The 55,993-nt window shown below is 69.3% G+C and carries 55 protein-coding genes, 1 tRNA gene and 1 riboswitch (1 of these 57 only partly in view); of the genes, 28 read left to right on the top strand and 28 right to left on the bottom strand.

The features are described 5' to 3' along the window. Nucleotides 1–783: 783 nt before the first annotated feature. Complete coding sequence (locus tag BJ992_RS32000; protein ID WP_184987361.1) at nucleotides 784–1,014, bottom strand: glycine zipper family protein; 231 nt, start codon at nucleotides 1,012–1,014, stop codon at nucleotides 784–786. 1,628 nt (nucleotides 1,015–2,642) lie between these two features. On the opposite strand from BJ992_RS32000, the gene BJ992_RS31995 reads away from it, so the two are divergent. Next, nucleotides 2,643–3,350 carry a sulfotransferase family protein gene (locus BJ992_RS31995; RefSeq protein ID WP_184987359.1) on the top strand — a complete coding sequence of 236 codons (708 nt, stop codon included), beginning with the start codon at nucleotides 2,643–2,645 and terminating at the stop codon, nucleotides 3,348–3,350. Between the two features lie 205 nt (nucleotides 3,351–3,555). On the opposite strand, the gene BJ992_RS31990 is transcribed toward BJ992_RS31995, so the two are convergent. From BJ992_RS31990 to BJ992_RS31960, 7 genes are all read right to left on the bottom strand, one after another. After that, entirely contained in the window at nucleotides 3,556–4,152 is a 597-nt protein-coding gene (locus BJ992_RS31990; protein WP_184987357.1) for a maltokinase N-terminal cap-like domain-containing protein, read from the bottom strand. 194 nt (nucleotides 4,153–4,346) lie between these two features. Next, nucleotides 4,347–5,975, bottom strand: coding sequence for a glucuronoarabinoxylan endo-1,4-beta-xylanase XynC (gene xynC / locus BJ992_RS31985; RefSeq protein ID WP_281390515.1), 1,629 nt, complete (start codon nucleotides 5,973–5,975; stop codon nucleotides 4,347–4,349). Nucleotides 5,976–6,509: 534 nt separating this feature from the next. After that, nucleotides 6,510–6,788: a DUF4282 domain-containing protein gene (locus BJ992_RS31980; protein WP_184987353.1), complete on the bottom strand. Its 279-nt coding sequence runs from the start codon at nucleotides 6,786–6,788 to the stop codon at nucleotides 6,510–6,512. A gap of 390 nt (nucleotides 6,789–7,178) precedes the next feature. Next, entirely contained in the window at nucleotides 7,179–7,628 is a 450-nt protein-coding gene (locus BJ992_RS31975; protein WP_184987351.1) for a type II toxin-antitoxin system PemK/MazF family toxin, read from the bottom strand. Between the two features lie 320 nt (nucleotides 7,629–7,948). Continuing rightward, nucleotides 7,949–8,611 (bottom strand): methyltransferase domain-containing protein, encoded by a 663-nt coding sequence (locus BJ992_RS31970; protein WP_184987349.1) that lies wholly within the window; start codon nucleotides 8,609–8,611, stop codon nucleotides 7,949–7,951. Nucleotides 8,612–8,630: 19 nt separating this feature from the next. Continuing rightward, complete coding sequence (locus tag BJ992_RS31965) at nucleotides 8,631–9,119, bottom strand: glutathione peroxidase (RefSeq protein WP_184987347.1); 489 nt, start codon at nucleotides 9,117–9,119, stop codon at nucleotides 8,631–8,633. Nucleotides 9,120–9,156: 37 nt separating this feature from the next. Next, the gene (locus tag BJ992_RS31960) at nucleotides 9,157–9,528 is read right to left on the bottom strand and encodes a PH domain-containing protein (RefSeq protein ID WP_246496845.1); all 372 of its coding nucleotides are present in this window, start codon (nucleotides 9,526–9,528) and stop codon (nucleotides 9,157–9,159) included. 103 nt (nucleotides 9,529–9,631) lie between these two features. On the opposite strand from BJ992_RS31960, the gene BJ992_RS31955 reads away from it, so the two are divergent. Then, entirely contained in the window at nucleotides 9,632–10,483 is an 852-nt protein-coding gene (locus tag BJ992_RS31955; RefSeq protein WP_184987342.1) for a DUF72 domain-containing protein, read from the top strand. A 273-nt stretch (nucleotides 10,484–10,756) separates the two neighbouring features. After that, nucleotides 10,757–11,824, top strand: a complete 1,068-nt coding sequence (locus BJ992_RS31950; protein ID WP_221475057.1) for an endo-1,4-beta-xylanase — start codon at nucleotides 10,757–10,759, stop codon at nucleotides 11,822–11,824. Nucleotides 11,825–11,923: 99 nt separating this feature from the next. On the opposite strand, the gene BJ992_RS31945 is transcribed toward BJ992_RS31950, so the two are convergent. Beyond that, on the bottom strand, nucleotides 11,924–12,277 hold the full coding sequence (locus BJ992_RS31945) for a DUF1801 domain-containing protein (RefSeq protein ID WP_184987338.1): 354 nt from the start codon (nucleotides 12,275–12,277) through the stop codon (nucleotides 11,924–11,926). Nucleotides 12,278–12,471: 194 nt separating this feature from the next. Beyond that, a complete protein-coding gene (locus BJ992_RS31940; protein ID WP_184987336.1) occupies nucleotides 12,472–12,855 on the bottom strand; it encodes a hypothetical protein in 384 nt (127 codons plus the stop codon). A gap of 555 nt (nucleotides 12,856–13,410) precedes the next feature. Between BJ992_RS31940 and lpdA the strand changes: the two genes are divergently transcribed. The 3 genes from lpdA (at nucleotide 13,411) to BJ992_RS34615 (ending at nucleotide 15,715) form a co-directional block, all read left to right on the top strand. After that, nucleotides 13,411–14,808, top strand: a complete 1,398-nt coding sequence (gene lpdA / locus BJ992_RS31935; RefSeq protein WP_184987334.1) for a dihydrolipoyl dehydrogenase — start codon at nucleotides 13,411–13,413, stop codon at nucleotides 14,806–14,808. A gap of 124 nt (nucleotides 14,809–14,932) precedes the next feature. Continuing rightward, a complete protein-coding gene (locus BJ992_RS31930; RefSeq protein ID WP_184987332.1) occupies nucleotides 14,933–15,430 on the top strand; it encodes a ricin-type beta-trefoil lectin domain protein in 498 nt (165 codons plus the stop codon). Nucleotides 15,431–15,493: 63 nt separating this feature from the next. Next, nucleotides 15,494–15,715, top strand: a complete 222-nt coding sequence (locus BJ992_RS34615) for a DUF6203 family protein (protein ID WP_425503719.1) — start codon at nucleotides 15,494–15,496, stop codon at nucleotides 15,713–15,715. Here the strand turns inward: BJ992_RS34615 and BJ992_RS31925 are convergent. Both BJ992_RS31925 and BJ992_RS31920 read right to left on the bottom strand, forming a co-directional pair. Continuing rightward, a complete protein-coding gene (locus tag BJ992_RS31925; protein ID WP_343072957.1) occupies nucleotides 15,672–16,838 on the bottom strand; it encodes an AI-2E family transporter in 1,167 nt (388 codons plus the stop codon). The genes BJ992_RS34615 and BJ992_RS31925 overlap by 44 nt on opposite strands. Before the next feature lie 204 nt (nucleotides 16,839–17,042). Then, entirely contained in the window at nucleotides 17,043–17,528 is a 486-nt protein-coding gene (locus BJ992_RS31920; RefSeq protein WP_184987330.1) for a hypothetical protein, read from the bottom strand. Nucleotides 17,529–17,691: 163 nt separating this feature from the next. Between BJ992_RS31920 and BJ992_RS31915 the strand changes: the two genes are divergently transcribed. Beyond that, the gene (locus BJ992_RS31915) at nucleotides 17,692–18,228 is read left to right on the top strand and encodes a peptidylprolyl isomerase (protein WP_184987329.1); all 537 of its coding nucleotides are present in this window, start codon (nucleotides 17,692–17,694) and stop codon (nucleotides 18,226–18,228) included. 143 nt (nucleotides 18,229–18,371) lie between these two features. Next, nucleotides 18,372–19,244: a rhomboid family intramembrane serine protease gene (locus BJ992_RS31910; protein ID WP_184987327.1), complete on the top strand. Its 873-nt coding sequence runs from the start codon at nucleotides 18,372–18,374 to the stop codon at nucleotides 19,242–19,244. Between the two features lie 84 nt (nucleotides 19,245–19,328). Here the strand turns inward: BJ992_RS31910 and BJ992_RS31905 are convergent, their stop codons facing one another. Then, entirely contained in the window at nucleotides 19,329–19,574 is a 246-nt protein-coding gene (locus BJ992_RS31905; RefSeq protein ID WP_184987325.1) for a cell division protein CrgA, read from the bottom strand. A 229-nt stretch (nucleotides 19,575–19,803) separates the two neighbouring features. Between BJ992_RS31905 and BJ992_RS31900 the strand changes: the two genes are divergently transcribed. The 3 genes from BJ992_RS31900 to BJ992_RS31890 are packed head-to-tail and all read left to right on the top strand — an operon-like array spanning nucleotide 19,804 to nucleotide 21,179. Next, nucleotides 19,804–20,415 (top strand): class E sortase, encoded by a 612-nt coding sequence (locus BJ992_RS31900; protein WP_184989451.1) that lies wholly within the window; start codon nucleotides 19,804–19,806, stop codon nucleotides 20,413–20,415. 13 nt (nucleotides 20,416–20,428) lie between these two features. Continuing rightward, nucleotides 20,429–20,587, top strand: coding sequence for a hypothetical protein (locus BJ992_RS31895; RefSeq protein WP_184987323.1), 159 nt, complete (start codon nucleotides 20,429–20,431; stop codon nucleotides 20,585–20,587). A 19-nt stretch (nucleotides 20,588–20,606) separates the two neighbouring features. Continuing rightward, nucleotides 20,607–21,179 carry an anthranilate synthase component II gene (locus tag BJ992_RS31890; RefSeq protein WP_184987321.1) on the top strand — a complete coding sequence of 191 codons (573 nt, stop codon included), beginning with the start codon at nucleotides 20,607–20,609 and terminating at the stop codon, nucleotides 21,177–21,179. A gap of 84 nt (nucleotides 21,180–21,263) precedes the next feature. Here the strand turns inward: BJ992_RS31890 and pknB are convergent, their stop codons facing one another. The 7 genes from pknB to BJ992_RS31855 form a co-directional block, all read right to left on the bottom strand. Further along, nucleotides 21,264–23,102, bottom strand: a complete 1,839-nt coding sequence (gene pknB / locus BJ992_RS31885; RefSeq protein ID WP_184987319.1) for a Stk1 family PASTA domain-containing Ser/Thr kinase — start codon at nucleotides 23,100–23,102, stop codon at nucleotides 21,264–21,266. Nucleotides 23,103–23,183: 81 nt separating this feature from the next. Then, nucleotides 23,184–24,590 (bottom strand): serine/threonine-protein kinase, encoded by a 1,407-nt coding sequence (locus BJ992_RS31880; protein WP_343072956.1) that lies wholly within the window; start codon nucleotides 24,588–24,590, stop codon nucleotides 23,184–23,186. Then, nucleotides 24,587–26,035, bottom strand: coding sequence for a peptidoglycan D,D-transpeptidase FtsI family protein (locus BJ992_RS31875; RefSeq protein WP_184987317.1), 1,449 nt, complete (start codon nucleotides 26,033–26,035; stop codon nucleotides 24,587–24,589). Before BJ992_RS31875 ends, BJ992_RS31880 begins: the two co-directional genes overlap by 4 nt. Further along, a complete protein-coding gene (locus tag BJ992_RS31870; protein ID WP_184989446.1) occupies nucleotides 26,032–27,378 on the bottom strand; it encodes an FtsW/RodA/SpoVE family cell cycle protein in 1,347 nt (448 codons plus the stop codon). The genes BJ992_RS31875 and BJ992_RS31870 overlap by 4 nt, the downstream gene beginning before the upstream one ends. A 30-nt stretch (nucleotides 27,379–27,408) precedes the next feature. Further along, on the bottom strand, nucleotides 27,409–28,704 hold the full coding sequence (locus tag BJ992_RS31865; RefSeq protein WP_184987315.1) for a Stp1/IreP family PP2C-type Ser/Thr phosphatase: 1,296 nt from the start codon (nucleotides 28,702–28,704) through the stop codon (nucleotides 27,409–27,411). Beyond that, a complete protein-coding gene (locus BJ992_RS31860) occupies nucleotides 28,701–29,168 on the bottom strand; it encodes an FHA domain-containing protein FhaB/FipA (protein ID WP_184987313.1) in 468 nt (155 codons plus the stop codon). The genes BJ992_RS31865 and BJ992_RS31860 overlap by 4 nt, the downstream gene beginning before the upstream one ends. Nucleotides 29,169–29,185: 17 nt before the next feature. Next, a complete protein-coding gene (locus BJ992_RS31855) occupies nucleotides 29,186–29,926 on the bottom strand; it encodes an FhaA domain-containing protein (RefSeq protein ID WP_184987311.1) in 741 nt (246 codons plus the stop codon). Nucleotides 29,927–30,019: 93 nt separating this feature from the next. Here BJ992_RS31855 and BJ992_RS31850 point away from each other — a divergent pair. After that, nucleotides 30,020–30,102: transfer RNA gene (locus tag BJ992_RS31850), tRNA-Leu, on the top strand. Nucleotides 30,103–30,255: 153 nt separating this feature from the next. Here BJ992_RS31850 and BJ992_RS31845 read toward each other — a convergent pair. Together BJ992_RS31845 and BJ992_RS31840 are read right to left on the bottom strand one after the other, a co-directional pair. Continuing rightward, nucleotides 30,256–31,305 carry a hemolysin family protein gene (locus BJ992_RS31845; RefSeq protein WP_184987309.1) on the bottom strand — a complete coding sequence of 350 codons (1,050 nt, stop codon included), beginning with the start codon at nucleotides 31,303–31,305 and terminating at the stop codon, nucleotides 30,256–30,258. Next, on the bottom strand, nucleotides 31,302–32,672 hold the full coding sequence (locus BJ992_RS31840; protein ID WP_184987307.1) for a hemolysin family protein: 1,371 nt from the start codon (nucleotides 32,670–32,672) through the stop codon (nucleotides 31,302–31,304). Before BJ992_RS31840 ends, BJ992_RS31845 begins: the two co-directional genes overlap by 4 nt. A 294-nt stretch (nucleotides 32,673–32,966) precedes the next feature. On the opposite strand from BJ992_RS31840, the gene BJ992_RS31835 reads away from it, so the two are divergent. From BJ992_RS31835 to BJ992_RS31810, 6 genes are all read left to right on the top strand, one after another. After that, nucleotides 32,967–34,301, top strand: coding sequence for an LCP family protein (locus tag BJ992_RS31835; protein ID WP_184987305.1), 1,335 nt, complete (start codon nucleotides 32,967–32,969; stop codon nucleotides 34,299–34,301). A 147-nt stretch (nucleotides 34,302–34,448) separates the two neighbouring features. Further along, on the top strand, nucleotides 34,449–35,033 hold the full coding sequence (locus tag BJ992_RS31830; protein WP_184987303.1) for a DM13 domain-containing protein: 585 nt from the start codon (nucleotides 34,449–34,451) through the stop codon (nucleotides 35,031–35,033). Nucleotides 35,034–35,075: 42 nt separating this feature from the next. Further along, a complete protein-coding gene (locus BJ992_RS31825) occupies nucleotides 35,076–35,954 on the top strand; it encodes an Fpg/Nei family DNA glycosylase (protein ID WP_184987301.1) in 879 nt (292 codons plus the stop codon). Nucleotides 35,955–35,998: 44 nt separating this feature from the next. Further along, nucleotides 35,999–36,331, top strand: a complete 333-nt coding sequence (locus BJ992_RS31820; RefSeq protein WP_184987299.1) for a rhodanese-like domain-containing protein — start codon at nucleotides 35,999–36,001, stop codon at nucleotides 36,329–36,331. A gap of 52 nt (nucleotides 36,332–36,383) precedes the next feature. Then, complete coding sequence (locus tag BJ992_RS31815; protein WP_184987296.1) at nucleotides 36,384–37,472, top strand: hypothetical protein; 1,089 nt, start codon at nucleotides 36,384–36,386, stop codon at nucleotides 37,470–37,472. Between the two features lie 79 nt (nucleotides 37,473–37,551). Continuing rightward, nucleotides 37,552–37,674, top strand: a riboswitch (TPP riboswitch). After that, the gene (locus BJ992_RS31810; RefSeq protein WP_184987294.1) at nucleotides 37,665–39,035 is read left to right on the top strand and encodes a purine-cytosine permease family protein; all 1,371 of its coding nucleotides are present in this window, start codon (nucleotides 37,665–37,667) and stop codon (nucleotides 39,033–39,035) included. It overlaps the preceding riboswitch by 10 nt. Here BJ992_RS31810 and BJ992_RS31805 read toward each other — a convergent pair. Then, entirely contained in the window at nucleotides 38,950–39,510 is a 561-nt protein-coding gene (locus BJ992_RS31805) for a methylated-DNA--[protein]-cysteine S-methyltransferase (protein ID WP_184987292.1), read from the bottom strand. The two genes, BJ992_RS31810 and BJ992_RS31805, sit on opposite strands and share 86 nt — an antisense overlap. Nucleotides 39,511–39,697: 187 nt before the next feature. On the opposite strand from BJ992_RS31805, the gene BJ992_RS31800 reads away from it, so the two are divergent. After that, nucleotides 39,698–41,593: a PAS domain-containing sensor histidine kinase gene (locus tag BJ992_RS31800; protein ID WP_184987290.1), complete on the top strand. Its 1,896-nt coding sequence runs from the start codon at nucleotides 39,698–39,700 to the stop codon at nucleotides 41,591–41,593. 149 nt (nucleotides 41,594–41,742) lie between these two features. Next, the gene (locus BJ992_RS31795; RefSeq protein WP_343072955.1) at nucleotides 41,743–42,177 is read left to right on the top strand and encodes an ATP-binding protein; all 435 of its coding nucleotides are present in this window, start codon (nucleotides 41,743–41,745) and stop codon (nucleotides 42,175–42,177) included. On the opposite strand, the gene BJ992_RS31790 is transcribed toward BJ992_RS31795, so the two are convergent. The 4 genes from BJ992_RS31790 to BJ992_RS31775 all read right to left on the bottom strand — a co-directional run bounded on the left by BJ992_RS31790 (nucleotide 42,160) and on the right by BJ992_RS31775 (nucleotide 44,647). After that, nucleotides 42,160–43,356 (bottom strand): arginine deiminase, encoded by a 1,197-nt coding sequence (locus tag BJ992_RS31790; protein WP_184987288.1) that lies wholly within the window; start codon nucleotides 43,354–43,356, stop codon nucleotides 42,160–42,162. The genes BJ992_RS31795 and BJ992_RS31790 overlap by 18 nt on opposite strands. A 78-nt stretch (nucleotides 43,357–43,434) precedes the next feature. Further along, nucleotides 43,435–44,091: a YidC/Oxa1 family membrane protein insertase gene (locus BJ992_RS31785; RefSeq protein ID WP_184987286.1), complete on the bottom strand. Its 657-nt coding sequence runs from the start codon at nucleotides 44,089–44,091 to the stop codon at nucleotides 43,435–43,437. Nucleotides 44,092–44,169: 78 nt separating this feature from the next. Then, nucleotides 44,170–44,466 (bottom strand): DUF6412 domain-containing protein, encoded by a 297-nt coding sequence (locus BJ992_RS31780; RefSeq protein WP_184987284.1) that lies wholly within the window; start codon nucleotides 44,464–44,466, stop codon nucleotides 44,170–44,172. Between the two features lie 13 nt (nucleotides 44,467–44,479). Beyond that, nucleotides 44,480–44,647, bottom strand: a complete 168-nt coding sequence (locus BJ992_RS31775) for a hypothetical protein (RefSeq protein WP_184989496.1) — start codon at nucleotides 44,645–44,647, stop codon at nucleotides 44,480–44,482. 252 nt (nucleotides 44,648–44,899) lie between these two features. Here BJ992_RS31775 and BJ992_RS31770 point away from each other — a divergent pair, with 252 nt between their 5' ends. The 5 genes from BJ992_RS31770 to BJ992_RS31750 all read left to right on the top strand — a co-directional run bounded on the left by BJ992_RS31770 (nucleotide 44,900) and on the right by BJ992_RS31750 (nucleotide 50,503). Beyond that, the gene (locus BJ992_RS31770; protein WP_184987282.1) at nucleotides 44,900–45,604 is read left to right on the top strand and encodes a response regulator transcription factor; all 705 of its coding nucleotides are present in this window, start codon (nucleotides 44,900–44,902) and stop codon (nucleotides 45,602–45,604) included. Next, nucleotides 45,601–46,728 (top strand): sensor histidine kinase, encoded by a 1,128-nt coding sequence (locus BJ992_RS31765; RefSeq protein WP_343072954.1) that lies wholly within the window; start codon nucleotides 45,601–45,603, stop codon nucleotides 46,726–46,728. The genes BJ992_RS31770 and BJ992_RS31765 overlap by 4 nt, the downstream gene beginning before the upstream one ends. Nucleotides 46,729–47,372: 644 nt before the next feature. Beyond that, nucleotides 47,373–47,705, top strand: coding sequence for an anti-sigma factor antagonist (locus BJ992_RS31760; protein ID WP_184987280.1), 333 nt, complete (start codon nucleotides 47,373–47,375; stop codon nucleotides 47,703–47,705). 274 nt (nucleotides 47,706–47,979) lie between these two features. Continuing rightward, the gene (locus BJ992_RS31755; protein ID WP_184987278.1) at nucleotides 47,980–48,711 is read left to right on the top strand and encodes a glycosyltransferase family 2 protein; all 732 of its coding nucleotides are present in this window, start codon (nucleotides 47,980–47,982) and stop codon (nucleotides 48,709–48,711) included. 154 nt (nucleotides 48,712–48,865) lie between these two features. Further along, on the top strand, nucleotides 48,866–50,503 hold the full coding sequence (locus BJ992_RS31750) for an MptA/MptB family glycosyltransferase (RefSeq protein ID WP_184987276.1): 1,638 nt from the start codon (nucleotides 48,866–48,868) through the stop codon (nucleotides 50,501–50,503). Here the strand turns inward: BJ992_RS31750 and BJ992_RS31745 are convergent. Beyond that, nucleotides 50,391–52,667 (bottom strand): hypothetical protein, encoded by a 2,277-nt coding sequence (locus BJ992_RS31745; RefSeq protein WP_184987274.1) that lies wholly within the window; start codon nucleotides 52,665–52,667, stop codon nucleotides 50,391–50,393. The two genes, BJ992_RS31750 and BJ992_RS31745, sit on opposite strands and share 113 nt — an antisense overlap. Before the next feature lie 406 nt (nucleotides 52,668–53,073). On the opposite strand from BJ992_RS31745, the gene BJ992_RS31740 reads away from it, so the two are divergent. From BJ992_RS31740 to serS, 3 genes are all read left to right on the top strand, one after another. After that, complete coding sequence (locus BJ992_RS31740) at nucleotides 53,074–54,219, top strand: glycosyltransferase 87 family protein (RefSeq protein WP_246496844.1); 1,146 nt, start codon at nucleotides 53,074–53,076, stop codon at nucleotides 54,217–54,219. Between the two features lie 222 nt (nucleotides 54,220–54,441). Next, nucleotides 54,442–55,362, top strand: a complete 921-nt coding sequence (gene pheA, locus BJ992_RS31735; protein ID WP_184987270.1) for a prephenate dehydratase — start codon at nucleotides 54,442–54,444, stop codon at nucleotides 55,360–55,362. A 57-nt stretch (nucleotides 55,363–55,419) separates the two neighbouring features. Further along, nucleotides 55,420–55,993: the 5' end (the start) of a serine--tRNA ligase gene (serS, locus tag BJ992_RS31730; protein WP_184987268.1), read on the top strand. 689 nt of this gene lie beyond the right edge of the window; 574 of the gene's 1,263 nt are visible here — the first part of the coding sequence; the start codon lies at nucleotides 55,420–55,422; the stop codon falls past the right edge of the window.

The following is a 55,993-nucleotide window of genomic DNA, read 5'->3' as shown; positions in this document are numbered from 1 at the left end:
CTTCGGCGTTGCTGCGCGATCAACTTCGTTTCGCGGCGGCCTCGCCCTGGGGTCGGCAGCTACGAGGAGGACGGGGGAGGACCAGGGGCCAGCTCCAAGGTGGTGTGACGGCCTTCGGTGCTGTCCAGCATCCCCGGCGTCGTGCCCGATCGCCTACGGCAAGTCGTACCCATGCGGGGGGCGCGGCGCAATGCCGAAGACCGTCTCAACGAGAATAGCGTCGTGCCCGTCGCGTGCCCGATGGGATGGGAAACGACGGGGAACAGCGGGGACTTGCGGGAAGCAAGACCAGCGCCGTGAGCTGTGTGTTCACAGCTTGGACAAGATCGGCATGCGTCTTTGCAGCAGGATGTCAGGAGTTCGAATCTCCTAGGCTTCACCAGCATAAACATCACCTCCACTAATGATCGCTTAGTGGAGGTGGGTGTCTAACTGGGTGCCTACGTATCCCCGTTCATGGGGAAGATGTCGTCCATGGCTTCCGCCCCTTGCAGCAGCACAGATGGGAGCTGAAAGCGGTAGGCCGTCTGGTGTTCGCGTAACCGACCAGGCGTGAGATGTACTCCAGTGGCACTTCACGGTCGAGGTGACGTGAAAACGGTCACCACGTGATCATCGGTATTTGTGAATTTCAGCTCACCGGTGAGAGGAGCGAGGGGCAGACGGTCGGGATGCTGGATCTGACCAACGCCTGACGCGGCCACCATCCCCGGCGCCGTCGCGTTGCTTCCTGGACTCCTCGGTGGCGCCTACGACCCCGTAGCACATACTCGGGCGCGGCGCTCAGGATTGGCCGGCGTCATTCCTTCGCGCGATGAAGACGGAGCCGACGGTCAAACCCAGGGCCAAACCTAAGGCCAAACCCAAGGCGGCACCGAGAGCGATGTTGTCGAAAAAAATCCCGACCGTGGTGCCGAAGACGGTGCCGAAGAGAGAGCCAAATGCGAGCCAGACCCCGAGATTTCCCGAGATCCCGAGACCTTCGGCGCCCGAGGGCATGTTGTTGCTCGTCATCGCATCTCTCCAGGACGTGGGCGGAAAGGCTGACAAACTGGCGGGCCCACCACGGCGGATGCGCAACCACCTTCCTCCACAACGTGACACCTGACATCAAAGTTCCCGCCGCCATTACATGATCTTGGTTGTCTTCATAAACTCCAAATGATCTCGCGGTGGCCGTCGCCGTGTGATCCCCAGGAGAGCGGCCAAAGGGGAGTCATTGGAATTCGCGAACAACGGAACACCGCCTCTGGACCTGAAGTTCAGCAGGGTCAGAGGATAGTACGGGCGGATGACCGCTGGACTGTGATCCAGCCCCCTCGCTGGTCGATTCTCCTGGATGAGCCAACCGAGTCAAGCACTCCTGCTGGCGTCGCTTCGCCATCAGCTTCGCTGACCTCTAACACGGCGCGCTCGCTCTAGGGATCGGCAGCTACGAGAAGGAGGGGGGAAGACCAGGGGTCCGGTGAACGGATCCGCTCATCTCGTGCCCGTCGCGTGCCCGATTGGGCGGGAAACAAGGGGGAACACCGGGGAGTGCGAAACTCCAGCAGATGCGATTGACCAGCCCGCCCGTAGAGTCCGACCAGGCCGCGCGGTCGACCGGGCGCGAGGTGCGAGAGGCGTTGGAGCAGGCTGAGGTGATCCGGCTGGCCCGCATGTTCAGCCCCGGCGAACTGGACCGGGCTAACGCCCGGACCTGAGACCCTCGGATCGCTTCCGCGGTGCAACAGGCCAGCGAGTACAGGATCGATGAATATCTGGCCTCCGGTCCCGAACTGCAACGCGATCTGGAGAATGCCGGGGATCTTGTGCAACGTCGTTGCTCGGGGTTGTACTCCGTCATCACGATGCCTGCGTGATCGGTTGCCGTTTCCACCACGGTCACCGGCCATCCGTGTGTTCGGAGGGCGGCGGCGAAACGTCGGGACTGATTCACATCGACGATGTGGTCCCTGGTTCCGTGCAGTAACCAGAACGGGACGGGGTCTAGTCGTGTTTTCGCCAGGTCGTCCAGTGGGATCGTGCCTGTGGAAGGTGCGGGACGGTCGAATCCTGAGGCGATCACGGCTACGGCGGATGGTCTTCGGTAACCGTGGGCCGGGCCGGTGATGCCGATTGCTGCTGCGGCTCCTCCGCCTGAGGACCGACCGGCCAGGAGGACTCGTTCGGGGTCGCCGTTGAAGTGGGACGCGTTGTCGTGGACGAAGATGGTCGACTCGCGCAGGTGGGTTTGGCCGCCGTCTGGTGCGTCGGAACGCCAGTCGGGAACGAACACGACGACGTTCCGTTCGGCGACCGCATGGGCCAAGGGTTCTAGGACGTCACGCTCATCAGGGCCCTTGCCGTGCCAAAGCAACACGATCGGCCTGGGAGTGCTCCATGGCGACGGTAGACGTCTAGAAGCTTGCGCTTTGCCCATAGGTGATGCCTCTGTCCACCTGAACACTCATGGGTCACCTCGCATGGCTTCCGGTCGATGAGTACTCACACTCGGAAAGGATGCCTCCAGGGGGGTGGTCTCGATGACGGGTGGCTCGGGGGGAGTCACATTTCGGGGGTGGCGGTCGGGGAAAGGATTGCGGGGTTCTTGATCACCCAGCACCATGATCGGAGCGAGTCGACATCTCATGGAGGGCAACATGCTGAAGGTGATCGGGGCGGGGTTTCCGCGTACCGGGACGAGTTCGATGAAGGCGGCGCTGGAGCGGTTGGGGTTCGGGCCCTGTCACCATATGTTCGATGTCGGGTCGGACTCGGATCGGGCTCGGCGGTGGGCGCCGTTGGCGGCTCGGGACTTCGAGCCGGACTGGGAGTACGTGCTGGAGGGGTTCCGGTCGAGTGTGGACTGGCCGGCGGCGTTCTTCTGGCGGGAGTTAGCGGAGGCGTATCCGGAGGCGAAGGTGGTTCTCACGGTGCGGGATCCGCATAGCTGGATCGCCAGCATGCAGACGCTCATCGCGAACGGGCCGGCGCGGTTGCAGAGCGAGAAGCTGGCGCCGGAGATGGCGGGGCTGGTGGAGAACATGATGACCACGCGGCCGCTGCTGGAGCGCATGATTCGGGAAGGGCTGGGGAGCGATCGGGCTTTCGGTGAGCTCCTGGACGAGAAGGACAGCATCATGGCGTTCGAGCGGCATGTGGCCACGGTGAAGGAGAGTCTGCCGGCTGAGCGGCTGCTGGTTTTCGACGTGCGGGAGGGGTGGGAGCCGCTCTGCCGGTTCCTCGGTGTGGATGTTCCTGCGGGGGAGCCGTTTCCGCATCTGAACGACAGCAAGGTGATGCAGGAGTCGATCGAGAGGCTCATGCAGGGGGAGAACATCGGGCTTCCGTTCCACCGTACGGGCTGAAAGCGGTTCATCGTACGGGGGCCGGAAGCGGTTCGCCGTACGGGGCTGGGAGCGGTTCGCCGTACGGGGCTGGGAGCTTCGGATGCGGGTGATGCCTGCCTCATCGCTTGACGGGCCTCCGTTCCACATGGGGTGGAACGGAGGGCCGTGCCGTTGTGTCGGTGGAGGGGGGCCGTGCCGTACCGGCGGGGGGCTTTGGTCGCTGTCACCCCTGGGGTGGGGTGTCTTGTCGTGCGGCGGTTGCGAAGACGCCTCGTGTGGTTGTTCCGTCGGGCCAGGTCCAGCCGGCTGTCAAAGAGCCGGGTGACTCGGCTGAGGGGTCGAGGGGTCGCAGGACGCGGGTGAGCCGGATTTCGAAGGGGTCGTCCGTGAGGGGTCTGTGTACGGTGACGGTCGGGTCGGGGGTGTCGCTTTCGCTTTGGTGCTGGGGGGTGGCCTCGGCTCGGAGGAGTGCGTGGAGTTGCGTGGTGGCCACCGGGTCGTGGAGAGCGTCGTAGATCCATCGGCGGCCGAGGACGCCGTGCTCGGAGGTGCCGATCAGTGCGTCGTGTGGGGCGTCGGTCAGGGGTGCGCCGCGGTAGGTCATGGGGACCAGGTATGCGACTGGTTCTCGCGGGGTTGTGTCCGCTACGACCATGAATTCGATTCCCACTTCGCCTTCGGGGTCGTCCAGGCGGAAGCCGCCGGCTTTCACCAGCTCGGGGGGTGCCGCGGTGTTTAGGTACCAGCTCTGCTTCGGCAGCCATCCGGTGAGGAGTTCCAGCTTGCCGGGGGTCATGGTGGTGCGGTGGATGTGGGCCATGCGGGCTCCTGACACATGGGTGTGATGTTCTCGGTGTCATGGAACCTAGCTGAAGGAGCGGTGGTCGTTGTCGCCCGAAGCCTTGTCGCTCGCGTGTCGGGTGGGGTGCTCGGTGGCTGGTCAGGAAACGGCGATGCGGCCCCTCCGTCGTCTCAGGGGCCGCATCGGTCTGTGCGTGGTCGGAGGTGGCGGGGTCAGACCACGGTGCAGGGGATGCCGTTGAGGGTGAACGACGTGGGCTTGGAGGTGTTGCCGGTGTGGTTGGCCTGGAAGCCCATGGTCACGGTGGCGCCGGGGGCGATGGTGCCGTTGTAGCTGACGTTGCGCGCGCTCACCTGGCCGCTGGTGGGGGTGATGGTGGCGTTCCAGGCGGAGGTGATGGTCTGGCCTGACGGGAGGGTGAAGACCAGGGTCCAGCCGTTGATGGTCGAGGATCCGGGGTTGGTGATGCCGATGTCCGCGGTGAAGCCGCCGCTCCAGGAGTTCATGGTGTAGCTGACGCGGGGGGCGGTGCCGCCACCGGTGGGGGTGGGGGTCGGCGTGGGGGTCGGCGTCGGGGTGATGGTGGGGGTCGGGGTGGGTGAGGGGCCGCCGGTCACGCTGGTGACGAAGGTCATGATGCTTCTGGCGGGGAGGCTGACGGTCAGGGTGTTGTTCGACATGCTGGTCGTGCCCTGGGGGGCGACGGTTCTGCTCTGGTCGGTCAGCCAGGACGAGACGCTGGCGGCGGTGCCGCCGGACAGCGAGAACTGCTGGCTCACCGCGGAGGTGTTCTTGTTGACGGCGACGATGACGATGGTGTCGCCGCCTTTGTACGCCGAGACGTAGACGTTGGTCGCGGGGTTCGCCGTGGCGTCGATCCGCACGAAACCGGGACGGACGAACCTGGCGAAGTGCGCCATCATGGCGCCGCGCTTGCTGACCTGGCCGTCCTCGCGCATGGGGCTGTAGCTGCGCCGGATGTACCACCAGATGTACGCCTGGAACTCGGCCTCCACCATGGCCCGGTGGAGGTGCTCACCCACGTCGAGCGCCTGGGGCCAGAGGTCCGCCGAGTCGGTGCTGTTGGGGTAGTAGACCTCGGTCATCCAGAGTTCTTTGCCCGCGCCCTTCTGCTTGAACAAGGGGTAGGGGAAGTTCGAGTACGACGTGCCGTACAGGTGGGCCCCGATGATGTCCACGTTGGCGAGTGCCGCGGAGTCGTTGAGAATCGGGTCCGACATGTTCTTGAGGTACTGGAACGACTCGGGTGCGATGACCCTGGTGTTGATGGAGCCGGCGTTCTCCTTCAGGAACCGGACCATTTCCGTGGGGGTCCACCACGTCCAGTCGTGCGCGTAGTCGGGCTCGTTCTGCACCGAGATGCCGTACAGGTTCACGCCGTTGTTGCGCATGTAGGTGTTGAAGTCGTTGAGGTGCTGCGCGTAGGCGGCGTAGGAGCTGTACCTGAGGCGTTTGGCGTTGGTCTGGCTGCCGCGGGTGAACGTCTCGATCATGCTGGCGGGAGGGTTCCAGGGGGACGCGATGACGCTCGCGCCGAGTTCGATCGCGCGTTTCGCGGTCGCCACGTCGCGGCCCCAGTCCGACTGGTTTTCGCCTACGGGGATTCTCAGCACGGAGAAACCCAGCCGGCCTTCACCGGTGCCGAACGCCGTGTCGCGCTGAGCGGCCGTCAGGTCGCCGATCCAGGCGGCGTGGGCCATGCCGCCGAAGCCGCGGATCGTCTGCCGGGCTGCGGACGGGTTGATGACGGCCGTCGCGGCGGCGGCTTCCGAGGCCCCCACGATGGAGGCGGCGGCCGTGATGACCGGCAGCGTGCCCATCGTGGTCAGGACGGACCTCCGGCTCGGTGCTTTCCGCTCGCCGGCCACGGAATCATTCTGATCTTGTGTCATGTCTGTTCCTCTTGGTACTGGTCCTGATCCGAGCCTTGCCGATCCCGCCGGCCCACCCGGCGTCGCCACTGATGGGCCCGGTCGTGCCGCCAGATGAGTTTCGGACCGAGTGACTCCCGTCATGTTGGCGCTAACATCGCCTCGGCCGGACCGGTACGCCAGTGGACGAGAGGCGGACCGCTCATGTGGTCGCGCGAAAGGTGACGCTCCGGCGGAGTGTGGTTCGGCCCCTTGGCGCGGGTCAAGGACCTCAAGGTTCGTGAGCTGGCGAACTGTGTAAATGTCCTGCCGGACCGTGAAAGTTACAGCTCAGAGGGCTGTCGCGACCCCGCCGCCGGCCGAGCCCCGGTCCGTGGCGGTTCAGGGAGTCTCATGCGATGACGTGTGCGCTAACATGACGGCGGCCGTCCGATGGTGTATGGCCGCGGTACGCGAGGTCCGTCCTCGTGAGCGGGCCGTTCCCTAGAAACCGCCGTTGCCGCGGATCGCTCCCAGGTCTTCCTTGATCTTGAAGATCACGATGAGCAGTTCCATCCACACGCGAGTGAGGAGGACGGCGAGAAGCCAGCCGAGTGGTACGAGGAAGAGCGCCAGCAGACCGAAGGTGGGACCGGCGTTGAAGGCGGAGACCAGCGTTGTCAGGGCCCAGATGGTCTCGGCGACGACGGCCGCCACGAAGAGCACTTTGATGATGCTCGTGGTCACGTAGTTGTCGAAGCTGAGATCGAACAGGCGGGTCAAGAAGCTCGCCTGGGTGGGGGTGCGCCGGTACGCCGGTGGCTGGTAGGCGGTTTGTGGGGTTTGGGGCTGTTGTTCAGGTTGCTGGTATTGGTGGGGGAGATGGGATGGATCCTGGTCTTGATAAGGATTTGTCATTCTTATCCCTGGTCGAGGCGCACATCGATCTCATGCTCACATTCGTGATCCTCAGCTGATGTTAATAATCGAATCAAGGGGACGGTAGACGGTTTCCATATCGGTTCGGCTTCCGTGAGCCGCGTGACCTGCGATATGTCGCTTAAGGTCCTTATGGTGACTATCGGGATTTGCCTGGATTATTGCCATGTTTCGCCGTCTACCGTCGCTTTGGAAGGTGTCCTGAGAAGTGGCCGCCGCCTGACGGGTGGGATCTCAGTGATCCCGCTGGATCCGCCAGCCGTAACGTTTCTGCAGGGCCGCGGCGACCTCGGTGAATCTCGCCGGTGGCAGGATCGCGCCTTCGCGGCGGATGTCGTGTTCGTCGAGTTCGAAGATCCGGTCCACCCGCGCGTACGACGGACGGTTCTGCCGGTCCCAGGGGCCGGGGCCGATCTCCAGCCAGTCGTGGCCGTGGTGCTCGTCAGGGGTGCGGCTCGAGAGCATAACTCCGAGCAGTCTGCGGCCGTGGCGGCCGACGAGCAGCAGAGGCCGGTCCTTCCCTCTCGCGGGGTCGTCCTCGTAGGGCACCCAGGACCACACGATCTCGCCGGGGTCGGCGAGGCCGTCGAGGTCGGGGGCATAGGTCAAAGCCACCGCACTGGTCAGGTCGTGTATCTCCCGCACCGCGCCGCGCGGCGGACGGGGATCGTCGTGATCACGCATTGAGGCAGCCTAACGGCCGACGCCAGGCGTGCGGAGATCCCCGTCCGCCGGACGGTGGTGCGTCTACGCCACCTTGGACGACGGGGCCGCCCAGGTGTCGCAGGAGGCGGGGTCGCCGGACGTGAAGCCGCGGTTCATCCAGCAGGTGATGGTCTTGCGGGGTGCCGAAGTACTTGCTGGTCTGGTCGCGGAGAACAGAAATGAGCGCGTCCCAGTCGCCTTCGCCGCGGTCCAGGGAAGGCCACACGCTTTTGCTGAAGGTGGCGGCGAGGTATCGCATGGCGCGACAGGCTATTGGCGGCCATAACGGTCGGCCGGGCTTATGCGGGAATCGCGGGGATTGTGTGTTCCGGGGCCGGCCGCTTGCGCATCAACAGGTGTCCTCGACGGAAGCGTTCGTCCTCGCCGGGTTCCCGCAGCATGCGGGCCATTTCGATGAAGCCGGCCGCGGAAGCCAGAGCCGCGAGGCCGTCGATGGGCCACCGGTACGCGGGGGTCACCCGGTGGTCGAAGGCCGTCACCGGGTCGCCTTCGGACTCGAAGAACGCGAACAGGAGTTGACCGCCTGGTGCGAGGACCCGGTGGAACTCCTCGAAGTACGGCGGAAGGTGCGCCTGCGGGATGTGGATGAGCGAGTACCACGCGACGACCCCGGCCAGCGTGCCGTCCGGCAGTGGCAGGTCGTGCATCGAGCCGGCCTCGAAACGGAGGCCGGGGTGAGCGTCACGGGCCAGCGCGATCATCGCGGGGGACAGGTCGAAGCCGGTGGCGTCCCGGCCGAGGTCACGCAGGAGGGCCGTGTAGTGGCCGGGACCGCAGCCGAGGTCGGCGACCGGCCCCTCAGGTGCGGACGCCGCGAACGCCGCGAGCATCGCGTGGTCCAGCGGCAGACGGCCGATCATGTCGCGTACGTGATCGGCGTACCGGACGGCCATCGCGTCGTAGGCCGCGGCCGTCGTGGCCAGGTGAGAGGGATCGGTCACCGCGATGGTCTGAAGGGCCTCAGGCCAGTGTCTTCTCGATGGCGTCGACCACCGTGGGGTCCTCGGGTTCGGTCTGCGGCCGGAATCGGCCGACGACGTTGCCCTCGCGGTCGAGGAGGAACTTCTCGAAGTTCCACTGGATGTCGCCGGCGGCGCCGGTCGCGTCGGGGGTCTCGGTGAGCGTCGCGTACAGCGGGTGACGGGCCTCGCCGTTGACGTCGGCCTTTTCCAGCAGGGGGAAGTCCACGCCGTACGTCGTGACGCAGAAGTCCTGGATCTCGTCGGCCGAGCCTGGCTCCTGGCCGGCGAACTGGTTGCACGGCACGCCGACGACGGTGAAGCCGCGGTCGCCGAAACGGTCCTGGAGGCGGACGAGGCCGGCGTACTGAGGGGTGAGGCCGCATCGCGACGCCACGTTGACCACCAGGATCGCGGCGTCACCCGCGAGCTCTCCGAGGGTGGTGGACTTGTCGGCCAGTGTGCGTACCGGAAGGTCACGAAGGCTCATGACGACCACCCTAATCCGCGCCGTCCCCGGCGGATGTTCAGGGTCTGGCGATGAAGTGGAGGATCACGTCGTGGACGTGGCGGGCCTTCTGGTCGCCGCGGAACTCGACCTCGTACACGTGGGTGCCGACGTTGACGGCGATGGCTCCCGAGGAGAAGAAGGACCCGGCGATGGACTTGTTGCTCACCACGCTCACACTGGTGATCTTCGAGTACGGGATGCTGGTGATGGCGATCTTCTTGCCGACGAACGACTTGTCCTGGATGATCACTCGGCGGTCGGTGAGGCCGAGGAAGCCCGTGCCGACGCCGACGGCGTCGTAGACGGCGATGATCTGCTCACCCTGTGTCAGACCGCTTTGGATCTGCTGAAGCTGCTCGGGCCGGTCGTAAGGGATCTGCTGGCTCAATGAGAGCTCCATGTGGCGAAGGTGGACGAGTACCCCGATCCTGGCACGTGGCGGTCGATCTCAGGTTTCGGTACGGCGATCGGCTCCGCTAACGTCTCCAGGCATGCGGCTTCATGTGGGATGCGCCATGTGGGCACACGCGCCGTGGCAGGGGACCTACCTGCCGCATCCGCTGCCGCCGGGTGAGCGGCTGCGGGCCTACGCCTCCTGGTGCGACGCGGTCGAGGGCAACACGACGTTCTACGCGACGCCGCCGCGCGCCACGGTGGAGTCGTGGGCCAGGCAGACCGCGCCGGACTTCCGGTTGCTGGTGAAGCTGCCGAGGACCATCACGCACGAGCGGCGCCTGACCGGCGCGGAGGAGGAGCTGCGGGTCTTCCTGGACGCCATGGAGCCGCTCGGGCCGCGTGCGCGGATGCTGTGGGTCCAGCTCCCGGGTTCGTTCGGCCCGGGGGACCTCGGCACGCTGGCCGCGTTCCTGCGAGGGCTGCCGGCTTCGCACCGGTACGCGGTCGAGGTGCGGCATCGCGCGTTCTTCGAGGACCGGCGCGCAGAAAGACTGCTCACCGATGTGCTCACCGGCGCGGGAGCCGAGTGGGTGCCGTTCGACACCACAGCACTGTTCCAGAGCCCTCCGGTCAGTGCGGCCGAGCGGGAGGCGTGGACGAAGAAGCCGCGCCTGCCGCGGCGCGCGTTCGCGCTCACCGACCGGCCGGTCGTCCGTTACATCGGCAGGGACGCCACGGCGCCGACCGTCGAAGGCTGGCGGTTCTGGGTCGAGACGGCCGCGGCGTGGCTGCGAGAGGGCCGCTCACCCACCGTGTTCATCCACACTCCCGACAATTCCGGCGCGCTTCCGCTCACCCGCCGCTTCCACGACGAGGTACGCGGCCTGGTGCCCGAGGTGGAGCCGCTGCCGGAGCCCATGCCGGCGGAGCCGCTCACCCTCTTCTGAGCCGCTTTCCGGCCGGAGCGAACCGTCCTGTCACCTCCTGGCTGGACCGGCCGGCCTCGCCGTTTTTCCGGGTTTCAGACCGCCGGATCGCATAAAGCGGTCTCACCTGGGGTGATCCATCCGAAATATTTCGGACCGTTGACGCGTGCCAGCGTTACATCTACGTTTCATCTCACGAAACATCTCGGCTCAAGCTCGAAAGTTTCAATCCACGGCGTGCCATGTAGTCGGGGGACCAGCAGATCCTCGTCCATGACCCAAGTGAGGCAATCGATGAAACGCGTCCTACTGGGCCTTGCCGCCATCGCGCTCGCGGTGGCGGTGCCTTTGCCGGCGACCGCCATGCAGTCCCATCCCGGGCAGCACGGAGGAAAGACTCCGGACAACCTGCGGGAGTTGTCCAAGAAGATCAAGGTGTACATCGGGTCCGCGGTGGACGTCGCGACGCTCGCGGACGACGCCGGCTACCGCCGCACGCTCAACCGTGAGTTCACCCACGTCACCGGTGAGAACGCGATGAAGTGGTCCGAGGTCGAGCCCCAGCGCGGCCAGTTCACCTGGGAAGGCGCGGACGCGGTGGTACGCAACGCGCAGCGCAACGACCAGAAGGTGCGCGGGCACACACTGGTGTGGCACAACCAGCTCCCCGAGTGGCTCACCGCGGGGGTCGCGGACGGCAGCATCGGCGCGCCTGAGCTGCGCCGCATCCTGCGCGACCACATCTTCAAGGAGGTCGGCCGGTACCGCGGCAAGATCCGCGCCTGGGACGTGGTGAACGAGGTGGTGGACGACGACGGCAAGATGCGCGACACCATCTGGCTGCAGAAGCTCGGCCCCGGCTACATCGCCGACGCGTTCCGCTGGGCCCACGAGGCCGACCCGCACGCCAAGCTCTACATCAACGACTACAACCTGGAGTGGAACGCCGCCAAGATCGACCAGACGCTGAACATCGTCAAGGACCTCAAGGCCAAGCGTGTGCCGATCCACGGCATCGGCTTCCAGGGACACCTCGGCATCCAGTACGACTACCCCGGTGACTTCCCGAGCGTCATGAAGCGGTTCACCGACCTCGGGCTGGAGGCCGCGATCACCGAGGCCGACGTCCGCATGGTGCTGCCGGTGACCCCGGAGAAGCTCGCCACCCAGGCCGACTACTACAAGCGCATGCTGCAGACCTGCGTCGACAACCGCCGCTGCGTGGAGTTCACCGTCTGGGGCTTCACCGACGCGCACTCGTGGGTTCCCGGCTGGTTCGACGGCGAGGGAGCGGCCACCATCATGGACGAGAACCTGGTGCCGAAACCCGCCTACGGGGCCCTGCTCAGCGTCCGCAAGTAGAGCTCAGGAACGGTCACGCGAACGGCCGCCTTCCCGTCACGGGGAGGCGGCCGTTCGCGTGGAGCGACCGGTGCGGTCAGGGACGGCGCGCGCCGGCCGTCACTTGCCGGAGTCGAGCGCGACGGCCTGCTTGATGTAGTCGCGCAGCGCGGCCTGGTCCACGCCGTCGACCTTCTTGATCTTGATGTGCCGGGTGGTCTTGCCGATGCCGTCCAGCAGACCGTAGGAGTCGTCGAACTCGGCGCCGCGTGCGAACGCGAAGGTGATGTGGGTCTTGCTGGTGCTGATGATGGCGAGGATCTTGTCACCCTGCCAGGCGGGGGAGCCGCGGCTGATGACCTCGGTCGCGCCGGGAGCGTTCTCCTTCATCAGCTCGCGGAGCATCTCCACGATCGGCTGGTGCTGCGGGAGGACTTTGGTCCTCACGAACTCGTCGACCTCTTTGCTGCCCATGGGGGCGGACCTCCCTGGCCTCGCTGCCGCGGACTACCCAGTATCGGGGAAACGGCCGGGCCATGGGTGGTGATCGCCGGTGTGGCGGCAGCTCTGGGGTGGAAACAGGGGTGCGTAGGGGTGTGGCCCGGGTACGGCGGTGCCGTACCCGGGCCTTCGGGTGCCGTCGCGGCGGATCGCGGGGGCCGGGCAGGCTACCTCGTGATGGGGATGGAGGCGGTGGCCGTCACCGGCGAGGTGAAGGTCTCAGGGAACACCAGGCTGATGTTGACGGTCTGCGCCTGGCGGTTGACGGCGCGGGTGAGCGCGCCGCTGCGGGTCATGTGACGGGCCCAGTTGCGTGCCCAGCTCCGGGCCGCGGCCCCGTTCCAGTGGCGGGTCCAGTTGCGCGCGAGCGAGCGGTTCCTGTTGTAGCTGCGGTTGCGGAACAGGCGGTCGTAATCGCCCCCGCCCCCCTTGATGACCACGGCCGCCGCTTGGGCGGAGGTGGCGGTGGTCGCGAGTTCCAGGCCGGCCATGCCGCCGGTCAGTACGGCGCCGATGGTAAGCGTGCCCACGAATTTCGCGAGGTTGGGCATTGCGTCTCCCTATGTGGACGACAAGCGAGTTAGCTGGTCGGCAGGATTGTTGCCATTTTTTCGGTGAATCGCTTGATGGGTGAACAGGTCTCCCGCTTGTCTTGTTTTCCGGATACGAGGCCGGACAAACGCCGATCGCGGCGTTTTGCAAGCTGCTTAATCTGTTGTTGTAGTCTTCACAGCTGTATTTCCGGACTTCATCGGACACATCATGCGATCTTCCTCCTAGTCCCGACGGATCGACCAGTTCGCCCGGCTGTGCCGGGGGATACGTCCACATCCGCACAGGTGGCGACCGCCGGTGGTCGCAGTCCGGCCGGGGTGGAAATCGTCATTTCCCCGGCTTGTCCGTCATCGCGATCTTGAGCGATTTACTCTGATAAAGCAGCTTGAAGAATGGCTCGCCGGTTAAGGTGATAAAAGCCATCTCATCCACGGAAAGAGCCGGTCCTGCCGGACAGAAGGCGTCCCGCACCGCCTGCCGCGGGCCGTCGCGCGGAGCCGGACCCGCCCCCGGTGCGGTACGGCGGCCGGCCAGGTCATATCGTCCGGTGCATGAGTGCTCATTTCAACGTCGTGGTCGTCGGGGCCGGCCCCGGCGGTTACGTCGCCGCCATCCGCGCCGCACAGCTCGGGCTCAGCGTCGCGGTGGTCGAGGAACGCTACTGGGGTGGTGTCTGCCTCAACGTCGGCTGCATCCCCTCCAAGGCGCTGCTGCGCAACGCCGAGCTCGCGCACCTGTTCACCCGCGAGGCCAAGACCTTCGGCATCCAGGTCCAAGGTGAGGTCACCTTCGACTACTCCGTGGCCTTCTCCCGCAGCCGCAAGGTGGCCGACGGCCGGGTCAAAGGCGTGCACTACCTCATGAAGAAGAACGGCATCGCCGAGTACGACGGCCGCGGCACCTTCACCGGCCCGAACTCACTCCAGGTGGCCACCGCGGGTGGCACGGAGACCGTGACGTTCGACAACTGCGTCATCGCCACCGGGGCCACCACGCGGCTGCTGCCGGGCACGTCCGTCAGCGAGCGCGTGGTCACCTACGAGGAGCAGATCCTCAGTGACACCCTGCCGGAGAGCATCGTCATCGCCGGCGCCGGCGCCATCGGCGTGGAGTTCGCGTACGTACTGAGCGCCTACGGCGTCAAGGTGACGATCGTGGAGTTCCTCGACCGGCTCGTCCCCCTGGAGGACGAGGAGGTGTCCGCCGAGCTGGCCCGCCGCTACAAGCGGCTCGGCATCGAGGTGCTGACCTCCACCCGCGTGGAGTCCATCGACGAGTCCGGCGGCAAGGTCAGGGTCGAGGTGTCGCGCGACGGCGAGCGGCGCACCCTTGAGGCGGACAAGGTGATGCAGGCCATCGGCTTCCAGCCTCGGGTCGAGGGCTACGGGCTGGAGACCACCGGTGTGCGCCTGACCGAGCGCGGCGCCATCGACGTCGACGGCCGGTGCCGGACGAACGTGCCGCACATCTTCGCCATCGGCGACGTCACCGCCAAGCTCATGCTCGCGCACGCCGCCGAGGCGATGGGCATCGTCGCCGCCGAGACCATCGCGGATGCCGAGACGATGGAGCTCGACTACGTGATGATCCCGAGGGCGACGTACTGCCAGCCGCAGATCGCGAGCTTCGGCTACACCGAGGCGCAGGCCAGGGAGAAGGGTTTCGCGGTGAAGGTCGCGAAGTTCCCGTTCACCGCGAACGCCAAGGCGCACGGCCTCGGGGACGCCACCGGCTTCGTCAAGCTGCTCAGCGACGAGAAGTACGGCGAGCTGATCGGCGCGCACCTGATCGGGCCCGAGGTGACCGAGCTGCTGCCTGAGCTGACGCTCGCGCAGCAGTGGGATCTCACGGTGCACGAGGTCGCACGCAATGTGCACGCACATCCGACCCTCGGTGAGGCGATCAAGGAGGCCGTGCACGGGCTCGCGGGTCACATGATCAACATGTGAGGCCACCGGGCCGTCCGGCACGGCCCGGTCAGCCGATCTCCCCGACGTGTCGCCGTCACGAGCCCTCATCGGCGCGTGTAGGTTCGACTACCGACAGTAATCGTCCGAGGGGAGAACAGGCAGAGTGCGTCGCAACCTCATCAGGGCCGCCCGGGTGCTCACCGTGGTGTCCGGCTGCGCCGTGATCGTCGCGGGTTCGACCGGGCTCGCCGCCGCCAAGGCGACCGTGCAGATCCGCAACCATTCCAACTGGCAGTGCCTGGACGCCGACCTCAACACGATCGGGAGCAACGGCACCAAGGTCCAGCTGTGGAAGTGCCACACGATGAACAACCAGAAATGGACGTACGACGTGCGCACCCACACGATCAAGAGCGAGTACAACGGCCGATGCCTGGACGCCGACCTCAACACGATCGGGAGCAACGGCACCAAGGTCCAGCTCTGGGACTGCAACGGCTGGAGCAACCAGAAGTGGGTCTACGACGCGGTCAGCCACACCGTCTACAGCCTCTACAACGGCAAATGCCTGGACGCCGACCTCGGCGGCGTCGGCGGTAACGGGGCCAAGGTCCAGCTGTGGGACTGCAACGGATGGGCCAATCAGAAGTGGACGATCTGACCGCGGGGACGGCCTGACGCCGCTGGGTGACGGAATGTTCGCCGGTGCGGCGGGTAGGGGGCGGTGACGCAACGAGGAGGGATCGTGAAACGGATTCTGCAACTCTTCGTCACCCGCTGGCTCGCCCGTACGCCTATCGGCATGGTCGTGCTCGGGATCGGATGGTTCGTGATGCGCAAGCGCCGCAAGCGGGCCGCCGAGCAGGGGGACGGTGGCCGGCCGTATCAGCGGGACCGGCGGCTCACAGCCGTTCCTGGCGGGGGAACACGACCTCGCGGACGATGAGCATCAACGCGGCGGCCAGCGGGATGCCGAGCAGCGCGCCGACGATGCCGAGGAGTGTGCCGCCGATCAGCGCACCGACGATGGTCGCGATCGGCGGCACGTCCACCGACGACTTGAAGACCGGCGGCGAGATCACGTAGTTCTCGATCTGCTGGTAGATCACGAAGAAGATCAGGCAGGCGATCCCCGCCTGCGGTGAGGTCAGGAACCCCACACCGGTCGCCACCGCGGCGCCGATCACCGCACCCACCATCGGGATGAGGTCGGTCACCGCGACGAACAACGCGAGCGCGAGAGCGTACGGCACGTCGAGTATCGCCAGGAAGATGTACGTCACCACACCGGCGATCACGGAGATGATGAGGTTGCCGGCGACGTAGCCGCCGATCTGCTTGATGATCTCGTCGCCGAGCAGCTGCACACGGGTGCGCCGCGAGCGCGGCACCAGGCGGTACCCCGTCTCCTTGAGGGAGTTCAGCGAGCCGAGGAAGTACAGCGTGAGCACCAGAATGGTCAGCGCGCTGAACACCGCGCTGAGCACCACGCCGGCCACGCCGAGCAGTCCGCCGAACATCTGGCTCGCCAGGTTCCCGCTCGTGATGTAGCTCTGCACCTTGTCCAGCACCTGGTACTGCTGGTCCACCGACCGGATCAGCGGGTGGTTCTGCACCTGCTGCACGTACTCCGGCAGTTGCTTGATGAACCCCGTGGTCTGCTCGGTGAGCGGCGGCACGATGGCGAGGCCGAACCCCACGAACACACCGATGACGCCGAGGAACACGATGGTGATGGCGAGCCGCCTCGGCACGTTCCTGTTCTGCAGGGCCTCGACGGCGGGGTTCAGCCCGACCGCGAGGAACAGCGAGATGACGATCAGCACGAGGGCCGAGCCCGCGCCGGCGATCGCCTGCACCAGCAGCCAGGCCGTCAGCACGCCGAGCGCGGCGGTCAGGCCGAACATGAAGGGGTTGCTGCGCAGGGGACGTCCGGGCCGTCCGAACGGCTGGTCGTCCTCGTCGAGGGTCACCGCGCGTATGGCGGTCACCCCCGTGTCTTCCTCCCGGGACGCGGGAGGTGGCGTGTCCTCGACGGCGGGGAACCCACCGGGGTGACGTGAGCCCACGGTGGCCTCCGTGGTCTCGGGACGCGTCGAGGCATCCGAGGAGGAGGCGTCGGAAGCAGGGGTGTGTGACACGCACTCTCGCTGCCCACGCGACGCCTCGATAGTCCTGACGGATCGCCGGTTCCCGCCGGGAACCGGCCGCTCCGGACACGGCGGTGCCCCCGGCTCTCACCGGGGGCACCGCCGTCGTCCGACGCCGCGAGGTCAGTAGGCCCGCGGCGTCCCCTCTTCGGTCCGCGCGTCGCTCATCTCGGAGTCCTCGCCGGCTCGCGCGGCGGTCCACCGGGTGGCGTCGGCCGCGGAGTCCTTCATGGAATCGGCCCACTTGCGAGTGTTGTTGCGGTACATCACGATGCCTGCCGCGCAGGCCGCGCAACCCGCGATCAACGCGATCATCGACCAGCGGCCACGCCGTCGCGTCGTAGGCGCCGGATCGATCCGCTCCGCGGCGGTCGCGAGGAACGCGCTCACCTTCGGAGCGATGTCCTCCTCGACCGAATGAGCGGCCCGGTCGAGCCGCGGTGCGGCCCACACCCGTGCGTCTTCGATGCGCAGCGCCGCGGTCTCCTTGGCGGTGGTCGCCATCGGGCCGATCCGCTCCGCCGTACGCAACGCGCGGGACTTCGCCTGCGCCATCCGTGTCCTCGGCATCGCCAGCGAGACACGGCGTTTTCTCAATGTCAGGGACACGCCAACCTCCCCTATCCGTGGGGCCCTGCACGCTCACCTTCCCGCTCGAAAGCACCTCAATCCTGCGGCCCGTGGGAGGATGGCCGATAGGCTGACCAGCCACAGCAGATAAAATCCGATCGTTTGCGCTCGTTCATCCGGGCGAGTAGAAGGGGTTGCGACCATGGCCGAGAACCTGTTCGCGAAGCTCAAGACGACCCTCGGGGACATCAAGGTGCGGCTCCTCCCGAACCACGCGCCGAAGACCGTGCGCAACTTCGTCGAGCTGGCCGAAGGCACCCGTGAGTGGACCCATCCCGAGACGGGGGAGAAGAAGAAGGACGAGAGCCTGTACAACGGCACGATCTTCCACCGGGTGATCGACGGCTTCATGATCCAGGGTGGTGACCCGCTCGGCCAAGGCATCGGCGGCCCTGGGTACGCGTTCGACGACGAGATCCACCCCGACCTGCAGTTCAGCCGGCCCTACCTGCTGGCCATGGCGAACGCCGGCAAGCGTTTCGGCCGCGGCACCAACGGCTCGCAGTTCTTCATCACGGTCGTGCCGACGCCGCACCTCAACGGCAAGCACACGATCTTCGGTGAGGTCGTCGAGGGTGCCGACGTCGTGGACGCCATCGCCAAGACCCAGACCCGCGGCGAGCGTCCCGTGGTGGACGTCGTGCTGCAGGAGGTCGTGATCGAGCGCGTCACCACCTGAGCGACGGCGTGAACGGCCGGGAACGGCCGCACGCCGGCACGGCGGGCCGCGGTCCGGCCCGCCGCACGGCACCGAGCACCCGGCGTGGTCATTAGGGTGGCAGTCTGTGGATAAGCGCACAGGCGAAGGAGCCTCCACCGGCGATGACCACTCAGCCAGACCACCCGGGCCCGCCGGCGCCTCGTGACGAGGCGCCAGGCGACCACATCCCGACCTGTTACCGTCACCCCGACCGCGAGACGTACGTACGCTGCCAGCGCTGCGAGAAGCCGATCTGTCCCGACTGCATGCGGGTCGCCTCGGTCGGCCACCAGTGCGTCGAGTGCGTGCGTGAGGGCAACAAGACGGTTCGGCACGGCCAGGCGGCCTTCGGCGGACGTCCGGTCACCACGCCGTTCGTCACCTGGACGCTGCTCGCGCTCAACGTGCTCGCCTACCTCGCCGAGGTGGTGAACCCCGCGCGCGTGCTCAACGCGTTCGCCATGTCGGCCGACGCCGTCTACTACGGCGAGTGGTGGCGGCTCGTCACCGGCGCGTTCCTGCACTCGCCGCCGCCGTCCTACTGGCACATCCTGTTCAACATGTGGGCCCTGTTCGCGATCGGGCCACAGCTCGAACGGCTGCTCGGCTCGTTGCGGTTCAGCGCGCTCTACCTGCTGGCCGCGCTCGGCGGCTCGGTGGCGGTGTACCTGTTCGGCAGCGTGGCGGTCGGCGCGTCAGGCGCGATCTACGGCCTGTTCGGCGCGATGTTCGTGATCAGCCGTCGCCTCGGCTACGACATGCGCGGCGTGCTCTGGCTGATCGGCATCAACGCGGTGCTGACCTTCGTGATCCCGAACATCAGCTGGCAGGGCCACCTCGGCGGGTTGATCGTCGGAGCCCTGATCACCGCGCTGTACGCCTACGCGCCGGCGCGCAACCGCACGGCCTTCCAGCTCGGCACGACGCTGGTCGTGCTGATCGTGCTGGTGGCCGCCGTGATGGTCCTGCCGCCGCTGGTGTCGTTCGCCGGATGAGACTGCTTCCCCAGGTTGTGGATAAACCCTGTGGAAATGTCGCGATCACCCCCGGTGTCCCGTGCGGCAGGACCCCGGGGCTCGCTACCGCCAGCGGGTCGAGAGCACCACGCCGAAGATGATGAAGCCGAAACCGACCGCAAGGTTCCAGTTCGCGAGCGTCTTGATGAACGGGATGTTCGGCGCCACGTAGTACAGCGCGATCCACAGGATGCCGATGATCCACGTGGCGACCATGACCGGCGCCAGCCAACGCGGACTCACCTTGACCTGCTGCGACTTCTGCGGCGGGGTGTAGACCGCCTTCTTGCGGGTGTGGGACTTGGGCACGGCAGCTCTCCTGGTGGGGACCCGCGGACGCGGGCTCTGGCAGCCAGCGTAACCGCTGGGGTGAGAAGACCCGTGTAAGCCTAGTCGTCAGGACCGGTACACGGCCATTCCGGAAGAGGCAGGCTCTCGCACCGAGCCCTCCGCGCGGCATCGCAAAGTCTCGGTCAGGCCCCGCTCGGTCGCTCGGACGGCGACGCGAGGCGACGTTAACGTGAACCCGGTGAGGCTGATGCTGCGTACGCTGGGTGAGCTCAGCATCACGTGCGGCGTCGTCATGCTCCTGTTCTGCGCCTACCTGCTGTGGGGCACGGGCTCCTACACCGAGCACCACCAGGAGCTGCTCAAACGCCGGCTGGCCGAGAGCATCCGGCAGTCGAAGGTCGCCAAGAAGCTCGCCAAGCTGGACCTCGGCGACGCCGTCGGGCTGATCAGGATCCCGCGTTTCGGCCGTTCCTTCGAGTACGCCGTGCTCGAAGGCGTCGAGCCCCGCCACCTGCGCAAAGGACCGGGACACTACCCTGGCACGGCGATGCCGGGGGAGATCGGCAACTTCGTGGTGTCCGGGCACCGCACCACGTACGCCGCACCTTTCAACCGGCTGGACGAACTGCGCCGCGGCGACGAGATCGTGGTGGACGCGCGCGCCGGCCGGTACACCTACCGGGTGTCGTCCACCGAGGTGGTCGACCCGACGCACGTGGACGTGATCGCACCGGTACCCGACCACCCGGGACGGCGGCCCGCCAAGGCGATGATCACGCTCACCACCTGCCACCCGGAGTACTCCGACGAGAAGAGACTGGTCGTCTTCGGGGTGCTGGCCGGCACCCAGCAGGACTGAGCGGGAGGCGCGCGTGTACGGCTGGCTCTGGCGCGTCATCCCCGGTGGCGCCGTGGTGAAGACACTGGTGACGCTGGTGCTCGCCGTGCTCGCCATGGCCCTACTCTGGAAAGTCGTGTTCCCTATGCTGGAGCCGTACGTGGTCGTCGACCGGGGGGTCGTCGGAGGATGAGACGGGGGGCCGTCGCGGCATGACACGGGTGCTCGTGGTGGACAACCACGACAGTTTCGTGCACACCATCGTGCAGTATCTGCGGCAACTCGGCGCCGACTGCGAGGTGCGGCCACGCGACGAGGTGCGGACCCGTGACGCCGACGGCTTCGACGGCGTGGTGATCAGCCCGGGACCCGGCACCCCCGAGGCCGCCGGGGTCAGCGTGCCACTGGTCGGCCACTGTGCCGGCCGTGACCTGCCGCTGCTCGGCGTCTGCCTCGGCCACCAGGCCATCGCGGTCGCCTACGGCGGCGTGGTGGCGAGAGCCCCCGAACTCATGCACGGCCGCACCAGCGCCGTCCTGCACGACGGCCGCGGGCTGTTCGAAGGCCTGCCGTCCCCGGTCACGATGACGCGCTACCACTCGCTGGCCGTGGTCCCCGACACCGTGCCGGCCGAACTGGAAGTCACCGCACGCACCGCAGAAGGCGTCGTCATGGGGCTGCGCCACCGCTCGGCGCGCGTCGAGGGAGTGCAGTTCCATCCCGAGTCGGTGCTGTCGGAACACGGCCACCGATTGCTCGGAAATTGGCTCACCACCACGATGTAACGTTCACCCGGCTCGTGACGACTAACAGATGAGGGTCTCCGCCGTCGCCCCCGAGCGGCGGAGACCCTCTTCGCTTGTCCGGATCTAGTTGCTGAAGTCGTCCGGCGGCGGGTCGCTGAACGGGTTGTCCTCCGTCGGCTCGTCCGTCGGCTCGTCGGTCGGGGTCGTCGGGTCCGGCGGCGGGTCGGTCGGCAACTGCTCCTGCGGCGGCCCCGAGGACACCACCAGCGTGATCGTCATGCCGGCGGTCAGCTTGGCCCCTGCCTGCGGGCTCTGGCTGATGACGTTGCCCTCGGCCACGTCTCCGCTCTCCTGGCGCACGACCCTGACCTTGAAGTGCGCGGCCTCCAGCGTCGCCTTCGCGTCACGCAGGGTCTGGCCGGTGACGTCGGGGACCTCGGTCTGCGCCTTCGGCACGTAGATCTTGACGATGGAGTTCTCGTCGACCTTCTGGCCCGCGGCGGGCTTGGACTGGAAGACCTTGTCCTGCTCCTTGCTGGACAGCGCCTGCACGACCTGGGCCTTCAGCCCGTTGGACTCGAGCGTCTGCGTGGCCTCCTCCACCGTGAGGCCGACCAGGGTCGGCACCGTGACCTGCTTCACGCCTTTGGAGACGTTGAGCGTCACGGTGTCGCCCTTGTTGACCTCGGTGCCGCCCTCGGGGTCGGTGCCGATGACGGTGCCCTTCTCGACGTCCGCGCTGTACTCATCGGCCTGCTGGACCTTCAGCCCCAGCGCCTCGAGCGCGGTCTTGGCACCCTTGGCCGTCTGACCGGCGACCATCGGCACCGCGACCTTGCCTCCTGCTTCGTTACCGCCGGGTGAGCTGAGGAAGGCGTAGCCGATGCCGATGAAGGCGGCGATGACGAACAGGGGGATGAGGATCCACGCCGCGATCACCAGGCCCTTGTTGCCCTTGCGTGCCTGTCGCTGTTCGTACCGGCCGCCGGTCTGCGTGGGGGCGTAATCGTAGGCGGGGACCGAGTGGGTGCTCTGCGTGGCCGGGCCGGGAGCGTTCATCGTGCGCGTGGCCTGCGGCGCGTAGCCGTTGTTGATGGCCATCGTCTGCGCGGCGTCCACCGGCATGCCGGACATGGCCCGCTGGATGTCGGCCCGCATCTCGGCGGCGCTCTGGTAGCGCTGCGCCGGGTCCTTGGCCATGGCCTTCAGCACGATCGCGTCGGCCCAGCGGGGGATCTCGCGGTCGATCTGGGACGGCGGGATCGGGTCCTCGCGCACGTGCTGGTAGGCGATGGCAACCGGCGAGTCACCCGTGAACGGCGGGTGGCCGGTGAGCAGCTCGTACAGCACGCAGCCCGTGGAGTAGATGTCGCTGCGCGCGTCGACCCGCTCACCTCTGGCCTGCTCCGGCGAGAGGTACTGCGCGGTGCCGATCACCTGCGCGGTCTGGGTCATCGTGGCGGCCGAGTCGGCCATGGCGCGCGCGATGCCGAAGTCCATCACCTTGACATCGCCGGCCAGGGTGATCATGACGTTGGCCGGTTTGATGTCGCGGTGCACGATGCCGCCGCGGTGGCTGTAGTCGAGCGCGCGCAGGATGCCGTCGACCAGCTCGACCGCGCGCTCAGGCAGCAGGCGGCGGTCCTGGCGCAGCAGGTCGCGCAGTGTGCGGCCGTCGACGAACTCCATGACGATGTACGGCACGGGGGTGCCGTCCGTCATGTCCTCGCCGGTGTCGTAGACCGCGACGATCGAGGGGTGGTTCAAGGACGCCGCGGACTGGGCCTCGCGGCGGAACCTGGCCTGGAAGGTGTGGTCGCGAGCCAGGTCCGAACGCAGCGTCTTGATGGCGACGACGCGGTCCAGCCGAATGTCCCGTGCGCGATACACCTCGGCCATGCCGCCTCGCCCGACGACTCCGTCGAGTTCGTATCGACCACCGAGTAGTCGAGGCTGAGTCATTTCCTGCACTGTCCCTTGCCGTTCATCTTGGGTGCCGGCCCGCGGTGCGGCTGCCGGTTCCATCATCGACCCCGCGCCGCATTACGTCTCCCCGTTCGGGGGGATTGTCGCGCTTGGGGTGTCGCTGGGGATTGGCGTCTCACTCGGAGAGGGGGTCGGTGTGGGTGTCGGAGTAGGGGTCGGCGTCGGTGTCGGACTGGGGCTCGGCGTGCTCCGTGGGGAGGGCTCCGCCGTCCTGCCTACCGTAGCCGACCGTGACACCGACGGCCTGACAGGCGTCACCGATCGTTGTGGACGAGATGCGGATGGAGAGGCGGCCGGGGAGGTCCTGACGGGGGACACCTCGGTCACCGGCTGCGCCGAGGTGCTCGGCTCCCCGTCGCCGAACTCGGGAAGCGCACCCGCCGTCAACGCGCCGAAGCCGACCGCAGCCGCGCACCCCGCCGCGGCCACCAGGCCGATGGCGGTGACCTTCCCGCGCCGCCGCGGCCGTCGCGCGGGTGCCGGGCCCACGGGCCGGGTGCCTGCCGGGGGACGGCCGATGCGCGTGGTGCCGTGCCGCTCGGCGGCCTCGGCGGCGTACAGCGTGCCGGAGGTGGCGTGCTCGGCGCGCGGCGCGGGGATGCCGGCCGGGTCGGTCAGCGTGCTCAGGTGGGCCGCGCTCGGCGTGGCCAGGGAGTCGCGCAGCACCATCGCGCGGTCGGCGACCTCCTGGGCCGTGCGCGGCCGGTGGTCGGGGCTCTTGGCGAGCATGGCCGTCACGAGGTCGCGCACCGGCGGCGGCACCGAGGCCGGCAGCGGCGGCACCTGCTCGTTCAGGTGCATCAGCGCGATGGCCACCTGGTTGCCGGCGGAGAACGGCGGCCGGCCGGCCAGGCACTCGTATGCGACCACGCCGAGGGAGTACACGTCGGTGGACGGGGTGAGCGTGCTGCCGGACGCCTGCTCGGGGCTGACGTACTGCGCGGTGCCGAGCACGGTGCCGGTCATGGTCATGCGAGCGCCTTCCAGGGCCCGCGCGATGCCGAAGTCGGTGATCTTGATCATGCCGGTGTCGGTGACCAGCACGTTTCCTGGCTTGACGTCGCGGTGGATCACCCCGGCCCGGTGCGCCGTGTGCAGCGCGCGAGCGGTCTGGCCGATCACGTCGAGAGTGACCTCGGGGCTCAGCGTGCCGGCGCGGCCGAGGATGGCCGACAGCGCCTCACCCGGGACCAGCTCCATGACGAGGTAGGCGATGTCGTCCTGCTCGCCGTAGTCGAAGACCTGCGCGATGCCGGGATCGTTGAGACCCGCGGTGATCCGCGCCTCGTTGCGGAAACGCTCACGGAACTCCGGGTGCGCGGCGACGTGCTGGCGCAGCACCTTGACCGCGACCTCGCGGCCGAGCAGCCGGTCCACGGCACGCCACACCTCACCCATGCCGCCGGCCGCGATGCGGCCGGTCAGCCGGTAGCGGTCGCTGAGCATGCGGTCGGCGAACGTCACCGGTCGAGCACCGCCTGCATGACGTCGCGCGCGATCGGCGCGGCCACCGCGCCGCCGGTCGCGTCGTTGCCTGCGCTGCCGGACTCGACGAACACCGCGACCGCGACCTTCGGGTCCTCGGCCGGGGCGAACGAGATGAACCACGCGTGCGAGGGGGCACCCGGCGCGGTCTCGGCGGTACCGGTCTTGCCGGCCACCGTGACGTTCGGGATCTGCGCGGCGGTGCCGGTGCCGTTCTGCACGACACTGATCATCATCTGGCGCAGCTCGCTGGCGACCTCGGGGCTGACCGCCTCGTCGAGCTCCTCGGGACGCGCGGCGTCGATCTCGTCGTTGTCCGGCCCGACGATCTTGTTGATCAGGTAGGGCTTCATGACCTTGCCGTCGTTGGCGACGCCGGCGGCGACCATCGCCATCTGCAGCGGGGTCATCTGGTTGCTCTGCTGGCCGATGGCGGTCTTGGCGAGCGCGGCCTTGCCCTCGTCCGCGCCGATGTCGCTGCGCGCCACCGACAGGGGGATGGCCAGCGTCTGACCGACGCCGAACTTCGCCGCCTGCTGCTCCAGCTTGTCGTAGCCCATGTCCAGCGCCATCTCGGCGAACGCCGTGTTGCACGAGATGGTGAGCGCGTCGAGCAGCGACGCACGGCCACCGCACGACTCGCCGTGATAGTTGCGCAGGTAGGTGTTGGTGCCAGGGAGCAGCAAGGCGTCCGGCGCGTTCACGGTGCTGTTCACGTCGCGCGAGTCGTCGTCCATGAGGTAGCCGGCCGAGGTGACGACCTTGAACGTCGAGCCGGGAGCGTACGTCTTGGCGATCGCGCGGTTGATCAGCGGCTCGTTCTCGTCCTTGTCGAGCTTGTTGTACGCGCGCGCCGCCTTGGCCTTGTCGGGGACCGCCATGGTGCCAGGGTCGAAGCTCGGCACCGAGACCATGGTGAGCACGGCGCCGGTCTTCGGGTCGAGCGCCACGACCGCGCCGCGCTTGCCGCTCTGCTTCAGGTCGCGGTACGCGGCCTCCTGGGCCTTCGGCACCAAGGTGAGGTCGACGTCCGCGCCGCGAGGCGGCTTGTTGGTGATGAGGTCCACGGTGCGGCGCACGAACAGGTCGGGGTGGGTGCCGTCGAGGTACTTGTTGGCCGCCGACTCGATGCCGCGCTCGCTCTCCGGCGCGAAGAAGCCGAGGACCGGCGCGTACACCGGGCCGTCGGTGTACTTGCGCTGGAACCGGAACGTGCCGCCGGCGTCGACGGACTTGGCCAGCGTCTGGCCACCCGCGGTGATCATGCCGCGCTCGTACTGGTAGCGCGCGAAGAAACTGCGCTGGTTGCGGTTGTCGGCGCGCAGATCGTCGGCCTTGACGGCCTGCAGGTAGTTGATGTTGAGCATCAGCAACCCGAACATCAGCAGACATGCCACGGCCATGCGCTTGACGGTGTTGTTCATCGCTGGAACACCTGCGTCAGTCCCTCGTCCTGGATCGCCTGCGGCGGCGGGCGGCGGGCGGCGTCCGACATGCGGACCAGCAACGCGATGATGATCCAGTTCGCGAGCAGCGCCGATCCGCCCTGTGACATGAACGGCGTGACGAGGCCGGTCAGCGGGATCAGGTTGGTCACGCCGCCGACGATGATGAAGACCTGCCACGCCAGGGTGAACGACAACCCGCCGGCGAGGAGCTTGCTGAACGGGTCGCGTGCGGCCGTCGAGGTGCGCAGGCCGCGTTCCACGATGAGCGCGTACACCATGAGCAGCGCCATCAGGCCGGTCAGGCCGAGTTCCTCGCCGGTCGCGGCGAAGATGAAGTCGGAGAACGACAACGGGATCAGCTGGGGGTACCCCTGGCCGAGGCCCGACCCGAGGATGCCGCCGGACCCCATGCCGAACAGGCCCTGCATGAGCTGGTAGCTGCCGCCGAACTCGCGGTCGTAGAGCGCGGGGTCGCTCGGGTTGAGGTAGACGTCGAAGCGCGCGCCGACGTGGCTGAACAGCTGTCCGGCGACGATCGCGCCGCCGAGGAACAGCAGCAGGCCGATCAGCACCCACGAGGTGCGCTGCGTCGCGATGTACAGCATCGCGACGAAGGCGCCGAACAGCAGCAGCGAGGTGCCGAGGTCCTTCTCGAGGACCAGCACGCCGACGCTGACGACCCAGGTGATGAGCACGGGGCCGAGGTCGCGGGCCCGGGGCAGGTCGATGAAGAGCAGGCGGCGGCCCGCGAGGGCCAGCACGTCGCGCTTGGCCACGAGGTAACCGGCGAAGAACACGACCAGGGCCAGCTTGGCGAACTCGCCGGGCTGGATGCTGAAGCCGCCGACACCGACCCAGATGCGTGCGCCGTTGATCTCTCTGCCGAGCCCCGGGACGAGGGGCAGGATCAGCAGCCCGAGGCCGATGAAGCCGGCGGTGTACGTCATGCGCTGCAGCGCGCGGTGGTCGCGCAGCACGATCAGCGTGACGGAGAACATGACGATGCCGAGCGCCGTCCAGAAGAGCTGGTTGCCGGCGGAGGCCAGGTCGGAGTCGAGCTCGATGCGGTAGATCATGACGAGGCCGAGGCCGTTGACCAGCGTCACGAGCGGGAGGATCAGGGGATCGGCCCAGGGGGCGAACTTCGCCAGCACGAGGTAGGCGGCCAGCATGAGCCCGGCGAGACCGAGACCGTAGCCGAGCATGCCGGCGGGCACCTGGCCGTCGTGGCCGAGCCCGACGTTGGCGTAGGCGACCATGACGATGGCCACGGCGAAGGAGAGCATGACGAGCTGCGCCCCCCGCCGTTTGGCGGTCATGGGCACGGCCGCGACGTCGACGGCACTCACCTAGGAGGACCTCGTGGCGCTGGGGGAGGCCGACGGCTGGGAGGGCTTGTCACCGCCGGCGGCCGACTTGGCCTTCAGGTCGTTGATCTTGATCTGTCCTGCCTGGAGGTTGGGGACGGGGATGCCGCGCCGGACCTGCTCACGCTCGGGTTCGGGGATCGAGGACAGCAGAAGTCCCGTGCTCTGCGCGACGGAATTCAGTTGGATCGGTCCGAGGCTCGTGTCCACCCCGCGGAACAACACTAGCTCGTCTCCCTGAGCGCCTACGTAGTACTGCTCCTGCGTCCACCGGTAGCCGTAGTACCCCCCGCCTCCCACCACCACGGCCATCAGGCCGATCGCGGTCACCGCGATCGGCCACAGACGCCGGCGCTTGACACGCCGCGGGGCGGCCACGGCGCTCGCCGCCGGGCCGCCCACGGGTTCCTCGCCGGTGTCGACGTCCACGATCACCGGCTGCGGGGCCGTGATCGTGGACGCTCGCCCCGCCGGGGTGTCGGGAGGCTGGGATCGCAGGCGGTTGGAGCCCGCGGCCCCCACCACGGCGGCGTCCCCCGCCACGACCTGACCCTCTTCGATCTCGACGACGTCGGCGACGATGCAGGTGATGTTGTCGGGGCCCCCGCCGCGGTTGGCGAGATCGATGAGCTGCCTGACCACCGTCTCCGGCTCGTCCACCGTGGTCAGCGTGTGGTGGAGCGTCTCGGCGCTCACCACGCTGGACAAGCCGTCGGAGCACAACAGGTAGCGGTCGTTGATCTGCGCCTCACGCAGCGACAGGTCGGGGTCGACCTCGCCGCTTCCGTCGAGCGCTCTCAGCAGGATCGAGCGCTGAGGATGGCTCGCGGCCTCCTCCTGGGTGATCCTGCCGTCGTCGACCAGCGACTGCACCAAGGTGTGGTCGTGGGTGATCTGGTAGAGCTCACCGTTGCGAAGGAGGTAGGCGCGGGAGTCGCCGACATGGACCAGAGCGACACGGGTGCCCGACCACAGCATCGCCGTGAGGGTCGTGCCCATGCCCTTGAGGCTGGGGTCCCGGCCCACCATCTCGTGCAGTTTGCGATTGGCGTCGCGCACCGCTGCCTCGATGGCGCTGAGCAGGTCCCCCCCGGAGGCGTCCTGGTCAAGGGACGACATGGCGGTGATGGCGACCGAACTGGCCACCTCACCGTGAGCGTGCCCACCCATGCCGTCTGCGACGGCGAGCAGGCGCGGGCTCGCGTACGCCGAGTCCTCGTTCCCTTCGCGGAGGAGGCCGACGTCCGAGCGGGCGGCGTAGCGGAGTGCGATTGTCATTTGCGCAATTCGATGACGGTTTTGCCGATGCGAATCGGAACACCGAGATGCACCGGCATGGGGCGGGTGACTTTGGAGCGGTCGAGATATGTGCCGTTGGTCGAGCCGAGATCTTCCACGATCCACTGACCGTCCTGCGGGAACAGCCGGGCGTGCCGGCTCGAAGCGTAATCGTCGCTGAGTACCAGCGTGGCGTCATTAGCCCGACCGATAGTGATTGGCGTCTCCGAGAGGTTGATGATGGTTCCTTGCAGGGGACCACCGGTAACGACCAGTTGTCGCGGCTCCCCCTTCTTGGGCTTGGCCGGTTGACGTGCGGGTTTGACCGGTTTTCTCGCCGCCACCGTGGCCGGCTGCCGTGATCCGAACAAGTCTGTCCTGATCACGCCGACCGCGGCAATGACAAAGAACCACAGCACCGCGAGGAACGCGAGCCGGATCAGCAGCAGCGTGAGCTCGGACATGGACCGTCTGTCTACCCTTAATCGCGCCGGAACACCAGGGTCGTGCGTCCAAGGGTGACACGTGTGCCGTCCTGGAGCTCGATCCTGCGTACCGGCTGGCCGTTGACGAAGGTGCCGTTCGTTGAACCGAGATCGACGAGGGAGACCATGTCACCCTCGACCCTGAGCTCGGCGTGGTGCCGTGAGACGCCGGGGTCCACCAGCCGCAGATCGCAGTCGGTGCCCCGGCCGAGGAGCGTGACCGGCGTGGTCAGCTCGTAGGACCGCTGGCCCTGCGGGTCGTCCTGTGTGGACACCAGCAGGCGCGGACGGCCGCCGAACGCGCTCGGCCTCCCAGGGACGTGGTCGCTGACGGGCTGCCTGATCTCGTCCTGCTCCACCGTGGCGCCACGGATGACCCCGGAGCGGATGCGGAACAAGCCCACCGCGAGGTCGTCGGCGGTCTCGAAGCGAACCCGGACAGGTCCCACGAACGAGTACCCCTGCTCCTTGGCGTACTCCCTGGCGAGGTTGGCGAGCTCGTGGCCGATGCTGTCGGCGTACACCTCCAACCGCTCACTGTCGGTCGGTGACAGCTCCACCACGAAGTCGTTGGGCACGAGAGTGCGGCCCTGAGCGACGATCGCGGCGCGTTCGTCCATCTCCCTCTGCACCGCGCTGGCGACCTCGACCGGCTGAAGGTCAGACTTGAACGCCCGCGCAAAGGCCCCCTCAACCAAGCCTTCGAGCCGTCGCTCGAAGCGCTGAAGGACTCCCACCGGGTACCTCCCTTCCTCCATCGTCTAGGAGGATCGTATCCGGGTTCGGTGGCATGCACGGATCCGTGCTAGCCTTTCCACGCACTCAAAAAAGGGCGAGTGGCGGAATGGCAGACGCGCACGGTTCAGGTCCGTGTGTCCGAAAGGATGTGAGGGTTCAAATCCCTCCTCGCCCACACGGTCTCCCGGCGGGTGAGTGATCACATCCCTCCCGCTGCCTCTCTCCACCGGCCTCTCGCCGCTCCACCCGATCTCGAAAAGATCTCCCTTCTTCGTCGTGCCCCGGCCGCCTCGCTCGTGCCGCATGTCTAGCGAGGCGGCCTTTCAGGTCACTTACCGGTCGCTTGCACGATCTCCGGCGCGCGGGTGTTCAGCAGCTCGCCGATCAGGTCGCTGAGGCTCACCAGGCCGGTCACCCGGTCGCGCGTGTCGGTGACGAACCCCAGATGCGCGCGCTCGGCCTGCAGCCGGGCCACCGCCTCGGGGATGGTCGTGGTGGCGGCGAGCCGCGGCGCGGGACTCATCATGTCCCCGGCGGTCGTGCCGGGATCCACGACGGCGCTGCGGACGTGCAGCACCCCACGTACGTCCTGCGGACGTCCGCCGTTGACGACCAGGCGCAGGTGGCCGCTGCTCGCGGCCACATCGGTGATCTCGGTGCCCGAGGCCTCCACCGGTACGGCGGCGGCACTGCCGATCGGCACCATCAGGCGCTCGACGGGCTGTGACTGCACCCGCAGCGCGCGGGTCAGCAGATCGTGCTCGTGGCGGTCGAGCAGGCCCATGCGCGCCGACTCACCGACCAGCATGGCGAGCTGCGGAGGGGTGCGGGTGGTCGCCAGCTCGTCCCTGGCGTGCACGCCGAACAGCCGCAGCATCGCGTTGCTGAGGCCGTTGAGCGTGGCGAGCAGCGGCCGCACGATCCAGGTGAACCCGCGGAACGGCAGCGCGAGCGCCATCGCGGCCCGCTCGGGGTGGGTCAGGGCCCAGGACTTCGGCGCCATCTCCCCCGCCACCATGTGCAGGAACGTGATGACGGCGAGCGCGATGACGTACGCCACCGCGACCTGCATGGACTCCGGCAGGCCGACCAAGCCGAACACCGGCGCGAGCAGGTGCTCGATGGCGGGCTCGGTGACCATGGCGAGGCCGAGGGAGCACAGCGTGATGCCGAGCTGCGCTCCGGCCAGCATGAGCGACAGCTCGCGCGCGTTGCGCAGCGCCGCGCGGCCGGCGGCGCGCGCGACGGGACCGCCTCCGGCGGCGGACTCCTCCAGGCGGTGCCTCCTGGCGGACACCACGGCGAACTCGGCGGCGACGAACAGCCCGTTGCCGATCAGCAGCACGACACCCAGAAGCAGGGCACTCACGGTGTTCATCGGGTCTCACCCCCGGTCACGGCGGGGTCGGCGACCCTGCGGGTCAGCCGCACCCGGGCCGGCACCCGCCGCTGCACCTCAAGGACGGTGAGCACGACGTCGGCGTCACCGGGGCCGTCTCCGTCATCTTCCAGCAGATGGTTGTCCGGTACGAGCGGCACCGTCATCTCGTCTCCCGGCTCGGCGAGCCGGCCGAGTCTCGCCATGACCAGTCCCGCCACGGTCTCGTAGTCCTCGCTCTCGGGAAGCCGCAGGCCCGTGGCGCGCTCGACCTCGTCGAGCCGCAGCGTGCCCGGCACGTCCCAGGTGCCGTCCCCCTGCTCCACCGCCGCGGCGGCGTCGGGGTCGTTCTCGTCCATCAGCTCGCCGACCAGTTCCTCGGCGAGGTCCTCCATGGTGACGAGGCCCGCCAGGCCGCCGTACTCGTCGATCACGCAGGCCGGGCCGCCTCCGGCGACTCGCATGCGCTCGCGCAGCTCCGGCAGCGGCAACGAGGTGGGGACCAGCAGCGGCGCGGTGCTGATCCGCTCGATCGGCACGTCGTGCGACGGCGCGCCGATCCATTCGCGCAGGCCCGTCACCCCGACGACGTCACCGTCGGGGCCGAGGACGGGGTACTGGGAGTGGCCCGCGGTGCGTACGGCGTCGAGCAGGTCGGACGCGGGACGTCCGGCGCGCAGCGACACCACACGGGGCCGCGGCACCATGACGTCCTCGGCGGTGCGGTCGCCGAACTCCAGCGCGCGCTCCAGCAGGTCCGACAGCCGCTGCGACAGGTCACCGGAGGCCTCGGACTCGGCGATGATCCGGGAGAGCTCCTCCGGCGTGGCGCCGTGCTCGATCTCCTCGACCGGCTCGACGCCGACGCGGCGCAGCAGCCGGGTGGCCGCCGCGTCGAACAGGCGGATCACCGGCCCGGCCACCGCGAGGTACGCGAGCGTCGACCGGGACAGCCACTTGGCGAGGACCTCGGGTCGCGCGATGCCGAGGTTCTTCGGCGCCAGCTCGCCGAGCACCATCTGCACGGTCGTGGCGATCACCAGGCCGAGCGCCACGGAAAGGCCGCGGATCGCGGCCTCCGGCACGCCGGCGGCCGTCAGTACCGGGCTGATCAGCGGGGTGAGTGCGGGCTCTGTGACGAAGCCGACAAGAAGCGTGGTGACGGTGATGCCGAGTTGCGCGCCGGAGAGCATGAACGACAGGCGGGAGGTGACCCGCAGTGCACGGTCCGCGGCGGCGTCGCCTGCCGCGGCCTGTTCCTTGAGCGCGGAGCGGTCGGCGGCGACGTACGCGAACTCCTGAGCGACGAAATATCCCGTCGCGAGTGTGAGGAGGAACACGGCCGACAGGCCGACAATGCTGTTCATCGGTCTGCCGCCCCCGGTTGAATCTGACCCGTGCCTGTGCACGGGCGGGTACTCCACGGGTCCGGAGCGGACACGACTGTCCTTTCACTAGAGGTCGTCGTCAACCGTAACGGTCGAGGGGTACCCGATTGTTTCCCGGGGGCTCAAGATTGGTGACTTAGTGTGACTCTGCGTACTTTTACATGAGAAAACTGTGGTGACGGAGCCCCCGAACGGGGAGCGCGGCGTAACTTCGAAGCACGGGTACGCGGGGGGCTCCCGTCGCCGAACCATGAACGACAAAGGTGGACGATTATGGCGGGAGATCGGCCGGGGACGCCCGACGAGGCAGGCGAGGCGACCCGGGCGGTACGGCGTCCGGCAGGCGGAGGCGCCCCTGATCCGTGGGCCGCTCCTCCAGGCGCCGGCGAGGCCTACGCCGCGGGACAGCCCGCGTACCGGGTGCCAGGGGGGTCGGGGAGAGGACACGGCGACATCGGGGCCGACGCCACCCGGCAGGAGGCCCTGCCAGGACAGGCGCCACCACTGGCGTCCCCGGCAGGCGGCAGGTCGAGCGGCAGGTCCAAGGTGTACGGCAAACCGCGCTCCGGCAGTGCCCCGGTACGGCCGCTGCCCGGCGGCGCGGGACCCGGCGCACCCGGCCAGACCCTGGCGTCCGACGGCGGGCCACGGAAGCCGCGCCGCACCGGCCGCATCGTGCTGCGGGTCGTCGCGGTCCTGGTGGCGCTGGTCCTCATCCTCGCCGTCGGCGGCTTCTTCTGGATCAGCTCGCGGCTGCGCACCATCGACGCGCTCACCGACTACGAGGGCCGTCCCGCCGCCACCCCAGGCGAGGACTGGCTGCTGGTCGGCTCCGACAGCCGCGCGGGCCTGACCAAGGCGCAGCGCAGGAAACTCGCCACCGGCAAGGCCGTCGGCAAGCGCACCGACACGATGATGCTTCTGCACGTGCCGGCCGGCGACGGCAGGCCGACCCTGGTCAGCCTGCCCCGTGACTCGTACGTGCCGATCGACGGCCACGGCAGCGACAAGCTGAACGCCGCCTACGCCTTCGGCGGCCCCAAGCTGCTGGCCAAGACCGTGGAGAAGGTCACCGACATCCGGATCGACCACTACATGGAGATCGGCTTCGGGGGGTTCGTCGGCATCGTCGACGCGGTCGGCGGCGTGAACATCTGCGTCAAGCAGGACATCGACGACCCCAAGGCCGGTATCAACCTGAAGAAGGGCTGCCAGGACATGGACGGCGGCACGGCACTCGGGTACGTGCGCACCCGCAAGACCGGCGCCATCCCCGACTTCGACCGCACCCAGCGGCAGCGGCAGTTCTTCTCCGCGGTGGTCAAGAAGGCCGCGAGCCCCGGTGTGCTGGTCAACCCGTTCCGGTCGGTCCCGCTGGCCGTCAGCGCCACCGACTCGGTCGCGGTGGACCCCGGCACCGGCGTCTTCGACCTGCTGTCCCTCGGCCTCGCGATGAGCGGCGACCCGATCGCCACGGCGGTCCCCATCGGATCCCTGCCGACCATCAACGGCGCGGCCGTGGTCAAGTGGGACACCCAGCGCGCGTTGCGCCTGTTCAAGGCCCTGGCCGAGGACAAGCCGGTGCCGAAGGACGTCATCGCCAAGTAGGTTTCCGCGCGGTCGTAAGCACTCCGTAATCGCGGACCGCGCCGATCGCGAGCCGTCACGTGCTCTGCTGGAGCATGTACGGCTCGCGCCTCGCGGAGGGAGGGAGCGAGCGTCCGGCACGCACGTACGGGACGCTCGCGGTGCAGGATGGACGTCAGGAGAATCGCGCGTCACCCGGTGACCTGGGGGGCCGCCGCCGTGCTCGCGCTGGCTCTCGCCGGTGCCCTCTACCTGTTCCAGCCCTGGCGGTTGTTCACGACCGTCTACGTGGCCGAGCCGGTGCCGACGGCCGAGGCGGCGCCGCCGGCGGCGTCAGGGGACGGGTCGGTCGCGCCGGTCGCCGAGCCCACCAAGTCCGGCAAGCCGGCCAAGCCCGCCGGCCCCGAGGTGGTCGCCACGGGGAAGTTCATCTCGCACGAGCACGCCACCACAGGTACCGCCAAGGTCCTGAAGCTCGCCGACGGCCGGCGGGTGCTGCGCATCGAGAACCTCGACACCTCCGACGGCCCGGACCTGCGGGTGTGGCTCAGCGACCAGCCGGTCAAGGAGGGTACGGCCGGGTGGCGTGTGTTCGACGACGGCGCCTGGGTGGAACTCGGGAACCTCAAGGGCAACAAGGGCGACGCCAACTACGCCATCCCCGCGGACGCCGATCTCGGCGAGCTGACCAGCGTGACCATCTGGTGCCGCCGGTTCGCGGTGTCGTTCGGCGCCGCCGCGCTGAAGGCCTGACCAGCGGGAGCGGCATCACGGCGCGGCGGTTAGGGTGAGGCCATGCCGGAGCTTCCCGAAGTGGAGTCGCTCGCGGAGTTCCTCCGCGAGCGGGCCGTCGGCCGTGTGATCGCGGCGGTCGAGGTGGTCGCCTTCCAGGCGCTGAAGACCGTGGACCCGCCGGTGTCGTCGCTCGGCGGCCTGACGGTGACCGGCGTGGCGCGGTACGGCAAGTTCCTCGACCTCGACTGCGACGGCCTGCACTTCATCACGCACCTCGCCAGAGGCGGCTGGCTGCGCTGGCGCGACGACCTGACCGGCGCCAGACCGGTGCGGCCCGGCAAGAGCCCGCTGGCGGTGCGGGTGCGCCTGGCCCCCGGGGACGACGGCCTGGCCCCCGGCTTCGAGCTGACCGAGGCCGGCACGCAGAAGCGCCTCGCCGTGTACGTCGTGCGCGACCCCGCCGACGTGCCGGGTATCGCGAGCCTCGGGCCCGACCCGCTGGCGTCCGACTTCACCGCCGAGGCGCTCGGCGCCATACTCGGCGGCAGCCGCACCCAGATCAAGGGCCTGCTGCGTGACCAGAAGGTCATCGCCGGCATCGGCAACGCCTACTCCGACGAGGTGCTGCACGCGGCTCGCATGTCCCCCTTCAAGATCGCCGGCTCGCTCACCGAGGACGAGACGGCGCGCCTGCACGAGGCCATCGTGACCACGTTGCGCGAGGCGATGGAGCGGTCACGCGGCATGGCGGCCAAGGACCTCAAGGCCGAGAAGCGCTCGGGCCTGCGTGTGCACGGCCGTACCGGCGAGACCTGCGCCACCTGCGGCGACACGATCAGGGAGGTGTCGTTCGCCGACTCCTCGCTCCAGTACTGCCCCACCTGCCAGACCGGCGGCAAACCCCTGGCGGACCGTCGCATGTCCCGCCTGCTCAAGTAGCCGGCCCCGTGTCCCGGCGCGCGCACGGCCCACGACCCGCGACAATGGTGCGCATGAACGTGCCAGAGATCGAGGCCGGACAGGTGCCGGAGGACGTCTTCCTGCTCGACGTGCGCGAGCCGGAGGAGTGGCGTGCCGGTCACGCACCCACCGCCGTGCACATTCCGCTCGGCATGCTCCAGCAGCGGGTCGACGAGTTGCCGGCCGGCGTGCCGGTCTACGTGGTGTGCAAGGTCGGCGGCCGTTCGGCGAACGCCGCGGCGTGGCTCAACCACATCGGCCGCGAGGCCGTCAACGTCGGTGGCGGCATGATGTCGTGGGCCGCCGCGGGCCGTCCGATGGTGGCCGACCACGAAGGTAAGCCTTTCGTGGCCTGAGGTCTGACGACGGCCGGTCAACTTTTCCGCTGAGTGCCGCGTCTCATCCTTTATGGGACTTTTCTTACGCGGCACTGCTGCGGCCGTCGCCTTGCTCGTCACCACGGAGCTCGTCTCCACGGGGTCGGTCGCGGCCCAGGCCGCGGCGCCGGCCGATCAGTGGAGTCTCGTCCGTGACGACCGCCGCGACACCTACGATGCGGTGACGGTGACCCCAGGTGGCGCGGCCTGGGTCGCGGGGACGCGGCGCACAGGCAGCGGCAAGACCGAGTCGCTGTTGCTGAAGGGCCGGACCACCTTCAAGCGCGTCACCGGGCCCGGCTTCCGGGTGAAGCGGCTGACATCGGCGTCCGACACCAGGGTCTGGGCCTTCGGCACGTCGCGGTACGCCAGGTGGGACGGCAAGCGCTGGCTGGTCAAGCCGTGGCGCCACGGCCGGATCGATCAGGCGTACTCCATCGGCGCGAACCTGTGGGTCATCGAGGACTCCACCACGTTCCCGTCGGCCGGCAAGACCGGGTGGAAGGCGCGGTCCACGGTGCGGCGCCTGGTCGGGTCGACGTGGCGCAAGGTTCCCACGCCGATCGTGGTCAAGGGAATCGACGCCAAGTGGGCCGTCGGCTCGGCGCGCGGCAAGGCGGCCATGGCCCGCTGGGACGGCAAGGCCTGGCGCACGTACGCGATTCCGGCGGTCCCGTCCGCGCACCGGGGTCAGATCTCGGAGCTGACCGATGTCGCGGTCGACGGTGAGACGGGCCGCATGGTGGCCGTCGGCTGGGCCGCCTGGCCGTGCGGCGGCGCGTCCTTCTGCGGTGAGACGCTGCTGCTGACGGGCTATCCCAACAGCTTCACCTACAAGGTCCGCACCGAAGCGGGGTTCCAGCCGCGGGCTCAGGCGGTCCCCGACCACAGAGGCGGGGCCTGGGTCGTCTACACCAAGGGTGGGGTCGGCAGGTTCCTGCACGTCCGCACCGATGACAGCGAGTCGGATTATGTCGAGTCAGGCGTCCTTCCTGCCCCGGCGGGCCGGAAGACGTTCGTCCGTGACCTCGCCGTGCAGCTGGAGAGCCGCACCGTCTTCGCCGTCGGCGGGGCACCCTCCGGCCGTCGCGACGGCCTGATCTGGGCCTACGGCCGCTGAGGCGGGCTACCGGTGGCCGATCGTTAACGAATAGGGCATCATGGGGGCCGAGATGGGATGATCCATCCCATCTCGCCACAAAATCCAACGCGGGAGCTCGGGCGGAACCGGGCTGAGAGGGCGGCTCCTCTACGGAGGCGCGTCGCCGACCGCATGAACCTGTCCGGATAATGCCGGCGTAGGGAGTGTGCGATGTCGCCTGCCGTCGACGAGGCCCCGCTGACCCTCGACGAGGCCCCGCCGAAGACGCTCGGCGCGTTCGACCAGGGGGCATTCTGGGCCAACCTCGGGGTGAGCCTGCTGGGGTTCTCCGGGGCCCTGCTGCTGCTCGATCCGCTCGGCGGCGCTCCGCTCGGGCTCGGCGCGGCGGTGCTCGCCGCCGTGGTGGGGAGCCTGATCGGCACGACGATGGTCGGGCTCGCCGCCGTGCCGGGTGCGCGCACCGGTGCGCCGGCGATGGTGCTGCTGCGCGGGCTGTTCGGCGCGCGGCTGTCGTACGTGCCGACCGTGCTCAACATCGTGCAGATGTTCGGCTGGGGTGCGTTCGAGCTGTGGGTGATCGCCAACGGAGCACAGGCGATCTTCGGGGACGCCGTGCCGTACTGGGTGTGGGTGGTCGCGGCGGGAGTGCTGACCGTCGCGCTCACCATACGGCCGCTCGGCATGATCCGCCTGCTGCGCCGGTTCGTCACGGCCGGCGTAGTGATCGCGATGGTGTGGCTCACGGTCGCGCTGGTGCGGCAGGCGCCGAGCCTCGGCACCGGGAGCTGGCACTCCTTCGCGCCGGCGGTCGACTACGTGATCGCGCTGTCGGTGTCGTGGGTGCCGGTCGCCGCCGACTACGCGCGCCACTCGCGGTCCGGCCGCGCCGCGTTCGGCGGGGTGGTCACCGGGTACACGATCGCGCAGGTCGCGTGCCTGGTGCTCGGCATCCTGGCTCTCGCCGTGGTGGGGAACGACCCCGACCGGGTGTGGGAGGCGTTCGTCGCGGTGCCGCTCGGCGGGCTGTTCTTCGGCGTGCTGGTGCTGCGCGAGACCGACCAGTCGTTCGCCAACGTCTACTCCACCGCGATGTCGCTGCAGAACCTCATGCCGCGCGTGGACCGGCGGGTGCTGTCGGTCGTCGTCGGCGCGCTGACCACGGTGATCGCGCTGTTCGCCGACGTGAACTCCTACGGCGCGTTCCTCGGCGTGATCGGCGCGGTGTTCGTGCCGATGTTCGCGGTGCTGGCCGTGGACTACTTCCTGCTCGGCGGGGCCGCGCGGTGGGACACCTCGTCGGGTGCGCCGTCGCGGTGGCTGATGGTCGTGCCGTGGGTGCTCGGCTTCGTGGCCTACTGGGTCGTGACCGCGAGCCCGACCGTCGGCTGGTGGGACGCGGTGTGGGCCGCCGTGCGGGACGCCGTGGGCTTCGAGCACCAGCCGTGGATGAACGCGGCGCTCGCGGCGTTCGCCGTCGCCGCGCTGGTGACGTACCTCACACGGCTTCTTCCAGGCGGAGCAGCAGTTCCTTCGCCGCGGGACCGCCGGCGTACCCCCCGAGACGGCCAGGCGCCTCGATGACCCGGTGACAGGGGACGATCACGCAGACGGGGTCGGCGGTCAGCGCGTTGCCGATGGCGCGCAGCGCCTGCGGCCGGCCCATGCGCTCGGCGATGTCGGGGTAGGTGGTGGTGCCGCCGTACGGGATCGCCATCGTCATCTGGAGCACCGTGCGCGCGAACGGCGGGGCCAGCCGCAGGTCCACGGGGACGGTGAACGTGCGCAGCCTGCGGGAGAAGTACGCGTCGAGCTCGCGCCGCACCGGGTCGAGCCGGCGGGGGTCGGGCCCGATGAACGTGCCGAGAGCGCGGGTGACGCGCGCGAAGACGACGTGCTCGTCCTCGTAGCTGCACGCGACCAGGCCGCGCGCGGTCACCGCGAGCGCCAGCCGGCCCACCGGGGTGTCGGTCATGCCGAACGCGACCTCAGGCGGGGTCTCGCCGACATAACCGGGGGCCGTCAGCCGCACCAAGGCCTCAAGGTCGCCCGCTGTCATGACCAACCCCTCCCGGTCCCGCTACCGGCAGCGTAGCGGAGCGACAGCCGCAGGCGGCCCTTGGACGTACGGCGGCATGTCGCCGTACGCCGTGGTGACCGCCTCCGGACGGCCTGTGCGAGGAATGCAATGATTCGCACAACGAAACCCGGCGAGACGGAGGCGGAAAACAGGCACGATGGAGGTCATGAGCGACGACAGCGATCAGACGGTGGCGAACGCCGACGATGGTCTCGCTCGCGCCGTCCTCGCCTGTTCGGCCGGCGCCGTCGTCGCGCTCGACCGCGATCTCGCCGTCCTGTCCTGGAACCCTGCCGCGGAGCGCCTGTTCGGCTGGCGGGCCGCGGAGCTGACCGGCCGGCGTGCGCCGATCGTCCCCGACGAGCTGATGTCCGAGCACAACGCGGTGCTGGAGCGGGTGCGCACCGGCGGGCCGGTCTCGCTGCGCACCAAACGGCTGCGCAAGGACGGCGCGCTGCTCGACGTCGGTGTGGACATCAGCGCTCTGCGTTCCGACGGCGGCGCGCTGCTCGGGTACGTCGGCGTCTACCACTCCGTCGAGGAGGACCGCGCCGCTCGCGAACCCGGTGCGCGCAGGGACCGGCTGGTGCGGCGGCTCACCGACGTCGTGGCCGACATCAACGCCGAGCTGGACCTGACGCACGTGCTCGACCGCATCGCCGAGAGCCTGACCGAGCTCACCGGAGCGGACGCGGGGGGCTTCGTGCTGATCGAGAACGAACGCCTGCGCCTGGTCAGCACGCACGGCCTGCCGGGTGACCTGCGCGGCGCCACCGCCGACCTGCGCACCAGCCTGGTCGGCAAGCTGCTGCGCACCGGCAAGACCGTGCTGCTGGAGACCGGCGACCAGGCCATGCTGGACGAGCTGATCTGGTCGGAGCTGCCGGGCCTGCACACCATCGCGCTCGGCGTCGCGGCGGTGGGTGGCCGGCCGTACGGCGCGCTGTACGCGCTGTTCGCGCAGCACAAGGCGGGGCACGTCGAGCTCGAACTGCTCGAACTGCTCGCCGGCCACGCCGGCATCGCGCTCGGCAACGCCATGGCGTACCAGGACGCCGTGCGGCAGCGCGCGCACGAGCGCGCCGTGGTGGACGCCAGCGCCGACGGCATCGCGGTGCTGGACGAAGCCGGTTCCGTACGCCAGTGGAACCCCGCGGCCGAGGAGCTGACCGGGTCGCCGGCCGCCGAGGTCATCGGCGGCCGGCCGCCGTTCCCCCTGCCGGCGCCTGGCGAGAAACTCACCACCCAGCTTCCTTCCGGCCGCTGGCTCGACGTCGTGAGCGCCGAGATCGTCGAGACCGCCGAGGTGGTGGTCGACTTCCGCGACGTCACCCGCGCCAAGGAGCTGGAGGAGGCCAAGGACCTCTTCCTCGCGACCACCAGCCACGAGCTGCGCACCCCGATCACGGTCGTGCAGGGCTTCGCGAGCACCCTCGACGCGCGCTGGGACAAGATGTCGGACGTCGAGCGGCGCTCGGCGGTGCGCACCATCGCCGAGCGCTCACGTTCACTCGGCAGGCTGATGGACCATCTGCTCCTCGGCGCGCGGGCCGGCGCCAAGGAGCTGCAGGTCCAGGTGGAGAGCTTCGACCTCGGGGAACGGGTGCGGGCCGCCACGCTCGGCATGCCGGCGCTGTCGGACAAGCACCGCGTCGAGGTCGACATCCCCCACGGACTGCCGTGGGTGGACGGTGACACGCTGGCCACCGACATACTGCTCGGCCAGCTCCTGGAGAACGCCTTCAAGTACTCGCCGGACGGTGGGCTGATCCGGGTGTCGGTCTGGCGGGACGGTGACCGTGTCGTGGTCACGGTCGAGGACGAAGGGGTCGGCATCGCGCCGGACGACCGCGACCGGGTGTTCGAGCGGTTCGTGCAGGCCGACAGCGGCGACCGGCGCAGGTTCGGCGGCGTGGGACTCGGGCTGTACATCGCGCGCAGCCTCGCGAGGGCCCAAGGCGGAGACGTGACGGCGCATCCACGACCCGGCGGTGGCACGCGAATGCGTTTCGTGCTCGGCGCCACCCGCGCCTATATCGAATCCGACACACCTAAGCGGTAACAAGCCGGTCACAGTTGTATTTGCTTAATCTCGTTTCCTTACAAGGTGTGATCGCGGCGCGGTTTCCCCGCTCAGTCCAGCGGGCATTTCGGTCTTACTGGGATGTGTTTCCTCCGGGGGAATGCAGGGATCGGGGAAGTGAGGGCGTCGTGCTGTTGCCGTATGCGCCGACCAGCGTCGCGATAGCCCGGAGGAGACTCAGCGCTGATCTCGCGGACCACGGCGTGTTCGACGCGGCCGTCGAGGACGCCGTCCTGGTGGTCAGCGAACTGCTCAGCAACGCGCTGCGTCACGCGCATCCGCTGCCGTCCGGGCAGATCATGGCCACCTGGGACTGGGCCGACGATCACGTCGAGGTGACGGTCAGTGACGGCGGCGCCGCCACCGAACCCCGCGCGGGACGTCCGGCGCTCTCGTCGCTCGGCGGACGCGGCCTCGGCATCGTTGAGTTTCTCGCCACGCGATGGGGTGTGCGGCACGACGGGGAGGTCACCACCGTCTGGGCTGTTCTGCCGGCCCCCGCCGCGGTGCTGGAAGCCCAGATAGCGTCGTCCGAAATGGGGATTTTACGGGAGTGCGGATAGCCGTTCCCTGCTGATCGGGCACGACATGCACCGCGGCCCGCCACGGCCGCTGCCGAGTTCGCTCCCCGCGATCCTGATCACCTTGATCCCGGCCGCCTCAAGGCGCGCGTTGGTCTCCACGTTGCGCTCGTACGCCACCGCGACCCTCGGGGCCAGCGCCAGCGTGTTGTTGCCGTCGTCCCACTGCTCGCGTTCCGCCGTCACCGGGTCGAGGCCGGTGTCGATCACCTTCACCCGCTCGACCCCCATCGCGCGGGCCGCCGCGTCGAGGAACGGCCGCGCGTCCGCGACCCGCAGCTCGTCACCGCTCATCGTGACCGCGTGCGCCTGCAGCGAGTACGCCACCGGCGGGTACATCACCACGGTGTCGGCATCGACCATCGTGCAGATCGTGTCGAGATGCATGGTCGCACGCTGCTGTGCGATCGGCACCGCCAGCACCGTGTGCGCGAGCCCCGTCGCGAACACCCGCCGGCACAGCCGCTCCACCCCCGCCGGGGTCGTGCGCTCACCCGTGCCGACCGCGATGACACCCGGCGCCATCAGCAGCACGTCACCACCCTCCAGGTGCTCCAGCCACGGCTCGTACAGGTGCTCGACGCCGGCGAACCTCGGATGGTGGGTGTAGATCAGCCGGGTGAGCAGGCTTTCCCTGGCACGGGCCGGCATGGCGAGGCTGGTCACCGCCACACGGTCGCCGATCCACACACTGGAGTCCCGGGTGAACAGCAGGTTCGGCAGGGGGTCCACGACGAAGTCGTGCCGGTCCATCAGGTCGTACACCAGGCCCCTGCCGGTCTTCAGCTCCTCGCGCGCGAGGCCCGAGATCAGGGTCTGGGCCAGGTCCTCGGGGTCGAGGTCCTCCAGGTGCCGCCGGGTGAGCCGCGCCAGCCGGTCACCGAGCTGCCGGTCCGACAGCACCGCGGGGATGATCTCCTCACGGGCCTCCTCGTACTCCAGGGTGTCCTGCAGCAGCTCGGTCAGGTACAGCACCTCGACACCGTGGTCGCGCAGCGCCTCGGCGAACGCGTCGTGCTCCTCCTGTGCCCTGCCGACCCACGGGATCGCGTCGAACAGCAACTTGTCGTTGTTGCGCGGAGTGAGCCGTTTGAGTTCGGCACCGGGCCGGTGCAGCATCACCGTGGCCAGCCGTCCGACCTCGCTGTCGGCTCCGTTCATGGTCAGGTCCTCCCCGCTCTTCTCGACACCTCACGGTAACGCCGGCGGCGCCTCCCGCAGGAGGGCAGGGGAGGCGGTCTAGGCGGGCCGGGGGTGGAGCAGCGTGCGCTCCGCCGCCGTCCATGCCGTGCTGACCAGCAGATACAGCCCCGCGGCCAGGGGGACGAACGCGGCGAACACCACAGTGAGGAACGGCATCAGCCGCAGCGCACGGGGCCGCACCTCCCCCATGCGGCGGGACGTCACCCACGCCACCACCGCGAGCAACACGAACAGGCCGAGGAAGACCAGCGCCGGCGCGCCGAACAGCCCGCCACCCGCCACCGCAGCGGCGAAGTGCTGGCCGAGCGGCACACCGAGCGCACTCTGCGCGAGCAGCAGATTCGGATGGCCCGCGATGGTCACGGACACGAACACGCGGTAGGTGACCAGGAAGAACGGCGCCTGCGCGAGCGCCGGGCCGAGGCCGGCGAACATCGACGTGCCTTCCGCGCGGTACAGCGCGGAGGTCTCCCTCAGCAGGCGCTCGGGGTCGCGCGCGTAGCGCCTGCGCAGCGCCTCGACCTTGGGGGCCAGGCGCAGCCGTGCCTTCACGGCGGACGCCTGGCGCACGGCCAGCGGCAGGAGAAGAGCGCGCACGGCCAGCGTGAAAAGGACGATCGCCAGGGCAGGGCCGGTGAAGGAGCCGAGGCCGGTGATCAGGCGGTAGGCGGATTCGAGTACGAGGTCGAACATGACGGAAGGTCCCTTCGTCGGGGGGATGGACACGACGAAAGCACCCACCGGGAACCGGCATGGGGAAGTGGACAGGCCTCAGCGGGCCGGAGCCGTGCCGGGACGCGCGGCGGGTGCGGGACCCGCCGACGGCGCTCTCGGACGAGGACGGCCCGCCGCGGCCGGATGGCGCAGCCGTACGAAGGGGACAGGCTCGGCGTGCCGGCGCGACCACGCCGCCGGGGCCGCCGCGACCGGGGCCACCGGCCGTACGGCCCAGGCGATCAGCAGCAGGGTGACCCCCACCAAGCCGACGGCCGCCAGCGTCGCGGGGCCGGACTGCCCCGCGACGAGCTGCGCGAGCAGCGCGACGGTCGCGTCGAGGAGAGTGGTCACGGTGCCTTTCCGGCTACCTGGAGAGCTTGCCGAACACCGTGACGGCGGCGACCACGACGAACCCGATCACGGCGATCACGAGCAGTACCTTGACGATGCCGAACAATGCGGGGATCAGCAGTCCGAACACCACATAGAGCGCGAGCAGGACGCCGAGGATTGACAACACGATGCGGGCCATAAGCAGAAGGTACGTCGCGGCGGGCCCCGCCGCGAGAGATCGGCGAGATCGTGACCTTGACCAGGCCGGTTCATCCGGCTTACGAAGTGGTGACGGAGTTCATGGAACGCACCACATCGGCTCTACGGTGGAGACACGGGCCACAGCGGTGGCCCGGCGAGCGAAGGCGCTTCCCATGGCTCAGACCACAGTTCTTCATGTCACCCGGTGGACCGGTGGTCCGCCGGAGCATCGCGGCGAGATGGGGGAACGATGAGCGCGGCGCCGCCGGCCCGGATCCTGGTGGTGGACGACGACCCCACCGTCGCCGAGGTCGTCGTCAAGTACCTGGAACGCGACGGCCACCAGGTGGACAGCGTCGGCGACGGCGCCGAGGCCCTGCGCCGCGCGCTCGCCGACCCGCCTGACCTGCTCGTGCTCGACCTGATGCTGCCAGGCATGGACGGCCTCCAGGTCTGCAGGAAGCTCAGGGAACGCCGGCCGGTGCCGGTCATCATGCTCACCGCTCTCGGCGAGGAGATCGACCGCGTCGTCGGCCTGGAGACCGGCGCCGACGACTACGTCACCAAGCCGTTCAGCCCTCGTGAGCTGGCACTTCGCGTGCAGTCCGTGCTGCGCAGAGCCCGCGGCGCACTGGTCACCACCGGCACGGGAGTGCTGCGGGACGCCGACCTGGTGGTGGACGTCGGCGCGCACGAGGTGCGGCTCGGCGGGCAGGAGATCACGCTCACCGCGCGTGAGTACGATCTGCTGGCCCACCTCATGCGCAACCCGCGACAGGCGTTCAGTCGCGCCGCGCTGCTCAACCAGGTGTGGGGGTGGTCGTTCGGCGACTCCTCCACGGTGACCGTCCACGTACGGCGGCTGCGCGAGAAGATCGAACCCGATCCCACCGCGCCACGGCGCATCGTCACCGTGTGGGGTGTCGGGTACCGCTACGAGCCGGTGGCCCCGTGATCCTGCAGATCATCGCGGTCACCGCGGGCCTCGGCCTGGTGATCGCGGTGCTCGGCCTCACCGTGCTGTGGCTGCTGCGGGGACGGTCCATCGGGGTGATGCTGGCCGTGGTCGCGGTGGTGACCGTCGCCGCGACCCTCGCGGGGGTCGTGGCGATCACCATGGAGATGATCATCGATGGTCACCCCAAGGACGTCGTGCTCACCGTGGTCGCCATCGCCGGCCTCGTCGGGATCGGCGTCGCGCTCGTCGTGGCCCGTCAGGTGGTCGCCGCCAGCCGGAAGCTCGTCACCGCCGTCGAGGAGGTGCCGGCCACCCTCGACTTCACCCCACCGCAGGGCCCGCTTCCCGCCGAGCTGCGTACCATCGCGCACGCGCTCGACCAGGCGTACGCGCGGCTGCGCGCCGCACGCCAACGGGAACAGGCACTCGAAGGCGCGCGCCGCGAACTCGTCGCCTGGGTCAGCCACGACCTGCGGACCCCGCTCGCCGGCATGCGGGCCATGGTCGAGGCGCTGGAGGACGGCGTGGTGGACGACACCGCGACCGTCAGCCGGTACCACAACCAGATCAGGCTCGAAGTCGACCGCCTCGCGCACATGGTGGACGACCTGTTCGAACTGTCCCGCATCCACGCCGGCGCCTTGCGGCTCAGCCCGCGGCGCGTCGGCCTCGGCGACCTGGTGGCCGACGCGCTCGCGGGTGTCGAGGCACTGGCGATGGCCAAAGGTGTGCGGCTCACCGGCGACACCCCTCCGGTGCTCCCCGTGTACGCCGACGCCGCCGAACTCGGCAGAGCGCTGCGCAACCTCGTCGTCAACGCGATACGCCACACACCGCAGGACGGCGCCGTCGTCGTGCGGGCCACCGCCGACGACGCGACCGTGCGGCTGTCGGTCGCCGACGCCTGCGGCGGCATCCCCGAGGACGACCTACCACGGGTGTTCGACGTCGCCTTCCGCGGTGAGGCCGCGCGGACCCCTGGCCCCGATCGCGGCGCGGGGCTCGGTCTCGCCATCGCCAGAGGCATCGTCGAAGCGCACGAAGGCGCCATCGCCGTCGTCAACGAAGGGCCCGGGTGCCGCTTCGAGATCAGCCTCCCCCGAGCGGCTTCGCCGGCCTGAGCCGTTGTCGCCGGCCGGCTCCGGCAAGGTGTCCAGCGCCTCGCACATGGCGCGGAACGTCGGGCACGGCCAGCGCCACATGCAGCTGCGGCACCGCAGGATCGGGTGGGCCGCGTCACTGGTGATGCCGCCGGCGTCCCGCGGCTGATGCAGGTCGAGCAGGCGCAGGCCGAGCTCGGAGAAACACTTCAGTTCCGTGCGGGCCCCGGCCAGCAGGTCGAGATCGTCCACCGTGAGCCGCGTCCTGATCGGGACGTAGCCGTCGCGGTTGAGCAGCGGCCGGAGCGGAAGAGCGGCGTCCCCCCAGGCGCGGGCCCGCTCCGACCGGCCGAGTATCGTCTCCAATCGCCGCCGCATGCCGCGCCGCCGGGGATCCTCAGGCGGTTCGGTCTCAGTAGGCACTTGAGTGTTCATTCGCGCTGCCGGGCCCGTCGTGGTCCAAGCCCGCCCCTCCTCTTCCACGTGACGACCGGAAGTGGAGGTTCCGGGCCTTCCCCCCTTCCGGCCGAGCCGATGTCGCATAGCGTCAAGCTTTGCGTACGCAGCGTTTCGATGTCCTCGGAACGGGGGACAACAGGCTGACGACTCTTCGGTTATCGCGGTAGAACGTGACCCGGCGGCGGTACGGCGCTAGTGTGCCCGCTGTGGAGCTCAAGGTCTCGACTCGATCACATGCCGGCCACGCTATCTTGACGGTCGTCGGCGAAATCGACCTATATACCGCGCCTCGTCTCCAGGCGGAATTCACCCGCCTGCTGGAGACCGGCCCCGACCGTGTGGTCATCGACATGTCCGGCGTGGAGTTCTGCGACTCCACCGGCATGAACGTCCTCCTGTCCGCGCTGAAGCGCATGCGCGAACGCGGCGGCACCCTGGAGGTCGCGTCCCCCCGTCCAGCCGTGCGGAAGATCCTCCAGGTCACCGGCCTGGACTCGGTCTTCACCGTCCACGACACCCTTCCCACCACCCCCGACTGATCCACCCGCTCCCTCCGTCCGTACCACGGCGCCGTCCCGCACCGGCGCCACGACCCTCCGTCGGCGAGGCCTGCTCACGCCACGCCGCCACCAGGGTTCCTCAGACGTGCCATCAAAGGTCACGACCGTCCCGTCCGTCTGCCGACCACGCCTGACGTCCCCAGCGTGGCCGGCGTCGTTGTTTCCCGGGCTCGGAACGGGCCGGGGCCGGTACGGTGAGGGCGGGCCTCGCGATCGATGCGGGGTGGTGCGGGAGCACGAGGAGGGCGGGGTCATGAGCGGTCCGCAGGGCCGGCGCGGGGTCGCTGTGGTCATCCCGGCCAAGGACGAGGCGGACCGGGTCGGCGCCACGGTCGCGGCCGCGCTCACGATCCCCGGTGTTGAGCTCGTCGTGGTCGTGGACGACGGCTCGGCGGACACCACCGGCAAGGTCGCCAAGGCGGCCGGGGCACGGGTCGTGCGGCACGGACGCAACCGCGGCAAGGCCGCCGCCATGGAGAGCGGCGCCGAGGCCGCGCGGCTGTTCGACGAAGGAGAGCCTCGCCATCTGCTCTTCCTCGACGCAGACCTCGCCGGGACCGCGGCCGCCGCCGCGCCACTCGTCGCTCCCGTGGTCGCCGGTGAGGCCGACCTGACCATCGCGAACTTCGTCACCCGCGTCAAACTCGGCGGCCACGGCTTCGTCGTCCGCCTGGCCAGAGAAGGCATCCGCAGAGCCGTCGGCTGGGAGGCCGCACAACCCCTCAACGGCCAGCGCTGCCTGACCCGAGCCGCCTTCGAGGCGGCCCGCCCCCTGGCGCAAGGCTTCGGCGTGGAAACCGCCATGACCATCGATCTGCTACGCAAAGGCTTCCGCGTCCAAGAGGTCGAGGTCGAGATGACCCACCGCGCCACCGGCACCGACTGGCACTCCCAACTCCACCGCGCTCGCCAATACCGCGACGTGACCCTGGCCCTGGCCCGCCGCACCCCCCTGACGACCCTCCTCCCCACTTCCCGTCACTGACCGGCACCTCCCGGCCCGGTCACACTCGGCGGCACGCCGAGCAGTGCGGATGTGCTGGAATCGTGCCGTGAAAGGGGACGCCGGCCATGCTGCGAGCCGGACAGTGACGGTGCCGGCCGGTGACGGCCCGGCCTCCGGTGACGCAGGCGCGGTCGTGACGGGCCGGGTGGCTCTCTGGGGCATCGGGGTGTCGATCGCGCTCACCGTGGTCATCGGCCTGCTCGGGGCCTCGGCCGTGGTGCCGGGGCTTGCCGGGGTGTGGTGGCATCCACCGTTCTCGCTCGGGATCCGGCCGAGCGGACACCTGGTCATCGGGCTTGAGGCCGTGGCGATCGTGCTCGGCGGGGCCGGGCTCGGTGCGGGGCTGCTCGCGGTGCGCCGTGGCTGGAGGCCCGACCCCCGGCGCCTGCTGGTCTGCGGGTGCCTCGCCGCCGGGCTGCTCGCCTTCCTGCCGCCTTCGGGGTCGGCCGACCACCTCAACTACGCGTCGTACGGCCGCATGGTGGTGCTCGGCCACGATCCTTACGCGACCGGGGCCGTCGATCTGCCTGGAGATCCCGTCGCCGACGCGGTGGAGCGTCCCTGGCGTGAGGAGCCCAGCCTCTACGGCCCCCTGGCGACCGCCGTGCAGGCCCTGGCGAGCCTGGTCGGGGGAGAGTCCGTCCGCTTCACGGTCTTCGTACTGGCACTGGCCAACGTCGCCGCGTTCCTCGTCACAGCGCTACTCCTGCACCACCTGACCGGTGGAGACCGGTCCCGCCAGACCCGCGCCGACGAAGACCGGCCTTCCCAGCTCCGTGCCGATGGCGACCATTCGCACAAGCTCCGCCTCGATGGCGATCGGTCTCCCCAGACTCGCGCCGATGGTGGCCGTTCACGCCAGACCCGTGCGGCATTGCTCTGGACGGTGAATCCGCTCGTCCTCTACCAGCTCGTCGCCGGCATGCACGTCGACACCCAGGCCATCGTGTTCGTGACCGCTGCGCTGCTCACCGCGCGCGGGCACCGCTGGTGGACCGCCGGACCGCTGCTCGGCCTCGGTATCGCCACCAAGGCCAACGCGGGCCTGGTCGCGCTCGGCACCGCCTGGGACCTGCGCCGTTCCCCGTTCAAGCTGCTCGTCGTGGCCGGTACGGCCATGGCGACGGTCGTGGTCGCGTACCTGCTCGCCGGCCCCAACTCGCTCGACCAGATTCTCCATGCCAGCAAGTCCATCTCCTGGGCCACCCCTTGGCACCTGGCCCAGCGCGCACTCCAACTCCTCTTCGGCTCCGGCGCCTACCGCTCCTGGATCCAGGCCGCGTCCCTGCTGACCCTCGTGGCCCTCGCCACGGCCCTGTTCCTGGCACTGCGGCCACCTCGGGACCCGGCCGCACCGGGGTACGCCGCGGGCCGGGCCGGTGTGTCCGGCGCGTGGACGGGTCGTACTCAGGCGGCCGGCACGTCCGGCGGCCCCAGTGGTGGCCTCGGCGGCGGGTTGGTGGCGGTGGTGGTCGTGGTGGCGTGGCTGTTCGCCACGCCGTACGCGTTGCCGTGGTACGACGGGCTGGCCTTCGCGCTTCTCGCGACCGTTCCCGCGACGGCCCTGGACGGGTTCATGGTCGCGCGGGTCACCGTGCTGTCGCTGGCCTACCTGCCGGCACGGCAGCAGGAGCAACCGGCCGACCTCGGCTGGCTGGTCACCGTGGTGCGCGGCCAGGTGGTGCCGTGGATCCTGCTGGGGCTGACGGTCGCTCTGGTGGTGTGGGCCGTGCGGACCGGTGGACGGCGGCGATCGAGGCCGCGAGGGTGAGGGGGACGGCCACGGTGAGGGCCATGGCCGGGATGGCGATGCCGGAGTCGTTGAGCAGGAAACCGGCCACGGCGGTGGTGAGCACACCGAACAGGCCGGCGCGCAGCGCGGGGGCCGCGGCGTAGGCCTCGCCGAGCGCGGACACCCCCCAGCGGGACGGCCGGGCCAGCACGAGGAACAGGAACGCGATGGCGGCCACCGACAGTGCGGTGAGTTGCCAGTTGCCGAGGGTGCCGAGCATCGCGCCGAGCTTGCGGCCCACCACGGGGAGCGCCTCACCTGAGGCGACCTGGTCCACGAACGCGCCGAGGTGGGTCCGGCGGTCGGCCGGCCTCATCCAGTCGGCCACCGCGATCGCGCCGATCAGCACGACACCGGCCGCCGCCACCAGGGCCAGCCTGCTCACCGTGACGCGACGGCCGGACAGCATCATCACGAAGACCGCAAGGCCGAGCACGAACGCGGGGACCCCGCCGAAGTCGGCCCCCCAGGAGGGCCAGCCGTCCGCGAAGACCGCGAGCAGGCCGTACACGAGGCAGAGCGCCAGTGCGACGCCACGGCGACCCCGGTCGATCAGGGCCTGCGCCGCTCCGGCGAGCGCGAGGATCGTCCCCGTGGCGTAGACGGCGAACGCGATGTTGCCGAAGCCGTAGAACCGGCCGCCGGTGACGGGCTCGTACCCGGTGACCGCGTTCACCTGGAGCCGCGAGCCGGTGATCACGTCGAGCAGCAGCGTGAGCGACGTGACGCCTGCCACGACCGTCAACGGCCCCAGCACATGCCTGCGCCACGGACCCGCGAACGCCACTCCTGCCACGAGCACCGTGAACCCCGCGATCGTCCCGATCAGCGACGCCATGGGCCGCTCCGCCGTCCACCACGGCACAAGCTGCGCAAGAAACGTGGACACCGGCACCGCACCGCTCACCACCGCCAGCCCCCGCGTCCACCCGAGCAGCCGCCGCGCCGCCCCACCCCCGTGTCCGCGCACCACGGCCGCGTCACCTTCGTGTCCGCGCACCACGGCCGCGCCGCCCCCGTGTCTGCGCACCACGACCGCCGCCAGGCCGTAGAACAGCAACTGCGCGACCACCAGCACCGCGAAGAAAGGCGCACGCACCTGGACCAGCACCCTGCTCGCCAGATCGGCGTCCCCGAGCCGCGTGACGATCCCCGCCGCATCATCGGCCGCGTCCCCACCCGAGACCCAGGGCCGTCCCACCATGCCTCGCGGTACCGGCACCCCGAGCCGCTCCAGCACCGTCGCCGTGACATCGGTGATCGTGACCAGCCCGTCCTGCCGCGTGGACGACGCCGTGAGATACCCCGGCGCGTACCCCGAACCCCGGGCCAGCGCCACATGCAACTCCGCTCTGGTGGCCGTGTCGGAGAGCCCGGCCACCAGCACGGTCGTTCCCGGCGCCACCCGCGCGAGCACCTCACCGGCCCGCCGGTCGGCCCGCGCCGCGGCGTCGGCACGCTCCTGCGGGGACAGATCCCGAGCCGTCGCCCCCGCGGACGCCGTCGCCAGCCAGGCACGTGCGAAGTCGTCGACATCCGCGACGACCAGCGAGAACCGGCTCAGATCACCGAGCCCCGCGACATCCGGCGCGTAAGCGTCGACCTTCCCGTCCCGGCCGGCCCCCGCCAGGGCCCCTCCCGCCCCGATCGCCGCGACCTTCCCCCCCGAGTCCCGGACAGCCTGGCCGAGCGACCCGACCGCCGCACCGTAGGACGTGGCCGCGTTGAACGACACCAACTCGTCCCACCCCGGCACGCGAGCCGTCCCGTCCGAACCAGCGACCGGCGGCACCGGCAAGGCACACTCCTGCGCCGCCGACCCCGCTCTCTGCCCCGCCGACACGGTGAGCCACCCCGCCACCGGACACGTCCCCGCGCGATCCGGCCGAGGGTAGGCCCGCGTCGACATCGAGGCCACCCCCGCCTTCCCCACCAACCCCCACAACACCGGCGTCCGCCCCCGGTCGACGTCCTCCCACCGCAACCCCGGCACCCCGATCAGCACCACCTGCCCCCCGGCCGCCTGCCGCACCGACCCCCGCGCCGCGGTGAGAGGCAGAAGCCCGAGAACGAGGACCCCGAGCGCGATCAGCACACACACGAGCCGACCACCCAACGGCCTGACCGGCGCTCGCGTGCTCACAGGGACTCCCCCCCACTCGTGACCGTCGGCGGCCCGTGGGATCGGACGGCCACCGTCCCCGGTAACGATAGCCAGCGCCGATCCCGCCGAAGACCAGGCGGCGCGCACCTGTGGACGACCGACCCGCTGTGGATATCGACCGTTCCCCGCCGTACGGCGGCGCCGACGCGATGGGGAACCGGGCTGGCGAATCCGGCGCCTCTGTACGGAGGGGGTGCCGGTGGAGGTCGTGGTTCGGTCGGCTGGTTGCGGCAGGGTAGCCTGCGTCGTCGTGAGACATGGTGGGAGGTGGATGGCGTCCCTCTTCGGAGGGGTGCTGGGGGTTGGGGTGGCTGTTTGGCCGGTGGTCTGGTACTGGCTGTCCAATCCGGGGGATCAGCGGGTTGTTGATCTTGATGTGTATCGGATGGGAGGGCTGGCGCTGCTTCAAGGGGTGCCGGTGTACGAGGTGGTCACGCCGGCGCCGCAGTTGTTGCCGTTCACGTATCCGCCGGTGGCGGCGATGCTGGCCGTGCCGTTGGGTTTGGTGTCGTGGCCGGTGGCGCAGTGGGGGTGGATCGCGGGGGTTTTTCTCTGTCTCGGGGTGACGGTCTGGTACTGCTGTCGTGAGGTGGTTTCGCGGCTTGGGTGGGGAATGCCGCTGGCGGTGGCGGGGGTGGTGGTGCTGGCGGCCTATCTGATGCCGGTCAGGGACCAGGTGCGGTTCGGGCAGGTGGACGTCCTGTTGGTGATGTTGTGTGTGGCCGATTGCATGGCGCGGCGGCCTTGGTGGCCTCGGGGGTTGCTGATCGGGCTGGCCACGGCGGTCAAGCTGACGCCTGGGGTTTTCCTGATCTATCTGCTGATCACGGGCTTCGGGACGGGGGGCAGGGACGAGCAGCGCAAGGCGTTCTTCATGGCCGTGTTCACGGCGACGCTGCTGACCGCGCTCCCGTTCCTGGTGATCCCGGACGACGCGGCGGGGTTCTGGTTCGGCGCGCTGCTGGACTCCGAACGGCTCGGGGCCAACAACGCCACCACCAACCAGTCGATCCGCGGCATGCTGTTGCGCCTCTATCTGCCGGACGGGGTCACGGCGGGACTGTGGCTGGTCCTGGCGGCCGTGGTCGCCTGGTACGGGTTCACGTACGCGCGGCGGGCCCTGCTCGCGGGGGACCGGCTGACGGCGGTGGCGCTGACCGGGCTGATGGCCGTGCTGATCTCGCCGGTGGCGTGGATCCACCACTTCGCCTGGGTGGTGGTCGTGCTGGCGGCCCTCGCGGGGCCCTGGGACGGCAGGGTACGGCCGGGACGGCTCTGGCTCGCGGCGGGGGCCTGGCTCTACTACGTGGTGCCGATCCCGTGGTGGGGGGTGGCGCTCCGTGCGGCCGAGATCCCGGTGCTCAGCCCGGTCGCCGGCCGGATCGTTCAGGACGCCTTCGGCCTCGGCGCGCTCGTCCTGCTGTGGCTCCTCATCCGGCGTACGAAGGAAAGGGAACCGACGGGACAGGAAGTGATGTCACCGATCCCCGGTTCCCCCGTCCAGGAACGGCCTGGAGCGTCGCAGGCGTAGGAGTCGCCGCGGCCATCGGACCACGCTTCCTGGCGACAGGACGGCGGGGACGGGTGCCGCACCGTGGTGCTACCGGGTGGCGGTGGGGACGGGTGCCGCGCCGTTGTGCGGCCGTAGGGAAGGGGTGGGGTCGGGGGACGGGACCCCGGTTGGCCACGGCTCGGAGGGGTGGTGGACGTAATTCCCGCGTGTGGTGGTGGTGCCGGCCGGTAACCTGCTGTTATGCAGAAACTCGCCTACCTCGGCCCGGAGGGCACCTTCTGCGAGGCCGCGCTGCGGATCCTCGCGCCGGACGCCGAGGGTCTGCCCTGCGCGAACGTCACGGCGGCCCTCGAGGCCGCGCGGGGTGGCGAGGCCATGGCGGCGGTCGTGCCGTTGGAGAACTCCGTCGAGGGGGCCATCACGGTCACGCTCGACGAGCTGGCCTGGGGGGAGCCGCTGCTGATCTCGGCCGAGGTCCTGCTGCCGGTCGAGTTCTCGCTGCTCGCGAGGCCCGGGACCGAGATGCCGCAGATCAAGCGGGTCTACACGCACCCGGCCGCGATCACCCAGTGCCGGGGCTTCCTCGCACGTGAGTTGCCGGACGCGGTGGTGGTCGCCGCGCCGTCGACGGCGGGTGCCGCGATGGAGGTGTCCATGCCGGGTTCGCCGTACGACGCGGCGGTCGGCCCGGCGATCGCGGGGGAGCACTACGGTCTGGTGGAGCTGGCCTCACGCATCGGCGACCGGGACGACACGGTGACCCGTTTCGTGAAGGTCGCCCCTCCGGGGCCGCTGCCTGAGCCGACGGGGGCCGACCGCACGTCACTGGTGGCGTTCCTCAACGACGACCACCCGGGTGCTCTGCTGGAGATGCTGAGTGAGTTCGCGGTGCGCGGCGTCAACCTGACCCGCATCGAGTCTCGTCCCACCGGTGACGGCATCGGCCGGTATTTCTTCCACTTCGACGCCGAGGGCCACGTCGCCGACGCGAGGGTCGGCGAGGCGCTGTCCGGCCTGCACCGGCTGTCGTCGGACGTCCGGTTCCTCGGTAGTTATCCGCGGGCCGACCGGCTGTCCCCTGAGCCGAGGAACGGCACGTCGAACGCCGAGTTCGCCGAGGCGGCCGACTGGCTGGCGTGGGTGCGTTCGGGTCGCGTGTGACCCCGGTGCCGGGTTTCCGCGCGCGGGAGCGCCGCGAACCTCGGTAGCCTTTGTCGTGTGATTGACCTGCGTACCCTTCGTGAGGACCCCGACCGGCTACGGGCGTCGCAGCGTGCCCGCGGTGAGGACGATTCCGTCGTCGACACGCTGCTCGACCTTGAGGAGCGCCGCCGCTCCGCTCTGAGCGGCTACGAGGCGCTGCGCGCCGAGCAGAAGAGCGTCGGCAAGTCGGTGTCCACGTCCTCAGGTGACGAGCGCGCCGCACTGCTGGCCCGCGCCAAGGAGCTCGCCGCCGGTGTGAAGGGTGCCGAGGCCGAGTCCGAGCGGCTCGGCCGCGAGCTGGACTCGTTGTCGATGAGCGTCCCCAACATCGTCGAGCAGGCCGCCCCGGTCGGCGGCGAGGACGATTACGTCGTCCTTGAGGAGGTCGGGGAGCGTCCGAGCTTCGGGTTCACGCCGCGCGACCATCTGGAGCTCGGCGAGATGCTCGGCGCCATCGACACCGAGCGCGGCGCCAAGGTCTCAGGTGCCCGTTTCTTCTTCCTCAAGGGTGTCGGCGCACGGTTGCAGCTCGGCCTGCTCAACATGGCGATGCAGCAGGCGATCGAGGCCGGCTTCACCCCCATGATCA

The organism is Sphaerisporangium rubeum (genome assembly GCF_014207705.1).
Classification (GTDB): Bacteria; Actinomycetota; Actinomycetes; order Streptosporangiales; family Streptosporangiaceae; genus Sphaerisporangium; species Sphaerisporangium rubeum.
The sequence above is the reverse complement of the archived record's forward strand: the minus strand, read 5'-3'. Positions and strand labels throughout refer to the sequence as shown.

Bases quoted from the DNA above. Each gene is read 5' to 3' on its own strand.
- BJ992_RS32000 (WP_184987361.1), bottom strand. From the start codon at position 1,014: ATGACGAGCAACAACATGCCCTCGGGCGCCGAAGGTCTCGGGATCTCG.
- BJ992_RS31995 (WP_184987359.1), top strand. From the start codon at position 2,643: ATGCTGAAGGTGATCGGGGCGGGGTTTCCGCGTACCGGGACGAGTTCG.
- BJ992_RS31990 (WP_184987357.1), bottom strand. From the start codon at position 4,152: ATGGCCCACATCCACCGCACCACCATGACCCCCGGCAAGCTGGAACTC.
- xynC (WP_281390515.1), bottom strand. From the start codon at position 5,975: ATGGGCACGCTGCCGGTCATCACGGCCGCCGCCTCCATCGTGGGGGCC.
- BJ992_RS31975 (WP_184987351.1), bottom strand. From the start codon at position 7,628: ATGCGTGATCACGACGATCCCCGTCCGCCGCGCGGCGCGGTGCGGGAG.
- BJ992_RS31965 (WP_184987347.1), bottom strand. From the start codon at position 9,119: ATGAGCCTTCGTGACCTTCCGGTACGCACACTGGCCGACAAGTCCACC.
- BJ992_RS31955 (WP_184987342.1), top strand. From the start codon at position 9,632: ATGCGGCTTCATGTGGGATGCGCCATGTGGGCACACGCGCCGTGGCAG.
- BJ992_RS31950 (WP_221475057.1), top strand. From the start codon at position 10,757: ATGAAACGCGTCCTACTGGGCCTTGCCGCCATCGCGCTCGCGGTGGCG.
- BJ992_RS31945 (WP_184987338.1), bottom strand. From the start codon at position 12,277: ATGGGCAGCAAAGAGGTCGACGAGTTCGTGAGGACCAAAGTCCTCCCG.
- BJ992_RS31940 (WP_184987336.1), bottom strand. From the start codon at position 12,855: ATGCCCAACCTCGCGAAATTCGTGGGCACGCTTACCATCGGCGCCGTA.
- lpdA (WP_184987334.1), top strand. From the start codon at position 13,411: ATGAGTGCTCATTTCAACGTCGTGGTCGTCGGGGCCGGCCCCGGCGGT.
- BJ992_RS31915 (WP_184987329.1), top strand. From the start codon at position 17,692: ATGGCCGAGAACCTGTTCGCGAAGCTCAAGACGACCCTCGGGGACATC.
- BJ992_RS31910 (WP_184987327.1), top strand. From the start codon at position 18,372: ATGACCACTCAGCCAGACCACCCGGGCCCGCCGGCGCCTCGTGACGAG.
- BJ992_RS31900 (WP_184989451.1), top strand. From the start codon at position 19,804: ATGCTGCGTACGCTGGGTGAGCTCAGCATCACGTGCGGCGTCGTCATG.
- BJ992_RS31890 (WP_184987321.1), top strand. From the start codon at position 20,607: ATGACACGGGTGCTCGTGGTGGACAACCACGACAGTTTCGTGCACACC.
- pknB (WP_184987319.1), bottom strand. From the start codon at position 23,102: ATGACTCAGCCTCGACTACTCGGTGGTCGATACGAACTCGACGGAGTC.
- BJ992_RS31875 (WP_184987317.1), bottom strand. From the start codon at position 26,035: ATGAACAACACCGTCAAGCGCATGGCCGTGGCATGTCTGCTGATGTTC.
- BJ992_RS31870 (WP_184989446.1), bottom strand. From the start codon at position 27,378: ATGACCGCCAAACGGCGGGGGGCGCAGCTCGTCATGCTCTCCTTCGCC.
- BJ992_RS31865 (WP_184987315.1), bottom strand. From the start codon at position 28,704: ATGACAATCGCACTCCGCTACGCCGCCCGCTCGGACGTCGGCCTCCTC.
- BJ992_RS31860 (WP_184987313.1), bottom strand. From the start codon at position 29,168: ATGTCCGAGCTCACGCTGCTGCTGATCCGGCTCGCGTTCCTCGCGGTG.
- BJ992_RS31845 (WP_184987309.1), bottom strand. From the start codon at position 31,305: ATGAACACCGTGAGTGCCCTGCTTCTGGGTGTCGTGCTGCTGATCGGC.
- BJ992_RS31840 (WP_184987307.1), bottom strand. From the start codon at position 32,672: ATGAACAGCATTGTCGGCCTGTCGGCCGTGTTCCTCCTCACACTCGCG.
- BJ992_RS31835 (WP_184987305.1), top strand. From the start codon at position 32,967: ATGGCGGGAGATCGGCCGGGGACGCCCGACGAGGCAGGCGAGGCGACC.
- BJ992_RS31830 (WP_184987303.1), top strand. From the start codon at position 34,449: ATGGACGTCAGGAGAATCGCGCGTCACCCGGTGACCTGGGGGGCCGCC.
- BJ992_RS31825 (WP_184987301.1), top strand. From the start codon at position 35,076: ATGCCGGAGCTTCCCGAAGTGGAGTCGCTCGCGGAGTTCCTCCGCGAG.
- BJ992_RS31820 (WP_184987299.1), top strand. From the start codon at position 35,999: ATGGTGCGCATGAACGTGCCAGAGATCGAGGCCGGACAGGTGCCGGAG.
- BJ992_RS31815 (WP_184987296.1), top strand. From the start codon at position 36,384: ATGGGACTTTTCTTACGCGGCACTGCTGCGGCCGTCGCCTTGCTCGTC.
- BJ992_RS31810 (WP_184987294.1), top strand. From the start codon at position 37,665: ATGTCGCCTGCCGTCGACGAGGCCCCGCTGACCCTCGACGAGGCCCCG.
- BJ992_RS31805 (WP_184987292.1), bottom strand. From the start codon at position 39,510: ATGACAGCGGGCGACCTTGAGGCCTTGGTGCGGCTGACGGCCCCCGGT.
- BJ992_RS31800 (WP_184987290.1), top strand. From the start codon at position 39,698: ATGAGCGACGACAGCGATCAGACGGTGGCGAACGCCGACGATGGTCTC.
- BJ992_RS31790 (WP_184987288.1), bottom strand. From the start codon at position 43,356: ATGAACGGAGCCGACAGCGAGGTCGGACGGCTGGCCACGGTGATGCTG.
- BJ992_RS31785 (WP_184987286.1), bottom strand. From the start codon at position 44,091: ATGTTCGACCTCGTACTCGAATCCGCCTACCGCCTGATCACCGGCCTC.
- BJ992_RS31775 (WP_184989496.1), bottom strand. From the start codon at position 44,647: ATGGCCCGCATCGTGTTGTCAATCCTCGGCGTCCTGCTCGCGCTCTAT.
- BJ992_RS31770 (WP_184987282.1), top strand. From the start codon at position 44,900: ATGAGCGCGGCGCCGCCGGCCCGGATCCTGGTGGTGGACGACGACCCC.
- BJ992_RS31755 (WP_184987278.1), top strand. From the start codon at position 47,980: ATGAGCGGTCCGCAGGGCCGGCGCGGGGTCGCTGTGGTCATCCCGGCC.
- BJ992_RS31740 (WP_246496844.1), top strand. From the start codon at position 53,074: ATGGGAGGGCTGGCGCTGCTTCAAGGGGTGCCGGTGTACGAGGTGGTC.
- pheA (WP_184987270.1), top strand. From the start codon at position 54,442: ATGCAGAAACTCGCCTACCTCGGCCCGGAGGGCACCTTCTGCGAGGCC.